The organism is Cupriavidus sp. FW306-01-F10A (assembly GCF_058782785.1).
The window spans coordinates 333,688-390,199 of the sequence record NZ_JBYSYA010000002.1 but is presented as its reverse complement, the minus strand read 5'-3'; the positions used below and the strand labels follow the sequence as shown (position 1 = coordinate 390,199).

At 67.6% G+C, this 56,512-nt stretch carries 48 protein-coding genes, 1 tRNA gene and 1 other RNA gene (2 of these 50 running past the window's edge); 27 read left to right on the top strand and 23 right to left on the bottom strand.

Features of this window, described 5'->3' with window-relative positions:
- A protein-coding gene (locus tag AC3WLF_RS04810) for a hybrid sensor histidine kinase/response regulator (protein WP_492357896.1) crosses the window boundary here: on the top strand, positions 1-2,111 show its 3' end. It extends 3,733 nt beyond the left edge of the window; the window shows 2,111 of its 5,844 coding nt (coding positions 3,734-5,844); its start codon lies beyond the left edge, outside the window; its stop codon occupies positions 2,109-2,111.
- A 140-nt stretch (positions 2,112-2,251) separates the two neighbouring features.
- On the opposite strand, the gene AC3WLF_RS04805 is transcribed toward AC3WLF_RS04810, so the two are convergent.
- The 5 genes from AC3WLF_RS04805 to AC3WLF_RS04785 form a co-directional block, all read right to left on the bottom strand.
- The gene (locus AC3WLF_RS04805) at positions 2,252-2,635 is read right to left on the bottom strand and encodes a hypothetical protein (RefSeq protein WP_492353387.1); all 384 of its coding nucleotides are present in this window, start codon (positions 2,633-2,635) and stop codon (positions 2,252-2,254) included.
- Positions 2,636-3,290: 655 nt separating this feature from the next.
- The gene (locus AC3WLF_RS04800; protein WP_492317498.1) at positions 3,291-4,598 is read right to left on the bottom strand and encodes an MFS transporter; all 1,308 of its coding nucleotides are present in this window, start codon (positions 4,596-4,598) and stop codon (positions 3,291-3,293) included.
- A gap of 81 nt (positions 4,599-4,679) precedes the next feature.
- Complete coding sequence (locus AC3WLF_RS04795; protein ID WP_492317497.1) at positions 4,680-5,438, bottom strand: SDR family oxidoreductase; 759 nt, start codon at positions 5,436-5,438, stop codon at positions 4,680-4,682.
- A 60-nt stretch (positions 5,439-5,498) separates the two neighbouring features.
- Positions 5,499-5,741, bottom strand: a complete 243-nt coding sequence (locus AC3WLF_RS04790) for a hypothetical protein (protein WP_010813008.1) — start codon at positions 5,739-5,741, stop codon at positions 5,499-5,501.
- Positions 5,734-7,170 carry an aldehyde dehydrogenase family protein gene (locus AC3WLF_RS04785; protein ID WP_492317496.1) on the bottom strand — a complete coding sequence of 479 codons (1,437 nt, stop codon included), beginning with the start codon at positions 7,168-7,170 and terminating at the stop codon, positions 5,734-5,736. Before AC3WLF_RS04785 ends, AC3WLF_RS04790 begins: the two co-directional genes overlap by 8 nt.
- A gap of 193 nt (positions 7,171-7,363) precedes the next feature.
- On the opposite strand from AC3WLF_RS04785, the gene ppa reads away from it, so the two are divergent.
- Positions 7,364-7,891 carry an inorganic diphosphatase gene (gene ppa, locus AC3WLF_RS04780; RefSeq protein WP_035822416.1) on the top strand — a complete coding sequence of 176 codons (528 nt, stop codon included), beginning with the start codon at positions 7,364-7,366 and terminating at the stop codon, positions 7,889-7,891.
- Positions 7,892-8,015: 124 nt separating this feature from the next.
- Positions 8,016-8,588, top strand: coding sequence for a cytochrome b (locus AC3WLF_RS04775; RefSeq protein ID WP_492357895.1), 573 nt, complete (start codon positions 8,016-8,018; stop codon positions 8,586-8,588).
- Positions 8,589-8,604: 16 nt separating this feature from the next.
- Here AC3WLF_RS04775 and AC3WLF_RS04770 read toward each other — a convergent pair whose 3' ends face one another.
- Complete coding sequence (locus tag AC3WLF_RS04770) at positions 8,605-9,858, bottom strand: GNAT family N-acetyltransferase (protein ID WP_492357894.1); 1,254 nt, start codon at positions 9,856-9,858, stop codon at positions 8,605-8,607.
- Positions 9,859-10,042: 184 nt separating this feature from the next.
- On the opposite strand from AC3WLF_RS04770, the gene AC3WLF_RS04765 reads away from it, so the two are divergent.
- A complete protein-coding gene (locus AC3WLF_RS04765) occupies positions 10,043-12,091 on the top strand; it encodes an NAD(+) synthase (protein WP_492357893.1) in 2,049 nt (682 codons plus the stop codon).
- Between the two features lie 246 nt (positions 12,092-12,337).
- Positions 12,338-12,676: a P-II family nitrogen regulator gene (glnK, locus tag AC3WLF_RS04760; protein ID WP_006162803.1), complete on the top strand. Its 339-nt coding sequence runs from the start codon at positions 12,338-12,340 to the stop codon at positions 12,674-12,676.
- A 62-nt stretch (positions 12,677-12,738) separates the two neighbouring features.
- Here the strand turns inward: glnK and AC3WLF_RS04755 are convergent, their stop codons facing one another.
- The 3 genes from AC3WLF_RS04755 to trxB form a co-directional block, all read right to left on the bottom strand.
- Positions 12,739-13,380: a trimeric intracellular cation channel family protein gene (locus AC3WLF_RS04755; RefSeq protein WP_011614676.1), complete on the bottom strand. Its 642-nt coding sequence runs from the start codon at positions 13,378-13,380 to the stop codon at positions 12,739-12,741.
- A 13-nt stretch (positions 13,381-13,393) separates the two neighbouring features.
- A complete protein-coding gene (locus AC3WLF_RS04750) occupies positions 13,394-14,068 on the bottom strand; it encodes a Smr/MutS family protein (RefSeq protein ID WP_492317492.1) in 675 nt (224 codons plus the stop codon).
- A 114-nt stretch (positions 14,069-14,182) separates the two neighbouring features.
- Positions 14,183-15,148, bottom strand: a complete 966-nt coding sequence (trxB, locus tag AC3WLF_RS04745; protein ID WP_010813000.1) for a thioredoxin-disulfide reductase — start codon at positions 15,146-15,148, stop codon at positions 14,183-14,185.
- A gap of 234 nt (positions 15,149-15,382) precedes the next feature.
- Here trxB and AC3WLF_RS04740 point away from each other — a divergent pair, with 234 nt between their 5' ends.
- The 3 genes from AC3WLF_RS04740 to AC3WLF_RS04730 all read left to right on the top strand — a co-directional run bounded on the left by AC3WLF_RS04740 (position 15,383) and on the right by AC3WLF_RS04730 (position 18,949).
- The gene (locus AC3WLF_RS04740; RefSeq protein WP_492317491.1) at positions 15,383-17,719 is read left to right on the top strand and encodes a DNA translocase FtsK; all 2,337 of its coding nucleotides are present in this window, start codon (positions 15,383-15,385) and stop codon (positions 17,717-17,719) included.
- 148 nt (positions 17,720-17,867) lie between these two features.
- Positions 17,868-18,503, top strand: a complete 636-nt coding sequence (gene lolA / locus AC3WLF_RS04735) for an outer membrane lipoprotein chaperone LolA (RefSeq protein WP_010812997.1) — start codon at positions 17,868-17,870, stop codon at positions 18,501-18,503.
- Positions 18,504-18,511: 8 nt separating this feature from the next.
- On the top strand, positions 18,512-18,949 hold the full coding sequence (locus AC3WLF_RS04730) for a hypothetical protein (protein WP_492317489.1): 438 nt from the start codon (positions 18,512-18,514) through the stop codon (positions 18,947-18,949).
- A gap of 16 nt (positions 18,950-18,965) precedes the next feature.
- Here the strand turns inward: AC3WLF_RS04730 and AC3WLF_RS04725 are convergent, their stop codons facing one another.
- Positions 18,966-20,066: an NAD(P)-dependent alcohol dehydrogenase gene (locus AC3WLF_RS04725; RefSeq protein ID WP_492317488.1), complete on the bottom strand. Its 1,101-nt coding sequence runs from the start codon at positions 20,064-20,066 to the stop codon at positions 18,966-18,968.
- A 256-nt stretch (positions 20,067-20,322) separates the two neighbouring features.
- Here AC3WLF_RS04725 and AC3WLF_RS04720 point away from each other — a divergent pair, with 256 nt between their 5' ends.
- Entirely contained in the window at positions 20,323-20,649 is a 327-nt protein-coding gene (locus AC3WLF_RS04720) for a hypothetical protein (RefSeq protein ID WP_492351739.1), read from the top strand.
- A 219-nt stretch (positions 20,650-20,868) separates the two neighbouring features.
- Positions 20,869-21,906, top strand: a complete 1,038-nt coding sequence (locus AC3WLF_RS04715; RefSeq protein WP_340523034.1) for a Fe(3+) ABC transporter substrate-binding protein — start codon at positions 20,869-20,871, stop codon at positions 21,904-21,906.
- A gap of 31 nt (positions 21,907-21,937) precedes the next feature.
- Here the strand turns inward: AC3WLF_RS04715 and AC3WLF_RS04710 are convergent, their stop codons facing one another.
- Both AC3WLF_RS04710 and AC3WLF_RS04705 read right to left on the bottom strand, forming a co-directional pair.
- Positions 21,938-22,609, bottom strand: a complete 672-nt coding sequence (locus AC3WLF_RS04710) for a hypothetical protein (RefSeq protein ID WP_492351740.1) — start codon at positions 22,607-22,609, stop codon at positions 21,938-21,940.
- 108 nt (positions 22,610-22,717) lie between these two features.
- The gene (locus AC3WLF_RS04705) at positions 22,718-24,361 is read right to left on the bottom strand and encodes an ABC transporter permease (protein WP_492357892.1); all 1,644 of its coding nucleotides are present in this window, start codon (positions 24,359-24,361) and stop codon (positions 22,718-22,720) included.
- A gap of 121 nt (positions 24,362-24,482) precedes the next feature.
- Here AC3WLF_RS04705 and AC3WLF_RS04700 point away from each other — a divergent pair, with 121 nt between their 5' ends.
- The 6 genes from AC3WLF_RS04700 to AC3WLF_RS04675 all read left to right on the top strand — a co-directional run bounded on the left by AC3WLF_RS04700 (position 24,483) and on the right by AC3WLF_RS04675 (position 30,890).
- A complete protein-coding gene (locus AC3WLF_RS04700; RefSeq protein WP_492357891.1) occupies positions 24,483-25,616 on the top strand; it encodes an ABC transporter ATP-binding protein in 1,134 nt (377 codons plus the stop codon).
- Positions 25,617-25,685: 69 nt separating this feature from the next.
- Positions 25,686-27,053 carry a replication-associated recombination protein A gene (locus AC3WLF_RS04695; protein WP_492317685.1) on the top strand — a complete coding sequence of 456 codons (1,368 nt, stop codon included), beginning with the start codon at positions 25,686-25,688 and terminating at the stop codon, positions 27,051-27,053.
- 126 nt (positions 27,054-27,179) lie between these two features.
- Positions 27,180-28,484, top strand: a complete 1,305-nt coding sequence (serS, locus tag AC3WLF_RS04690; protein WP_492356507.1) for a serine--tRNA ligase — start codon at positions 27,180-27,182, stop codon at positions 28,482-28,484.
- 90 nt (positions 28,485-28,574) lie between these two features.
- A tRNA-Ser gene (locus AC3WLF_RS04685) sits at positions 28,575-28,664 on the top strand.
- Between the two features lie 173 nt (positions 28,665-28,837).
- Positions 28,838-29,767: a DUF1653 domain-containing protein gene (locus tag AC3WLF_RS04680; protein WP_492351742.1), complete on the top strand. Its 930-nt coding sequence runs from the start codon at positions 28,838-28,840 to the stop codon at positions 29,765-29,767.
- On the top strand, positions 29,760-30,890 hold the full coding sequence (locus AC3WLF_RS04675) for a phosphatase PAP2 family protein (protein ID WP_492317471.1): 1,131 nt from the start codon (positions 29,760-29,762) through the stop codon (positions 30,888-30,890). Before AC3WLF_RS04680 ends, AC3WLF_RS04675 begins: the two co-directional genes overlap by 8 nt.
- Here AC3WLF_RS04675 and paeA read toward each other — a convergent pair.
- Both paeA and AC3WLF_RS04665 read right to left on the bottom strand, forming a co-directional pair.
- Positions 30,772-32,091, bottom strand: a complete 1,320-nt coding sequence (gene paeA / locus AC3WLF_RS04670; protein ID WP_492317470.1) for a polyamine export protein PaeA — start codon at positions 32,089-32,091, stop codon at positions 30,772-30,774. The genes AC3WLF_RS04675 and paeA overlap by 119 nt on opposite strands.
- An 82-nt stretch (positions 32,092-32,173) precedes the next feature.
- Positions 32,174-33,154: a LysR substrate-binding domain-containing protein gene (locus tag AC3WLF_RS04665; protein ID WP_492317469.1), complete on the bottom strand. Its 981-nt coding sequence runs from the start codon at positions 33,152-33,154 to the stop codon at positions 32,174-32,176.
- A gap of 126 nt (positions 33,155-33,280) precedes the next feature.
- Here AC3WLF_RS04665 and AC3WLF_RS04660 point away from each other — a divergent pair, with 126 nt between their 5' ends.
- The 4 genes from AC3WLF_RS04660 to AC3WLF_RS04645 all read left to right on the top strand — a co-directional run bounded on the left by AC3WLF_RS04660 (position 33,281) and on the right by AC3WLF_RS04645 (position 37,376).
- Positions 33,281-34,564 (top strand): D-amino acid dehydrogenase, encoded by a 1,284-nt coding sequence (locus AC3WLF_RS04660; RefSeq protein WP_492317683.1) that lies wholly within the window; start codon positions 33,281-33,283, stop codon positions 34,562-34,564.
- Positions 34,565-34,685: 121 nt separating this feature from the next.
- The gene (locus tag AC3WLF_RS04655) at positions 34,686-35,597 is read left to right on the top strand and encodes a glutamate/aspartate ABC transporter substrate-binding protein (protein WP_492317468.1); all 912 of its coding nucleotides are present in this window, start codon (positions 34,686-34,688) and stop codon (positions 35,595-35,597) included.
- Between the two features lie 200 nt (positions 35,598-35,797).
- Entirely contained in the window at positions 35,798-36,607 is an 810-nt protein-coding gene (locus tag AC3WLF_RS04650) for a transporter substrate-binding domain-containing protein (protein WP_492317467.1), read from the top strand.
- A 109-nt stretch (positions 36,608-36,716) separates the two neighbouring features.
- The gene (locus tag AC3WLF_RS04645) at positions 36,717-37,376 is read left to right on the top strand and encodes an amino acid ABC transporter permease (protein WP_492317466.1); all 660 of its coding nucleotides are present in this window, start codon (positions 36,717-36,719) and stop codon (positions 37,374-37,376) included.
- Between the two features lie 61 nt (positions 37,377-37,437).
- Here the strand turns inward: AC3WLF_RS04645 and cphA (AC3WLF_RS04640) are convergent, their stop codons facing one another.
- Entirely contained in the window at positions 37,438-40,008 is a 2,571-nt protein-coding gene (gene cphA, locus AC3WLF_RS04640; RefSeq protein ID WP_492317465.1) for a cyanophycin synthetase, read from the bottom strand.
- Positions 40,009-40,054: 46 nt separating this feature from the next.
- Positions 40,055-42,688 carry a cyanophycin synthetase gene (gene cphA, locus AC3WLF_RS04635; RefSeq protein WP_492317464.1) on the bottom strand — a complete coding sequence of 878 codons (2,634 nt, stop codon included), beginning with the start codon at positions 42,686-42,688 and terminating at the stop codon, positions 40,055-40,057.
- A gap of 240 nt (positions 42,689-42,928) precedes the next feature.
- On the opposite strand from cphA (AC3WLF_RS04635), the gene AC3WLF_RS04630 reads away from it, so the two are divergent.
- Both AC3WLF_RS04630 and AC3WLF_RS04625 read left to right on the top strand, forming a co-directional pair.
- Positions 42,929-45,220 carry a cyanophycin metabolism-associated ABC transporter gene (locus AC3WLF_RS04630; protein WP_492317463.1) on the top strand — a complete coding sequence of 764 codons (2,292 nt, stop codon included), beginning with the start codon at positions 42,929-42,931 and terminating at the stop codon, positions 45,218-45,220.
- Positions 45,210-45,704 carry a cyanophycin metabolism-associated DUF1854 family protein gene (locus AC3WLF_RS04625; RefSeq protein WP_018312457.1) on the top strand — a complete coding sequence of 165 codons (495 nt, stop codon included), beginning with the start codon at positions 45,210-45,212 and terminating at the stop codon, positions 45,702-45,704. The genes AC3WLF_RS04630 and AC3WLF_RS04625 overlap by 11 nt, the downstream gene beginning before the upstream one ends.
- A 62-nt stretch (positions 45,705-45,766) precedes the next feature.
- Here AC3WLF_RS04625 and AC3WLF_RS04620 read toward each other — a convergent pair whose 3' ends face one another.
- The gene (locus AC3WLF_RS04620; RefSeq protein WP_492317461.1) at positions 45,767-46,168 is read right to left on the bottom strand and encodes a hypothetical protein; all 402 of its coding nucleotides are present in this window, start codon (positions 46,166-46,168) and stop codon (positions 45,767-45,769) included.
- A 64-nt stretch (positions 46,169-46,232) separates the two neighbouring features.
- Complete coding sequence (locus AC3WLF_RS04615; protein WP_492317460.1) at positions 46,233-47,249, bottom strand: fimbrial protein; 1,017 nt, start codon at positions 47,247-47,249, stop codon at positions 46,233-46,235.
- A gap of 412 nt (positions 47,250-47,661) precedes the next feature.
- Between AC3WLF_RS04615 and AC3WLF_RS04610 the strand changes: the two genes are divergently transcribed.
- From AC3WLF_RS04610 to AC3WLF_RS04590, 5 genes are all read left to right on the top strand, one after another.
- A complete protein-coding gene (locus AC3WLF_RS04610; protein WP_492317459.1) occupies positions 47,662-48,729 on the top strand; it encodes a sensor histidine kinase in 1,068 nt (355 codons plus the stop codon).
- Positions 48,726-49,376 (top strand): response regulator, encoded by a 651-nt coding sequence (locus AC3WLF_RS04605; RefSeq protein ID WP_492317458.1) that lies wholly within the window; start codon positions 48,726-48,728, stop codon positions 49,374-49,376. The genes AC3WLF_RS04610 and AC3WLF_RS04605 overlap by 4 nt, the downstream gene beginning before the upstream one ends.
- Positions 49,377-49,511: 135 nt before the next feature.
- Positions 49,512-50,780, top strand: a complete 1,269-nt coding sequence (locus tag AC3WLF_RS04600; protein ID WP_492317457.1) for an amidohydrolase family protein — start codon at positions 49,512-49,514, stop codon at positions 50,778-50,780.
- Positions 50,781-50,817: 37 nt separating this feature from the next.
- Positions 50,818-51,354 carry a DUF1097 domain-containing protein gene (locus AC3WLF_RS04595; protein ID WP_492317456.1) on the top strand — a complete coding sequence of 179 codons (537 nt, stop codon included), beginning with the start codon at positions 50,818-50,820 and terminating at the stop codon, positions 51,352-51,354.
- 132 nt (positions 51,355-51,486) lie between these two features.
- Positions 51,487-53,208: a gamma-glutamyltransferase family protein gene (locus tag AC3WLF_RS04590; protein ID WP_492317455.1), complete on the top strand. Its 1,722-nt coding sequence runs from the start codon at positions 51,487-51,489 to the stop codon at positions 53,206-53,208.
- A gap of 213 nt (positions 53,209-53,421) precedes the next feature.
- Here the strand turns inward: AC3WLF_RS04590 and AC3WLF_RS04585 are convergent, their stop codons facing one another.
- The 5 genes from AC3WLF_RS04585 to ompA all read right to left on the bottom strand — a co-directional run.
- Entirely contained in the window at positions 53,422-53,643 is a 222-nt protein-coding gene (locus AC3WLF_RS04585; protein ID WP_492317454.1) for a DUF2188 domain-containing protein, read from the bottom strand.
- A gap of 314 nt (positions 53,644-53,957) precedes the next feature.
- Positions 53,958-54,316: a transfer-messenger RNA gene (gene ssrA, locus AC3WLF_RS04580) on the bottom strand.
- A gap of 83 nt (positions 54,317-54,399) precedes the next feature.
- Positions 54,400-55,074: a phosphoglycolate phosphatase gene (gene gph / locus AC3WLF_RS04575; protein WP_492317453.1), complete on the bottom strand. Its 675-nt coding sequence runs from the start codon at positions 55,072-55,074 to the stop codon at positions 54,400-54,402.
- Complete coding sequence (ubiG, locus tag AC3WLF_RS04570; protein WP_492357890.1) at positions 55,071-55,829, bottom strand: bifunctional 2-polyprenyl-6-hydroxyphenol methylase/3-demethylubiquinol 3-O-methyltransferase UbiG; 759 nt, start codon at positions 55,827-55,829, stop codon at positions 55,071-55,073. The genes gph and ubiG overlap by 4 nt, the downstream gene beginning before the upstream one ends.
- Positions 55,830-55,954: 125 nt before the next feature.
- Positions 55,955-56,512 carry the 3' portion of an outer membrane protein OmpA gene (gene ompA / locus AC3WLF_RS04565; RefSeq protein WP_010812964.1) on the bottom strand. 96 nt of this gene lie beyond the right edge of the window, so 558 of the gene's 654 nt are visible here — the last part of the coding sequence; its start codon lies off the right edge, out of view; the stop codon is at positions 55,955-55,957.

Sequence of the window (56,512 nt, the reverse complement as noted above, 5' to 3'; positions counted from 1 at the left end):
CTGGCCGCCTGCTGCCCGCGGACGATCCGGACGTGGTCAACGGCCTGGCCGAGGTGCCCGAGCAAGCGCAGGCCGATGCGCCGCTGCCGCAGGCGGATACCGTCGTCGAGGCGGTGCCCGCCGCCAGCCTGCCCGCCATGCCGGGGCCGGCAGACGTGATGGTGGCGATGCCGCCGGCCGTGCCCGCCGAGCCGCAACGCGCGCTGGTGCGCGTGCAGGCGCGCGCGCTCGACACGCTGATCAACGAAGCCGGCGAAGTCGGCGCCACGCGCGCGCGCCTGGACAGCGAACTGGAGGCGATGCGCGCCTACCTGGGCGAACTGAACGACAACGTCGCGCGCCTGCGCGGGCAGTTGCGTGAAATCGAGATCCAGGCCGAATCGCAGATGGCGTCGCGCATTGCCGACGCGCAGCACAAGCAGGAATTCGACCCGCTCGAGTTCGACCGCTTCACGCGCTTCCAGGAGCTGACGCGGATGATGGCCGAGTCGGTCAACGACGTGGCCACCGTCGAGCAGAACCTGCAGCGCGGCTTTGACCGCGCCGCCGGCGACCTGGCGGCGCAGGCGCGCCTGACGCGCGGCTTGCAGCGCGGGCTGATGCAGGCGCGCATGGTGCAGTTCGACGCGCTGGCCGAGCGCCTCTATCGCGTGGCGCGCCAGGCCGCGGCCGAGACCGGCAAGGAAGTGCGCCTGCTGATCAAGGGCGGCACCGTGGAAATCGACCGCTCGGTGCTGGACCGCATGGCCGGCCCGATCGAGCACCTGATCCGCAACGCGGTGGTGCATGGCATCGAGGCAACCGCGCAGCGCCGCGCCGCGGGCAAGGCCGCCACCGGCGCGCTGACGCTGGAGGTGCAGCAGGAAGGCAACGAGGTGGTGCTGCATTTCGTCGATGACGGCGGCGGGCTGGACCTGGAGCGCATCCGCGCGCGCGCGGTCGAGCGCCGCCTGTTGGCGCCGGACGACGACGCCAGCGAAGCGCGCCTGACCGAGCTGATCTTTGCGCCGGGCTTCTCCACCGCCGACGCGGTGTCGGAGCTGGCCGGCCGCGGCGTGGGCATGGACGTGGTGCGCGCCGAGACCGTGGCGCTGGGCGGACGCATCACGCTGGAGTCTAAGCCCGGGCAGGGCACCACCTTCACCGTGCACCTGCCGCTGACCACGGCGATCACGCAGGTGCTGGTGATCTCGCTGGGCGCGCGGCGCTATGCCGTGCCCAGCGGCATGATCGACCAGGTCCAGCAGCTGCGCGCCCCGGCACTGCTGGACGCTTACAACCAGGGCCGCCTCACTGTGGCCGGCGCCGAGGTGCCGTTCTTCTACTTCGGCGCGCTGCTGGAGGAAGGCAACGCGGTCGCGGCCGGGCGCAAGTATTCGCCGGTGGTGCTGGTGCGCAGCGGCGCCGAGCGCGTGGCGGTGCATGTGGACGATGTGGTCGGCAACCGCGAAGTGGTGGTCAAGCATATCGGCCCGCACCTGGCACGCCTGGAAGGCATTGCCGGCGCGACCACGCTGGGCGATGGCGAGATCGTGCTGATCTACAACCCGGTGGTGCTGGCGCAGCGCTTGGTGCGCGAACGCGGCCAGCCGGTGCCGCAGGCCTTGCCGCAGACGCCTGCCGTGCAGGCGCGGATGGGCGCGGTCGCGGAACTGGCGGGCGACGGCACCACCGAGCCGGTGCGCGGCCTGGCGGTGCAGCCGACCGTGATGGTGGTGGATGACTCGCTGACCGTGCGCAAGGCCACCCAGCGCCTGCTGGGCCGCGCCGGCTACCAGGTGGTGCTGGCGCGCGACGGTGTGGATGCGCTCAAGCAACTGCAGGATGTCATGCCGGACGCGATGCTGGTCGACATCGAGATGCCGCACATGGACGGCTTCGACCTGACCCGCAACGTGCGCTCCGACGCGCGCACCGCGCATATGCCGCTGGTGATGATCACCTCGCGCACGGCCGACAAGCACCGCCGCTATGCCGAGGAGATCGGCGTCAACGTGTACCTGGGCAAGCCTTACAACGAGGATGAGCTGCTGGGCACGCTGCATCGGTTGCTGGGTGAGCGGGCGGCCGGTACGGCGGGGTCGGTGGGGCAGATGCTGGGGGACGGCTAGGCGGGCTGACGGTTTGCTCCCCTCTCCCGCAAGCGGGAGAGGGGAGCCTGCGGTTGGCATGCAACGGACAGCGGCTTACTCAAGGGCCTTTTTTCCTCCCTCCTCCACGGGCGCGCCACCCGGCGCGCCCTCCCAACTGACTACCAGCGCATCTGCGCGTTCTTGCCGCCGGTGCTGACCGTCGCGGTCTTGGTCCGGCCCTGGTAAGTCGCCCGCACGCTGTACGTGCCAGACGGCGCCTTCAGCAGGCAGCGCGGACCGTCGGCGACAAAGCTGGCGACTTCCTTGCCGCCGCGCATCAGCTTGACGTCAACGTCGGACAGGTACTCGCCGCGCGCGCCCTGCGTGAACAGCAGGCTCATGTTGTACTTGCGCGCTTCCGATTGCAGCGCGACCTGCTCGTCTTCGGCGACACCGCCGCAGATATAGGCGACCGAGCCGGCCGTACGCTGCACCATCGCATCACGCGGCGGCGGCGGGGGCGGCGTGGTCAGCGGCGGACGTGGCTGCGCGGGCGCTGCCATCGGCGGTGGCGCCGGTGCGGCCGGCGGCGGGACGGTGGGCGCGGGTGCCGGGGACGCCGTCGGCGGCGGTGCTGCCGTGGCAGGCGCCGCTATGCCCGGTGCGGGCTGTGTGGCAGGGGGCATGGTTTCTGCCGGCGGCGCGGCCGGCATCGTGACACCCGGGGTCGGCGCCATGGTGCTGCCCGGGGCAGCGGGCGCCGGGGCAGCGGGTGCCGGTGTGGCAGGCGCAGGGTTGGCGTCCACCACCGGCGCCTGCGCATGGCTGGCCGCCGGCACCAGGGCCAGCAGCGCGACCACGCCGGCGCTGAGCGCGATCACCAGGCGCTTGACGCGCGAGCGCCGTGCCAGGCGCGCTTCGACAAGTTCCAGCGAACGGGTAGGGGCAAACGGGGGCAGTTGCGGCATCGTGGCCTCCTTGGGCGAGCTTCGGAATCAGATGCCCCGGAGGACCCCGTGGGATCACTCCGGGTGTCTCCTTTCCATCCTAGGGCCCACGGATGGGCAACACTGCCGGGCTTGGTCCTACATCCGCGTCAGCCGACGGCGCATTGTGGCCCACAAGCGGCGTGCGAGGGACTTTGCATGTGCCGCAAGCAAAACCGGCCCTTTTCCGCGTGGAAAAGGGCCGGCGCTCGCTTGTGCTGCTTGCAGCTGGCTACTTCCGGCTCACCAGCCGCTTGGGCACCGACAGCGTCAGCGCCGCGCCCACCACCAGGCAGGCGGCCAGCAGGTACATGCCCGAATCGGTGCTGTGGGTCAGGTCCTTGAGCCAGCCCACCGCATAGGGGCTGAGGAAGCCCGCAAGGTTGCCCAGCGAGTTGATCAGCGCGATGCCCGCGGCCGCGCCAGTGCCGGCCAGGAAGGAAGTCGGCAGGCTCCAGAACAGCGGCAGCGTGGTCAGGATGCCGATGGTGGCCAGCGTCAGCGCCACCATTGCCAGCGTGGTGTCGCTATGCCATTGCACCGACAGCAGCAGGCCCAGCGAACCGGCCAGCGCGGGCAGCGCGATATGCCAGCGGCGCTCGCCGCTGCGGTCTGCGCTGTAGGCCACCAGCACCATGCCGACCACTGCGCAGCCATAGGGAATGGCGGTCAGCAGGCCGATATCGAGCGCGCCCTTGACGCCGGTCTGCTTGATGATGGTCGGCAGCCAGAAGCTGACGCCGTACAGGCCCATCACGAAGCAGAAGTAGATCGCGCTCATCAGCCAGACGCGCGGGCTGGACATCACGGTGCGGATCGGCGGGTCTTCCTTGTGCGCATCCTCGCTGGCGATATTGCGCTCCAGCAGCGCCTTCTCTTCCGGCGACAGCCACTTGGCGTGGGCGATGCGGTCGTCCAGGTAGGCCAGCACCCACAGCCCCACCAGGATCGACGGAATGCCCTCGAGCAGGAACATCCACTGCCAGCCGGACCAGCCGTTGTGGCCGTGGAAGGACTGCATGATCCAGCCCGACAGCGGCCCGCCGATCACGCCTGCCAGCGCGACCGCAGTCATGAAGTAGGTGGTGGTGCGCCCGCGCCGGTTGGCCGGGTACCAGTAGGTCAGGTACAGGATGATGCCGGGGAAGAAGCCGGCCTCGGCAATGCCCAGCAGGAAGCGCAGCACGTAGAACATGGTCGGCGTGGTGACGAACATCATCGCCGCCGAGATCGCGCCCCAGGTGATCATGATGCGCGCGATCCAGATGCGCGCGCCCACCTTGTGCAGGATCACGTTGCTGGGCACTTCGAACAGGAAGTAGCCGATAAAGAAGATGCCGGCGCCCAAGCCATAGATGGTCTCGCTGAACTGGAGGTCGTTGAGCATCTGCAGCTTGGCAAAGCCCACGTTGACGCGGTCCAGGTAGGCCACCACGTAGCACAGCAAGAGGAAGGGCACCAGGCGCCAGCTGACCTTGCGGTAGGTGGCGTCTTCAAAGGCGGCGTCGCTGATGCCGGGGTTTACTGCGGTTGTTGTCATGCTGTCTCCTGAGGATATGGCGCTTCTGTGTGACGCGTTTACAGCTACGACTAAAGGGGAAGGCAGGTGGCCGGCACCGGCTCAGACGCAGCGGCCGCCGTCCACTTCGATGCAGGTGCCGGTGATAAAGGCAGCCTCGTCCGAGGCCAGGTACAGGCAGGCGTTGGCCACGTCCTGCGGGGTCGACATGCGGCCCATCGGGATGGTGGCAAGGAATCTGGCGCGGTTCTCGGGCGTATCGGGCATGCCCATGAATTCTTCGAGCAGGGCGGTGGCGCCGATCACCGGGTTGACGCAGTTGACGCGAATGTTGTCCTTGCCGAGTTCCGCGGCCATGGCCTTGCTGGCGGTGATCACCGCGCCCTTGCTGCCGTTGTACCAGACCAGGCCCGGGCGCGGCCGGATGCCGGCGGTGGAGGCGATATTGACGAACACGCCGCCGCCGCGCTGGCGGAAATGCGGGATAAAGGTACGCGCCGACCAGTAGATGCTCTTGACGTTGACGGCGTAGACGCGGTCGAACTCCTCCTCGGTGACTTCGAGGATGGGCTTGTTGCGATGGGTCGTGCCGGCGTTGTTGACCACGATATGGACGTCGCCGAAGGTGGCCAGCGCGGCTTCGCGCATGGCCTCGGTGCCGGCTTCGCGCGAAACGTCGGCGCGCACCGCGCGGGCCCGGCCGCCGGCGTCGCGGATCGCGGCGGCGACGCGTTCGGCGGCTTCCTCGCGCAGGTCGGCGACCACCACGTTGGCGCCTTCGCGCGCAAAGGTGTGGGCAATGCCTTCGCCGAACCCGGAACCGCCGCCGGTGACGATCGCTACCTTGTTGGCCAGTCTCATGGCTTGTCTCCTGGTGTTGTGGTTATGTTCTGGTGATCCGTGCTGCGGGGTACTCAATGCCTAGTGCGAGAACGGCCCCCGCCCGCGCAGGGCATTGGCAACCATCATCAGTGCCAGCAGGAAGGGCAGTGCCACATACAGGCACCAGTGCACGCGGTCGCCGACGACGTCGCCCCACTTGCGCTTGAAGACCTGCAGCCGCGGCATGCCGGAAGGATTGGTGGCGCGCTTGTTCCGGACATGCCATGCCATCCAGAAAAAGAAGATGGCAAAGGCGACGGACAGGAAATTGATGTTACCCATGTTGGATGGCGATGGTTTTCAGGGTGGTGAATCCGTACAGGGCCTCGAAGCCCTTCTCGCGGCCGTAGCCGGACTGGCCGGTGCCGCCGAATGGCAGTTCAACGCCGCCGCCGGCACCGTAGTTGTTGATAAAGACCTGGCCCGCGCGCAGCTTGTGCGCCAGGCGCAGCTGGCGCCCGCCGTCTCGGGTCCAGACGCCGGCCACGAGCCCGTAGGGCGTGCCGTTGGCCAGTGCGATGGCCTCGGCCTCGGTGTCGAACGGCATCGCCGCCAGCAGCGGGCCGAACACTTCTTCCTGCGCCAGCCGGTGTGCGGGTGGCACGTCGCGGAACAGCATCGGCACCTGGTAGTAGCCGGCCTCGGGCGCCTCGGCCACGATCTGGCCTTGCGCCATCACGGCCACGCCGGCGTGCTGCGCATCCGAGACAAAGTCCCACACGCGCTGCTGCTGCTTGCGGCTGATCAGCGGCCCGCATTCCAGGTCGAGCTCGGACGGGCCCACGCGCAGCGACTCGAACACCGACGCCAGCCGGTCGAGCAGCGCGTCATAGACCGGCCGCTCCACCAGCAGGCGGCTGCCGGCCGAGCAGGTCTGGCCGGCATTCTGCACGATGCCGTTGACCACCACCGGCACCAGCGTATCCAGGTCGGCATCGGCAAAGACGATCTGCGGCGACTTGCCGCCCAGTTCCAGCGTGACCGGCACGTGGTTCTCGGCGGCCAGCTGGGCCACCTGCTTGCCGGTCTGGGGCGAGCCGGTGAACGAGATATGGTTGATGCCCGGGTGGCGCGCCAGCGCGGCGCCGGCTTCATGGCCGTAGCCGGTGATGATATTGAGCGCGCCTTCGGGCAGGCCGGCCTCGGCGGCGATCTCGGCCACGCGCAGCAGCGACAGGCAGGCGTCCTCGGCCGGCTTGACCACGCAGGCGTTGCCGGTGGCCAGCGCCGCGCCCACGCTGCGCCCGAAGATCTGCAGCGGGTAGTTCCACGGGATGATGTGGCCGGTCACGCCATGCGGCTCGCGCACGGTCAGCACGGTGTAGCCGGGGTTGTAGGGGATGGTCTGGCCGTGCAGCTTATCGACCGCGCCGGCGTAGAACTCGAAATAGCGGGCCACGGCGCGGGCATCGGCGCGCGCCTGGCGTAGCGGCTTGCCGGTGTCGCGGGCCTCGAGCGCGGCCAGTTCGTCCTCGTGCGCGATCAGCGCCACGGCGACGCGGTTGAGCAGGCGTACCCGCTCGGCCGGCGCCATCTGGCCCCAGGCGCCTTCGGCGGCCTGGCGCGCCGCATGGACGGCGACGTTGATATCGGTGGCGTTGCCGCGTGCGATCTCGGCGAACGGCTCGCCGTTGGACGGATCGAAGACCTTGATGCGCAGGCCGTTGTCGGGCGCGATCAGGCGGTTGGCGACGAAGTGCTGGGCGTGCATGGGTGGCTCCGGGGCGGCATGGGGGCAGCACGGGGGCTGCGCTATTCAGTGACGGCTGAAGAATGTGCCATTATCGCCGACAGCGGCCAGCGTGCAATGCGCCATGCCTGGCCCGCGTGTCAGCCTGCGGTCAGGCATGAGCCGCTATAATGCCCGCCATCCAACAACACACCGCAGGCATCTGGAGAACCGCATGAGCTTCAATCTCGTGTCCCCGGGCAAGGACATCCCCAACGATTTCAACGTCATCATCGAGATCTCGGCCCAGAGCGATCCGGTGAAGTACGAGGCAGACAAGGAAACCGGCCTGCTGTTCGTCGACCGCTTTATCGGCACCGGCATGCGCTATCCGGCCAACTATGGCTACATCCCGCAGACGCTGTCGGGCGACGGCGACCCGGTGGACGTGCTGGTGCTGTCGCCGTTCCCGATCCTGGCCGGTGCCGTGGTGCGCTGCCGTGCACTCGGCATGCTGAAGATGACCGATGAGGCAGGCGTGGATGCCAAGCTGGTGGCTGTTCCGGTGGACAAGCTGTCGCCGGCCACGGCCTACATGAAGGGCCTGTCGGACGTGCCGCAGAACCAGCTGGACCAGATCAAGCACTTCTTTGAGCACTACAAGGCACTGGAAGCCGGCAAGTGGGTCAAGGTCGAAGGCTGGGCTGGCATCGAGGAAGCCCACAAGGAAATCACCGACGGCGTGGCCAACTACAAGAAGTAAGCTGAACCGCCGCTGAAGAAGCCCCGCTCCGGCGGGGTTTTTTGTTGCCGCGCGCTTGATGCACGGCAGCATCCGGGCAAGCGCCTTGCGCTACGCTATGCGGGTGCTGACAAGAGGAGTCCTCATGAATCCCATCACCGAAATCCAGGCATTGCCGCAGGCCTTGTCGCCGCTGCGTCGCTATGACCGGCTGGCGGTGTGCTTCCACTGGGCGGTATTCCTGCTGGTGGCGCTGGCCTATGCCGCGATCGAGCTGAAGGGCAGTTTTGCCAAGGGCACGCCGCCGCGCGCGCTGGCCATGACAGTCCATGAATGGGCGGGCGCGCTGGTGCTGGTGCTGGCGGTGCCGCGCCTGCTGTGGCGCCTGGTGCGCGGCGCGCCCGCGCCGGAGCCGGGCGCGCGCTGGATGCAGTTGGCCGGCGAGGCCATGCACTGGGTGCTTTACCTGTATATCCTGGCCCAGCCGCTGCTGGGGCTGCTGGCGATGAACGCTGGCGGCCACCTGCTGGCGTTGCCTTCGCTGGGGCTGGAAGTGCCGGCGCTGGTGGCGGCCGACCCGGCACTGAAGGACACCGTCAAGGAGGTCCACGAGACCCTGGGCACCGCCTTCTACCTGGTGATCGGCCTGCACGCGATGGCGTCGCTGTTCCACCACTACATGCTGGGCGACAACACGCTGCGGCGGATGTGGCGCTGAGCGCCGGCTTGCGTGTTCAGGCGCGGGCGAACGGGTTGCGTTCGCCCAGTTCGTCCAGGTAGGCGTCGATGCCCTGGCGCTCGCGCTCAAGGAAGCGCTCGACGGCATCGGCAAAGGCGGGATGCGCCAGCCAGTGGGCCGAGCGCGTGGCCACCGGCAGGAAGCCGCGCGCCATCTTGTGCTCGCCCTGGGCGCCGCCTTCAAAGGTGCCTATGCCTTGCTCGATGCAGAATTCCAGCGGCTGGTAGTACGCGGTTTCGAAGTGCAGGCAGGCGTGGTGCTCCAGTGCGCCCCAGTAGCGCCCGTAGAGCGTGCTGACTTCGGGCGTATCGTCATAGACCAGCAGCGAGCTGGCGATGGGCTGGCCCGCGCGCTCGGCGATCACCAGCAGCAGGTGCTGCGGCATGGCGGCGCTGATGCGCCGGAAGAAATCCAGGTTCAGGTAGGGCGTGGAATGGTGCTCGCGGTAAGTCTGGCGATAGCACCGGTTGAAGAACTTCCACGCGTCATCGTCGATCTGCGCGCCACGCAGGCGCCGGAAGGTGATGCCGGCCTGCGCAACCTGGCGGCGCTCGGCGCGGATGTTCTTGCGCTTTTTCTGCGACAGCGTGGCGAGGAAGTCGTCGAAGCTGCCGTAGCCGCCGTTGGTCCAGTGGAACTGCACGCCATGCCGCATCAGCATGCCGGCCTGCTGCATCAGCGCGGCTTCGGTCTCGTCGGGAAACAGGATGTGCAGCGACGACATCTGGCTTTCGGCGGCCAGCGCCAGCGCCATCCGCAGCAGCAGGCGGCGCGCATGGGCGTCTTCGGCCAGCAGCCGCGCGCCGCGCACCGGCGTGAAGGGAATTGCCGCCAGCCATTTGGGGTAGTACTCGAGCCCGTTGCGGGCATAGGCGTCGGCCCAGGCCCAGTCGAAGACATATTCGCCATAGGAATGCGCCTTGGCGTAGAGCGGCATGGCCGCGGCCAGCCGTTCCGGGTGGCCGTTCTTGGCCGGCGCCCACAACGTCAGGTAGCGCGGGTTCCACCCGGTCTCGGCGCAGGCGCTGCCGCTGGTGTGCAGGGCGTGCAGGAAGGCATGCTTCAGGAACGGCGTGGCGTCGGCGTGGTGCGCCACCAGGGCGTCCCAGGCGGCGGCATCGATCTCGCCCAGGTCGGAAATGATTTCGGTACGGTACTCCTGCGCAGGGTCGCCTGCCGACTTGCGCTTGTGCTGTGCCGGCTGGCGCTGGTCCTTGCCCTCGCCGGGCACGCATGATTCAGACTGCATTGCACCAGTTCCCGTCTGTGGATCGATCGAGTCTACCGGAAACGATGCGCCGTTGCTGCGCCGCACGGCAGGCGCGGGGCGGGCGTCGTAAAATGGAGCATCCTCGTCACCAGTGCTTGCCGAGGCATCCCGGGATGCCTCAGGCGGCGGCATGGTCCGCATGGTTCGATAACCAAGGCCCGATATGAAGAACCCGTTTTTCAACCTGTATTCCCACGGCTTTGCGCGTGTCGCGGTGGGCGTGCCCGTCTGCCGGGTGGCCGACCCGGCCTTCAACGCCGCCAAGACCATTGCCCTGGCGGCGCAGGCGGCGCAGCAGGGCGCCGTGCTGGTGGCGTTCCCGGAGCTGGGCATCTCCGCCTACACCTGCGACGACCTGTTCCACCAGCGCGCGCTGCTGGACGCCTGCGAGGCGGCGCTGGCCACCATCGTCGAGGCCTCGCGCAAGCTGCCGGCGGCGCTGATCGTCGGCATGCCGCTGCGGGTCGAGCACCAGTTGTTCAACTGCGCCGTGGTGGTGGCGCGTGGGCATGTCCAGGGCGTGGTGCCCAAGTCCTACCTGCCGAACTACTGGGAGTTCTACGAGGCGCGCCAGTTCAGCGCCGCCGACAACGCCGCGGTCGAGTCGATCCGGCTGCTGGGCCAGGACGTGCCGTTCGGCGCCGGGCTGCTGTTCGATGTCGAAGACATCCCCGACTTCCGCTTCCACGCAGAAATCTGCGAAGACGTCTGGGTGCCGATCCCGCCGTCGTCGTTCGCGGCACTGGCCGGGGCCACGGTGCTGGTCAACCTGTCGGCCTCGAATATCGTGGTCGGCAAGGCCGGCTACCGGCACCAGCTGGTCTCGCAGCAGTCGGCGCGATGCCTGGCGGCCTACCTGTACACCTCGGCCGGCAAGGGCGAGTCCTCCACCGACCTGGCCTGGGACGGCCAGGCGCTGATCTGCGAGAACGGCGAGCTGCTGGCCGAATCCGAGCGCTTTGCCGATACCTCGCACCTGCTCTGCGCCGATATCGACGTCGAACGGCTGTCGCGCGAGCGCATGCACCAGGTCACCTTCGGCCACTCGGTGCGCCGGCACAAGGCAGAAGTGGACAAGTTCCGCGTGGTGCGCTTCCCGCTCGACCTGACGCTGGAGAAGTCGCTGCCGCTGGCGCGCAGCGTGGCGCGCTTCCCGTACGTGCCGGCCGATCCGCGCCAGCGCGACGAACGCTGCATGGAGGTCTACAACATCCAGGTGCAGGCGCTGGTGCAGCGCCTGTCGGCCAGCAAGATCAGCAAGGTGGTGATCGGCGTGTCCGGCGGGCTGGATTCCACCCATGCGCTGCTGGTCTGCGCCAAGGCGATGGACCGCCTGGGCCTGCCGCGCGCCAATATCCTGGCCTACACCATGCCGGGTTTTGCCACCAGCGACCGCACCCTGCTGCAGGCGCGCCAGCTGATGCAGGTGGTGGGCTGCACCGCGACCGAGATCGATATCCGCCCGTCGTGCCTGGCCATGCTGAAGGACCTGGGCCACCCGTACGCCGCCGGCGAGAAGGTCTACGACGTGACCTTCGAGAACGTGCAAGCAGGCGAGCGCACCAACCACCTGTTCCGTCTGGCCAATTTCCACCACGCCATCGTGATCGGCACCGGCGACCTGAGCGAACTGGCGCTGGGCTGGTGCACCTATGGCGTGGGCGACCATATGTCGCACTACAACGTCAACGCCAGCGTGCCCAAGACGCTGATCTCGCACCTGGTGCGCTGGGTGGCCGAGAGCGGGCAGGTGGGCGAGGGCGGTTCCGACGTGCTGCTGGACGTGCTCGACACCGACATCAGCCCCGAGCTGGTCCCGGGCGACAGCAACCACGGCCCCGAGCAGAAGACCGAGAGCACCATCGGCCCGTATGAGCTGCAGGACTTCAACCTCTACCACACGCTGCGCTTCGGCTTCACGCCGTCCAAGATCGCCTTCCTGGCGCTGCATGCCTGGGGTGACCGCGAGCGCGGCGTCTGGCCCAATGGCCCGCATGTGGTGCGCAACCAGTACGGGCTGCCGGAGATCAAGCGCAACCTGGCGATCTTCCTGGACCGCTTCTTCCGCACCAGCCAGTTCAAGCGCTCATGCATCCCGAACGCGCCCAAGGTGGGCTCGGGCGGATCGCTGTCGCCGCGCGGTGACTGGCGCGCGCCGAGCGATTCAGAGTCGGTGGTGTGGCTGGCGGACCTGGAGAAGGTGCCGGATTGAGCGCAGCGCCGGTAGCCCCGCCTCTTGGGTGGCGGCTTGTGCACAGCTTCTCCAGTGGCTGTCCACAGGTTTATCCACAGGGCCGGGGCGTGCCCGGATGCGCGCTAGCCAACGCTGCGGCCGCGCCGGCTGTGGGGCAGGCGGAATTGCAAGCGGCCAAGGGCTGGTAAAATGCCACCCGGAGAGCGCCGCGACCGCGGCGATGCGCCGCCAGGCGCGTGAACAAACGATAAACAGGGGCCAGTCATGAAGCAGATTACCGCCATCATCAAACCGTTCAAGCTCGACGAGGTGCGTGAAGCCCTGGCCGACGTCGGCGTGACCGGGCTGACGGTGACCGAAGTGAAGGGATTTGGCCGCCAGAAAGGGCATACCGAGCTCTACCGTGGCGCGGAGTACGTAGTCGACTTCCTGCCCAAGATCAAGATCGAAGTGGTGGTGGCCGAGAATCAGCTGGACACCGTGCTGGACGCCATCGTCAAGGCCGCCCACACCGGCAAGATCGGCGACGGCAAGATCTTCGTCACCGAGATCGAGCGCGTGATCCGCATCCGCACCGGCGAGCAGGACGAAGCCGCGGTCTGAGCCTCGGGCCAGGATAGCGAAACGCCGCCTTGCAGGGCGGCGTTTTCATTGGTGCGTGCGGTTCAGCTGGGCAGCTTCCACCCGTAGCGCACCGACACCAGCCGCATGGCGATGATCGCCACCGCCCCGGTCAGCAGCGCCGCTTCCTGCTGCACCGCCAGCCAGGTCATGCCGACATAGATCCAGCAGCCGACAAAGGAGCAGGTGGCGTAGGGCGAGCGGTCGCGCAGGATCATCGGCACCTCATTGCACAGCACGTCGCGCACCACGCCGCCGAACACGGCCGAGATGATGCCCATCATCACCGCCACGGTGGGCGTCATCTGCGCCACCAGCGCCAGCGAAGCGCCGGTCACCGAGAACAGCCCCAGCCCGATCGCGTCGGCCACGATCATGGCCCGGTCCGAGGCCACGCGGCTGACCACGCGCAGCACGAACGAGGCGCCGAACGACATCACGAAGATCAGCAGCACGTAGCCTTCGTGGTCGACCCAGTAGAACGGGCGCCGGTCCAGCAGCACGTCGCGCACGGTGCCGCCGCCAAAGGCGGTGGCAAAGGCCACCACGAAGGTGCCGACCACGTCCAGGCGCTGCTTGCGTGCGTCGACCACGCCCGAGACCGCGAAGGCGAGCACGCCGATCACCTCCATGATGTGGAGGATCAGGGGCAGCCGCCCCATCAGCAATTCAAGCGGAACGTGCATCCGTGGCGATGCGTCAGGTGCGCGGCTGGCGCAGCAGCACCATCAGCGCGCCGGCGCCGCCTTCGGCCTCGCGCGCCTGCACGAAGGCGAGCACTTCCTCCTTCTGCACCAGCCAGCTGCGCACCTTGCCCTTGAGCACCGGCAGCTTGTCGGGCGAGCCCAGGCCCTTGCCGTGGATCACGCGCACGCAGCGCACGCCGTTGCGCACCGAGCGGCGCAGGAACTCGGCCAGCGCCTCGCGCGCCTCGTCGCTGCGCAGGCCGTGCAGGTCGACCTTGTCCTGCGGCACCCATTCGCCGCGGCGCAGCTTGCGGATCACGTCCATGCCGATGCCGGGCCGTCGGAACGACAGGGTCTCGTCGGTTTCCAGCAGGCTTTCCACGTCGAAATCATCGGACAGCGAGGCCGCCAGCACGGCTTCGTCGTTGCGGCGCGACTGCACCGGCACCGGGGCGGGCTTGCTGGCGGGCACGGGGGCGCGGTTGCGGTCGCGCAGCTGGCTGACCTGGCCCACGCTGGTGCGGAAGACGTCGGCCTCTTCACGGGCGCGCCGGGCGGCCTGCTCGGCGGCCACGCGCTCGGCTTCGCGGCGCTCGGTATCGGCCTTGAGGGTGTCGCGCAGCCTGGCAAGGTCGTTCAGGCCGAAACGTTGGGGCGGTCGGTCGGGTTTGCGGGCGCCGTGCGTCATTGAAAAATCTCCGGGGGCTCGGCGCAGATTATATCGACTGGCGGGGCGGCAGGAGATGCCGCAGGGGGACGCGCCGGCGGGCCGTGGCGGCCCGGCCGGCGGAGGGGGCGGTGCTTACTTCAGGGCTTCGACAAAGCGCTGGGCATCCAGCGCGGCCATGCAGCCGGTGCCGGCGCTGGTGATAGCCTGGCGGTAGACATGGTCCTGCACGTCGCCGGCGGCAAACACGCCCGGCACGCTGGTGGCGGTGGCGTCGCCCTGCAGGCCCGACTTGGTCACCAGGTAGCCGTTTTCCATGGCCAGCTGGCCTTCGAACAGGTCGGTGTTGGGCTTGTGGCCGATGGCGATGAACACGCCCGCCAGCTTCAGGTCCTCGGCCTGGCCGGTCTTGGTGCCGCGCACGCGGATGCCGGTCACGCCGGATTCGTCGCCCAGCACCTCGTCCAGCACGCTGTCGTAGCGGATCACCACGCGGCCTTCCTTTTCACGCTGCAGCAGGCGGTCGACCAGGATCGGCTCGGCGCGGAAGCTGTCGCGGCGGTGGATCACGGTGACCTTGCTGGCGATATGCGACAGGTACAGCGCCTCTTCCACGGCGGTGTTGCCGCCGCCGACCACGGCCACTTCCTGGTTCTTGTAGAAGAAGCCGTCGCAGGTGGCGCAGGCCGACACGCCGCGGCCCATGAAGGACTCTTCGGACGGCAGGCCCAGGTACTGCGCCGAGGCGCCGGTGGCGATGATCAGCGCGTCGCACGTATATTCACCGGCGTCGCCGATCAGGCGGAAGGGGCGGGCCGGCTGGCCGTTGTCGTCCACCAGCTTGGCGGTGTGGATGTGATCGAAGATGATTTCGGTCTTGAATTCCTCGGCGTGCGCCAGCAGGCGCTGCATCAGTTCAGGACCCTGGACGCCCTTGGCATCGCCCGGCCAGTTCTCGACGTCCGTGGTGGTCATCAGCTGACCGCCCTGTGCCAGGCCGGTGATCAGCACCGGTTCCAGGTTGGCGCGGGCCGCGTAGACCGCGGCGGTATAGCCGGCGGGACCAGAACCGAGAATCAGCACTTTTGCGTGTTTTGCCATGATGCGTTCCTGTGGCCGGTGCGGCATGCTGCCCACCGGCATTGCTCGAAAGCGACATTATAAGAGGAGCCGCATTTGCTCACTGTTGCAAATTCCAATGAGTGCGATAGTCTCGGGCCACGTTAAAATGGCCGCCACGATGACCGTCAGTCACCTGGTGAGCGACCACTGACCGCTGCCGGCATCGGCCCGAAACACGTCCGGAATCACCTTACACGCGAGTCTTAACCAGGCATGGCCCGAGCTACCACGACCACCCGCACCGATCCCTCAGCCTTGCCATCCCGCATCGGCAAACTGCTGGGAGAGGTCCGCTGGTTCCTGCTGCTTGCCGTCACGCTGGGTTTCCTGTGCGTGCTGGCCAGCTACAGCAAGACCGATCCCGGCTGGTCGCATGCCAACCAGGTGGCCGATATCCACAACCTGGGCGGGCGCGTCGGCGCCTGGGTGGCCGACGTGCTGTTCTTCATCTTCGGCTTTTCCGCCTACTGGCTGGCGGTGCTGCTGGTGCGCCGCTGCTGGCGCGGCTGGCGCACGCTGACTGCCGAGCTGCCCGAGCGCGCGGATCCCGGCCTGCACCGCCAGGGCGTGACCGTCAGCTGGATCGGCTTCGGGCTGACCCTGTTCTCCAGCATGGGCCTGGAGGCGATCCGCATGTACCCGCTGCGCGCCGCGCTGCCGCGCGCGCCGGGCGGGGTGCTGGGCGACCTGCTGGGCGGCTGGCTGCAGGTGGCGCTGGGCTTCACCGGCGCGACCCTGCTGCTGTTGCTGCTGCTGGCGATCGGGCTGTCGCTGTTCTTCCATTTCTCCTGGCTGACCGTGGCCGAGCACGTCGGCGGCTTTGTCGAGACCCTGTTCCTGGGCTTCAAGGCCCGCCGCGAGAGCAAGCAGGACCGCATCATCGGCGAGGCCGCCAAGACCGAGCGCAAGGAAACCGTCGAGGTGCAGCGCGTGCGCATCGAAGAGGCGGCGCCGGTGCAGATAGTGCGCCCGCAGGCGGTGCCCAAGCATGAGCGCGTCGAGCGCGAGAAGCAGCAGCCGCTGTTTGCCGATATCCAGGACTCGGACCTGCCGCCGCTGTCGCTGCTGGACCCGATCCCGCCGCACCAGGAAACTGTCAGCGCCGAGACCCTGGAGTTCACCTCGCGCCTGATCGAGAAAAAGCTCAAGGACTTCGGCGTCGAGGTCAAGGTGGTGGCGGCCTACCCGGGCCCGGTTATCACGCGGTATGAGATCGAGCCGGCCACCGGCGTCAAGGGCAGCCAGGTGGTGAACCTGGCGCGCGACCTGGCGCGCTCGCTGTCGCTGGTGTCGATCCGCGTGGTCGAGACCATCCCGGGCAAGAACTACATGGGGCTGGAGCTGCCCAACCCGAAGCGCCAGACCGTGCGCCTGTCGGAAATCCTCGGCTCGCAGGTCTACAACGAGAGTTCGTCCAGCCTGACCATGGCGCTGGGCAAGGACATCGCCGGCAAGCCGATGGTGGCCGACCTGGCCCGCATGCCGCACTGCATGGTGGCCGGCACCACCGGCTCGGGCAAGTCGGTCGGCATCAACGCGATGATCCTGTCGCTGCTGTACAAGGCCAAGGCGGAAAGCGTACGCCTGATCCTGATCGACCCGAAGATGCTCGAAATGAGCGTCTACGAGGGCATCCCGCACCTGCTGTGCCCGGTGGTGACCGACATGCGCCAGGCCGGCAATGCCCTGAACTGGGCGGTCGGCGAGATGGAGCGCCGCTACAAGCTGATGAGCAAGCTGGGCGTGCGCAACCTGGCCGGCTACAACAAGAAGATCGACGAGGCCGCGGCCCGCGAAGAAAAGATCCCCAACCCGTTCAGCCTGACCCCGGACGCCCCGGAGCCGCTGGACCGGCTGCCCACCATCGTCATCGTCATCGACGAGCTGGCCGACCTGATGATGGTGGTCGGCAAGAAGGTGGAAGAGCTGATCGCCCGCATCGCGCAGAAGGCGCGCGCGGCCGGCCTGCACCTGGTGCTGGCCACGCAGCGCCCGTCGGTGGACGTGATCACCGGCCTGATCAAGGCCAACGTGCCGACCCGGATCGCGTTCCAGGTCAGCAGCAAGATCGACTCGCGCACCATCCTCGACCAGCAGGGCGCCGAAGCGCTGCTGGGCATGGGCGACATGCTCTACCTGGCGCCGGGCACCGGCCTGCCGGTGCGCGTGCACGGCGCCTTTGTCTCGGACGAGGAAGTCCACCGCGTGGTGGAAAAGCTCAAGGAATCCGGCGAAGCCAACTACATCGAGGGCATCCTCGAGGGCGGCCTGACCGATGACGCCGGCGGTGGCGACGGGTTTGGCGGCGGTGCCGGCATTGGCGGTGGCGGCGGCGAGGCCGATCCGCTGTACGACCAGGCGGTCGAGGTGGTGCTGAAGAACCGGCGCGCGTCGATCTCGCTGGTGCAGCGCCACCTGCGCATCGGCTACAACCGTGCCGCGCGGCTGCTGGAGGACATGGAAAAGGCCGGCATGGTCTCGGCCATGTCGGGCAATGGCAACCGCGACATCCTGGTGCAGGGTGGCGGTGCCGCCCGCGAAGATGACTGAGCGCCGCTCGCGCAGCCTTCGTAATATCTGGTTACCCGCCGGCTTGCGGCGCGCGGAATCCCCGGGCTGCCGGCGGCTCTAAAAGGACAGGTTGCCAGCGCCCGACGCGGCGCAGGCAACGCACCCTACAACTACCAGGACCCGAACCATGCGCAACCGCATCATCGTGTCGGCCTGCGCCGCGCTGGCGATGTTTGCCATCCAGGCGCCGGCCCATGCCGCAGCCACTGACCAGTTGCAGAGCTTTGTCACCGGCGTGAAGAGCGCGCGCGGCGAGTTCACGCAGCGCCAGGTCAAGGGGCAGGGCGCCAACGGCAAGGTGACCGGCACCTCCAGCGGCACCTTTGTGTTCTCGCGCCCGGGCAAGTTCACCTGGCGCTATACCAAGCCCTACGACCAGCTGCTGCAGGCCGACGGCCAGACCCTGTACATCTACGACAAGGACCTGAACCAGGTCACCGAGCGCAAGCTCGACGGCGCACTCGGCTCCAGCCCGGCGGCGATCCTGTTCGGCAGCAACGACCTGGAAAAGAACTTCGTGGTCAAGAACGGCCCGACCCGCGACGGCGTAGAGTGGCTGGAGCTGACGCCCAAGGCCAAGGACACGCAGTTCGAGCGCATCGGCATCGGCTTCAAGGCCGGCAATCTTGAAGCCATGGAACTGCGCGACGCGTTCGGCAACACCACCCTGCTGACCTTCACGGGCATGCAGAAGAACCCGCCGCTGGCGGCCGATGCATTCCGGTTCACGGTGCCCAAGGGCGCCGATGTGATGAAGCAGTGAGGCCCGCCATGAACGATCCGCAGGAAGGTCCCGCAGTCACCATCCGTTCCCGGCGCGGCCAGCGCGCCGTGTTGCTGGCCAGTGCCGGCGCGCTGCTGACGGCGGCATGTGCCAGCAGCGGCGGCGGCGCCAGCAAGTTCGATGTCGATTCCTTCCTGCGCGCACCGGACTCGGGATTGCCCGAAGTGCTGGGCAATCCGGGCTTCCTCAAGGCCACGCGCGTGCCCGCCACCGAGTGCGCGGTGATGCTGCAGTCGGCCAGCACCGGCGTGCTGGAAGACCTGCCGCCCAGCAGCAATGCGCGCGGCCCGGCCTGGCTGTTGCATCCGAAGGGCCAGCCGGACCAGGTATGGCTGGTGGTCGGCGAGTCCGGCGGCGAGCGCACCTGCCATGGGCCGCTGCCGGCCGACGCCATGCAGGCGCTGGCCGCCCGGGCCAAGGGCTGAACCCGAGGCGCCGCCGTCAGTGCGGCTTGATGGCGATCTTCAGCACGCCGTCGCGCTGGTTGGCGAACAGGTCGTAGGCCGCGACGATGTCGTCCAGCTTGTACTGGTGCGTCACCAGCGCGCCCAGGTCGACCCGCCCCGACTCGATCACATTGATCAGCCGCCGCATGCGTTCCTTGCCGCCGGGGCACAGCGCGGTATTGATCTTGTGGTCGCCCAACCCCGCGGCTAAGGCCGACAGCGGAATGGTCAGGTCGCTTGAATAGACCCCCAGGCTGGACAGCGTGCCGCCGGGCTTGAGCACGCGCAGCGACTGCTCGAAGGTTGCCTGCGTGCCCAGTGCCTCGATCGAGGCATCCACGCCGCGCCCGCCGGTCAGCTTCATGACCTCGTCCACCACGTCGCAGTTGCGGAAGTTCAGGACCACGTCCGCGCCCATCTTGCGCGCGATCTCCAGCCGGTGGTCGTTGCCGTCGACGGCGATGATGGTGGTGGCGCCGCACAGCCGCGCGCCGGCGGTCGCGCATAGCCCGATCGGACCCTGCGCGAACACGGCCACGGTGTCGCCGATGCGGATATTGGCGTTTTCCGCGCCCTTGAAGCCGGTGGACATGATGTCGGGGCACATCAGCACCTGCTCGTCGGTGAGGCCATCGGGGATTGGCGCCAGGTTGGCCTGGGCGTCGGGCACCAGCACGTATTCCGCCTGGGTACCGTCGATCATGTTGCCGAAGCGCCAGCCCGCGGTCGCCTTGTAGCCGTGGCAGCCGCACTGGCCGCTGGCCATCAGGTAGCTGCCATCCTGCGAGGCCACGCCGTCCTGCGCCGCGTAGGAGTTGAAGTTGGGGCAGATTGCGCCGGCGATCACGCGCTGGCCTTCTCGGTATCCCGTCACCGCGCTGCCGAGCTTTTCGATGATGCCGACGGGCTCATGGCCCACGGTCAGGCCCTTCGCCACCGGGTACTCACCCTTGAGGATGTGCACGTCGGTGCCGCAGATGGTGGTGGTGGTGATACGCACCAGGGCATCGTTGGGGCCGATATCCGGGATTGGCTTGTCTGCCAGTTCGATCCGGCCAGGCTCGACAAAAACGGCGGCTTTCATCATTGCGGTCATGCGTTGCTCCCAGGGAAGGCGCAGGGGGACGCGCGGTGGGTGGAGTGGTGCGGGACGTTGCCGGCCCGCTTCCTCACTGATAGCACGCCTGGGTTATAGGTCGGTTTATCCAGATCAAGCCGAGGCCATACAGAAAATGTGCACAATACATGGCAATCTGGCAAAGGTTTCACATCGGTGTGCAAAGAAGCTGAACGCCGCGGTGTGCCGCGTGTCCCAGCATCCACATACTCGCCATACCCATCAGGAGAACGACATGATTGCGAAGCGAACCATCCGCCGTTGGCTGCGCCAGTCCGCCATGCTGGCGGCGGGCGGGGCCCTGCTGGCGGCTTGCGCGGCGCCCGCGCCGACCGGCCCGCAAGGCGCGCGTGGCACGCCGCAGGGCTGTGCCGCCGACAAGCTGGCCGACGATGCCCTGGTCGGCAAGCCCGAGGCCGAGGCCATCGGCCTGCTGCAGGGCTGCGCGTGGCGCCTGGGCGAGCGCGACGGCCAGCAGTTCCCCGGCACCATGGACTACAACCCGCAACGCCGCGCGCTCGGCGTCAAGGCTGGCAAGGTGGTCTGGGTACGCCGCGGCTGAGATCCGGCGCCCGCCTTGCCGGTTCGCCTTCGCACAAGGGGCGATTAGGTTAGTGCGGGCATCTCCCTGATATTGAGCGGTCAACGGGCGTCAACATGACAGAAATGTAATTTGACCGCCTGAACAAGAATCAATATTGTTTCCCGCTGACCGGAATCCAATAACCGGGCGGCCTCGGGTCCCCGGCGGCTGCCCAAACCATGCTGGGGAGCCAACCGCGTGAAGACCACTATCCGAACCTTGCTGCCGCGCGCTGCGGCGCTGGCCCTGCTGACCCTGCCGCTCGCCGCGGCGGCGCAGGAAAAGGTGCTCAACCTCTACACCGCGCGTCACTACCAGACGGACGAAGCGCTGTACGCCAACTTCACCAAGCAGACCGGCATCAAGATCAACCGCATCGAAGGCCAGGAAGACCCGCTGCTGGAGCGCATCCGCAATGAAGGTGCCAACAGCCCGGCGGACGTGTTCATCACGGTGGATATCGGCCGCCTGTGGCGCGCCCAGCAGGCTGGCGTGTTTGCGCCGGTAAAGTCGAAGGCGCTGGAATCGCGCATCCCGGCCAACTATCGCGACCCCAATGGCGAATGGTTCGGCTTCTCGGCGCGCGGCCGCGTGATCGCCTACAACAAGACCGCGGTCAAGGCCGGCGATATCGCCAGCTATGAAGACTTGGCCGATCCCAAGTGGAAGGGCAAGGTCTGCACGCGTTCCAGCGGCCATGTCTACAACCTGTCGCTGGTCTCCAGCCTGATCGCCCATGATGGCGAGGCACGCACCGAGCAGTGGGCGCGCGGCGTGGCCGCCAACCTGGCGCGCGTGCCCAAGGGCGGCGACACCGACCAGCTCAAGGCGGTTGCCGCCGGCGAGTGCGACGTGGCCATCGCCAACACCTACTACATCGCGCGCCTGCTGAAGTCGACCAAGCCGGAAGACAAAGCCGTGGCCGACAAGCTGGGCGTGCTGTGGCCGAACCAGTCGAGCCAGGGCGTGCACATGAACGTCTCGGGCGGCGGCATGCTCAAGCATGCGCCCAACAAGGAAGCGGCGGTCAAGTTCCTGGAGTACCTGGCCAGCGACGAGGCTCAGCGCTACTTTGCCGACGGCAACAACGAGTGGCCGGTGGTGCAGGGCGTGAAGGTCAGCAACCCGGCGCTGGAAGCGCTGGGCACGTTCAAGTCCGACACCATCAACGTGGCCGAACTGGGCAAGTACCAGCCGCAGGCACAGAAGCTGGTGGACCGCGCCGGCTTCAAGTAAGCCGCCACGGCCTTTGCAGTAGCGGTTCTTGCTACAGCAGGAACCGCTTGTTCCCCGTCACCTCGGTCGGCTCGACCTTGCGGAACGTCAGCTTCACGCTGCTGTTGAGCCGCCGCCCCGCCTGGCGCCGTACCAGCGCCCGGTGCAGCAGGCCCTTGTGTCCGACCGTGCCTTCCGCATAAGGCTGGTCTGGCGTCCCGCCCAGCGCCATCGCGGCCAGCGCCTGGTTGCGCTGCGCCGCACTCTTTTCCAGCAGCTTGTCCAATGCCATGCGTGCGCGCACCTGCGCCGCCAGCGCGATGTCGCCGGGATTGGCGCGGGCACGCTCGGCGTCCCAAGGCAGCTGCACCTTGCCGGCAAGGCGGCGCAGCGCGGCGCGCAGTTCGGCGCCATCCATCCGGGTTTCCTGCACGATCCAGACGGCGTCATGGCGCAGCACCGCTTCGGCATCGGCCATGCGGCGCACCAGCGCGGGCTGCAGTTCGGGCGACGAGAACTGCCGCGCGCGGCGGATCGCGTTGAGCGCGATGCGGCGCACCTGCGGGTTGGCGTGATCGAACAGGTCGGCGATGACGCGCGCGGCCGTGTCGGCCGAATTGACCTTCTCCGCCAACTGGCCGGCCAGCGAGACTTCTTCCACGCCGCTCAGCTTGTTGCGGCTGAGCCGGTTCAACTTGAACAGCAGGATGTGATATCGCAGCATAGGTTCTTGCGCGGCAGGCATGCCGCTGTTCGCTCCCGGGCGGACGCCGGGCCATAAAAGGCTATCGGCGCGTTGCGGCGCGACTTTAGGGCAAGAAGCGCGGGAGGCTCAGCGCTGCGCTTCGCGCCGGATCGTGCGCGAGAGCACGATCACCGGCAGCAGGCCCACGGCTACGATCACCAGCGAGGCGGTGGCGGCCTCGGTCAGGCGCTCGTCGGCAGCGAGGTTGTAGGCCTGCACGGCCAGCGTGTCGAAGTTGAACGGGCGCATCACGAAGGTGGCCGGCAACTCCTTCATCACGTCGACAAAGACGATCAGTGCCGCGGTCAGCAGGCTGCCGCGCAGCATCGGGAAATGCACGCGCCGCAGCGTGGCGCCGGGGCCGTGGCCGAGGCTGCGCGCGGCCGCATCCATGCTGGGCGTGATCTTGCCCAGCCCGGCATTGACGGTCTGCAGCGCCACGCCCAGGAAGCGCACCAGCAGCGCATAGACCAGCGCGGCGATGCCGCCGGTCAGCAGCAGCCCCACCGAGAGCCCGAACTGCTGCTGCAGCCAGGCCGACAGCGCGTTGTCTAGCCGCGCCACCGGCACCAGCACGCCCACGGCAATGACCGAGCCCGGCAGCGCATAACCCATGCCGCACAGCCGCGTCAGGCCGCGCATCAGCCAGCTGCGCTTGCCGTTGGCCGCGCGCGCGGCGTAGCCCACTGCCAGCGCGACCGTCACCGCGGCCAGCGCGGTGGCGCTGGCCAGCAGGAAGCTGTTGCGCACCAGCCCGACAAAGCGCGCGCCGAACTGCGCATCGCCGTCGGTGAAGGCCATGCGGCACAGCATCAGCGCGGGAATCAGGAAGCCCAGCAGCACCGGCACCATGCATACAGCCAGCGCCAGCCAGCCGCGCGCGCCGTCCAGCGTCCAGGCCACGGCGCGGCGCTGGTTGCCGTAGACCTGCGCGCGGCCGCGGCTGGCGCGCTCCATCAGCAGGATGGCGGCGACGAACAGCAGCATGCATGCCGACAGCTGCGCCGCGGCGTTCTTGTCGCCAAGCGAAAACCAGGCGCGGTAGATGCCGGTGGAGAAAGTCGGGATGGCAAAGTAGGCGACGGTGCCGAAGTCGGCCAGCGTTTCCATCATTGCCAGCGCGGTGCCGGCAACGATGCCGGGACGCGCCAGCGGCAGCACCACGCGCCAGAGCCGGCTCCAGGTGCCGTGGCCGAGCAGGCGCGCGGCTTCCAGCGTGTTCTGGGTCTGCTGCAGGAAGGCGGCGCGCGCGGTCAGGTAGACGTAGGGGTACAGCACCAGCGAGAACAGGGCGATGGCGCCGCCCAGCGAGCGGATATCCGGGAACCAGTACTCGCGCGCCTTCCAGCCGGTCAGCTCGCGCAGCCAGCCCTGCACCGGCCCGGCAAACTGCAGCGCGTCGGTGTAGGCATAGGCGATCACGTAGGCGGGCATCGCCATCGGCAAGACCAGCGCCCATTCCATCACGGCGTGGCCCGGGAAACGGTAGGTCGATACCAGCCAGGCGGTGGTCACCCCCAGCAGCAATACGCCCACGGCGACGCCGCACAGCAGCCAGACGGTGTTGAGCACGTATTCCGCCAGCACCGTGTCGATCAGGTGGCGCCAGGTGTCGCCGGCAGGCAGCAGCACTGCCGAGGCGATCACCAGCACCGGCACGGCGATCAGCAGCGCCATCACCAGGGTGGCCAGGGTCAGGGAATGGAAGCGGCGGCGGCTGGACAGGAGCATGCGTCGGAAAGTGGGCGGAAGTGCCGCGCACAGCGTGCGGGCTGCCGCATTCTAGCAATGTGGGGCACGCATTTGCCCCGAAAGGCGCTCCCGGCCCCGGCCGCGTCCCTATAATGCGCACATGCGAACCGATTCCTATTCACGCTTGCCCGGCGCCCAGGCCCGCAGCCGGCCGGCGACCCGCGCAGGCGTTGCTGACGTCACTGGCGCTGGCGCCGCTGTCATCGAGGTCGACCAGATCCGTCACGCTTTTGGCCGCCATGTGGTGGTCAAGGGGCTGTCGTTCTCGGTGGCGCGCGGCAATATCGCCTGCCTGCTGGGGCCCAGCGGCTGCGGCAAGACCACGGTGCTGCGCGCCATCGCCGGTTTCGAGCCGCTGCAGGATGGCCGCATCGTGCTGGACGGGCAGGTCGTGTCGTCGTCCGGGGCGATGCTGGCGCCGGAGCAGCGCCGCATCGGCATGGTGTTCCAGGACTATGCGCTGTTCCCGCACCTGGACGTGGCGGCCAACGTGGGTTTCGGCCTGGTGCGGGCCAGCCGCGCCGGGCGCGCGGCGCGCGTGGACGAGGTGCTGCAGCTGGTCGGACTGGCCGGCGCGGGCCGCAAGTATCCGCATGAGCTGTCCGGCGGCCAGCAGCAGCGCGTGGCGCTGGCGCGCGCGCTGGCACCGCGCCCGGAGCTGCTGCTGCTCGACGAGCCGTTCTCCAACCTCGACGTCGACCTGCGCGAACGCCTGAGCCTGGAGGTGCGCGCGATCCTGAAGGCGCAGGGCACCACCGCGATCCTGGTCACCCACGACCAGCACGAGGCCTTTGCCATGGCCGACGAGATCGGCGTCATGCACGACGGGGTGATCGAGCAGTGGGGCAGCGCGCACGACCTCTACCACCGGCCGACATCGCGCTTTGTCGCGGGCTTTATCGGGCAGGGCGTGCTGATGGCGGGGCGGTTGCGCAGGACCGCGGAGATTGAACTGGAACTGGGCCTGCTGCGCCCCGCGGCGCCGCTGGCGCTGCCCGCCGGCGCCGCCGTCGACGTGCTGGTGCGCCCCGATGACATCGTCCACGACGACGCCAGCCCGATGCGCGCCGAGGTGGTCCACAAGGCCTTCCGCGGCGCCGAGATCCTGTACACGCTGCGCCTGGCCAGCGGCGGCCGCGTGCTGGCGCTGGTGCCGTCCCACCACAACCATGCCGTGGGCGAGCGCATCGGCATCCGTGTCGAGATCGAGGACGTGGTGGCATTTGCCGCCTAGCCTGCCACGCAGGGGCAGGGCGCCGATGGTCTACACTGTGGCGTTCTGCATTCACAAGGCTTGAATACCGTGGCGGACACGCTGTTTTCCGATACTCCCGACCGTTCCCGGCAACCGCTGGCCGAGCGCCTGCGCCCGCGCACCATCGACGAGGTGATCGGGCAACAGCACCTGCTCGGTGCGGGCAAGCCGCTGCGCGTGGCGTTCGAGTCCGGCGAGCCGCATTCGATGATCCTGTGGGGCCCCCCGGGCGTGGGCAAGACCACGCTGGCGCGGCTGATGGCCAGTGCCTTCGACGCCGAGTTCATCGCGCTGTCGGCGGTGCTGTCGGGGGTCAAGGACATCCGCGAGGCGGTCGAGCGCGCCGAGCAGTTCCGCGCGCACGGGCGGCGCACGCTGGTATTCGTCGACGAGGTCCATCGCTTCAACAAGAGCCAGCAGGATGCCTTCCTGCCGCATGTGGAAAGCGGGCTCTTCACCTTTATCGGCGCCACCACCGAGAACCCCTCGTTCGAAGTCAACGGCGCCTTGCTGTCGCGCGCGGCGGTCTATGTGCTCAAGAGCCTGGACGATGCCGAGCTGACCCAGCTGGCGCTGCGCGCCAGCGAAGAACTTGGCGCACAGGCGGGCGACCTGAGCTGGCAGGATGAAGCGCTGCAGCTGATCGTGGCCTCGGCCGATGGCGACGGGCGCAAGCTGCTGAACAATATCGAGATCGTGGCGCGCGCCGCGCGCACCGCCCGCGCCGCGCAGATCGATACCGCGCTGCTGGGCAGCGCGCTGTCGGAAAACCTGCGCCGCTTCGACAAGGGCGGCGACGCCTTCTACGACCAGATCAGCGCGCTGCACAAGTCCGTGCGCGGCTCGGACCCGGACGCGGCGCTGTACTGGTTCTGCCGCATGATCGACGGCGGCGCCGACCCGCGCTACCTGGCGCGGCGCATCGTGCGCATGGCGTGGGAGGATATCGGCCTGGCCGATCCCCGTGCCGCCCGCATCACGCTGGACGCGGCCGAGACCTATGAGCGCCTTGGCTCGCCCGAGGGCGAGCTGGCGCTGGGCCAGGCCCTGATCTACCTGGCCGTGGCGCCCAAGTCCAACGCCGGCTACAACGCCTACAACGCGGCTCGCGCCTTCGTCGGCAAGGACAAGTCGCGCGCGGTGCCGGTGCACCTGCGCAACGCGCCGACCAAGCTGATGAAGGAGCTTGGCCACGGCCACGCCTACCGCTACGCGCACGACGAGCCCGAGGCCTACGCCGCCGGCGAGCACTACTTCCCGGACGACCTCAAGGCCCAGGACTGGTACCAGCCGGTGCCGCGCGGGCTGGAGGGCAAGATTGCCGAGAAGCTGCGCCACCTGCGCGAGCTGGATGCCGCCTGGCATCGCGAGCAGCGCGTGGCCAAGGCAAAGGACGGCGGCAAGGGCGGGGAGTGAGCGGTGGCGTGAGCCGGCGACACGGCCCTCTGGCCTGGCATCGCCCGGTTCGCGCCGGACGGGGCCGGTGCAGTAAAATGGCGGGTCCGCCGGCATGTCGCTGGCCCTGCACTTCACCAAAGCAACATGCTCGACATCCAGCTGTTCCGCAAAGACATCGACGCCGTGGCGCAACGCCTTGCCACGCGCGGCTACCAACTCGACGTTGCGGCGTTCCAGGCACTTGAGGCCGAACGCAAGCAACTGCAGACCCAGACCGAGGAACTGCAGGCCCGCCGCAACAGCCTGTCCAAGCAGATCGGCATGCTCAAGGGCAAGGGCGAGGACGCCTCGGCCGTGATGGCGGAAGTGGGCGGCATCGGCGACACGCTCAAGGCCTCGGCCGCGCGGCTGGACGAGATCCAGGCGCACCTGGCCGAGCTGATGCTGGCCATCCCCAACCTGCCGCATGAAAGCGTGCCGGTGGGCAATGACGAAACCCAGAACGTCGAAGTGCGCCGCGTGGGCGAGCCGCGCCAGTTCGATTTCGCCGTGCGCGACCACGTCGACGTGGGCGAGAAGCTGGGCCTGGACTTCGACACCGCGGTCAAGGTCACCGGTTCGCGCTTCTCGATGCTGCGTGGCGGCCTGGCGCGCATGAACCGTGCGCTGGTCCAGCTGATGCTCGACACTCATACGCAGGAACACGGCTACACCGAGATGTACGTGCCGTACATGGTCAACGCCGCCTCGATGCGCGGCACCGGCCAGCTGCCCAAGTTCGAGGAAGACCTGTTCAAGGTGCCGCGCAAGGTCGGCAGCGAAGACGGCGAGCGCATCGAGAACTTCTACCTGATCCCGACCGCCGAGGTGCCGCTGACCAATATCGTGCGCGACGCCATCGTCGCCGGCGAGAAGCTGCCGCTGCGCTTTGTCGCGCATACGCCGTGCTTCCGCTCGGAGGCCGGCTCGTACGGCAAGGACACGCGCGGCATGATCCGCCAGCACCAGTTCGACAAGGTCGAGCTGGTGCAGGTGGTGCCGGCCGCGCAGTCGTTCGAGGCGCTGGAACAACTGACCGGCCACGCCGAGGCAATCCTGAAGAAGCTGGGGCTGCCGTTCCGCACCATCGTGCTGTGCACCGGCGACATGGGCTTCGGCAGCACCAAGACCTACGACCTCGAAGTGTGGATCCCCGCGCAGAACACCTACCGCGAGATCAGCTCGTGCTCGAACATGGGCGACTTCCAGGCGCGCCGCATGCAGGCGCGCATGCGCGCGGGGCAGGGCAAGCCGGAGCTGGTGCACACCCTCAACGGCTCCGGGCTGGCCGTGGGCCGCACGCTGGTGGCGATCCTTGAGAACTACCAGAACGCAGACGGCTCGGTCACGGTGCCGGCCGCGCTGCAGCCGTACATGGGCGGCATCACCCGCCTGGAACCGGAGCTGTAAAGCGAACCGAAAAAATCCGCTGCCAGCCTATTGCATCGGCTGGCCGGACATGGCTATAATCTTGGTTTCGCCACACGGCAACAAGTTACCGGAGAGGTGGCAGAGTGGTCGAATGTACCTGACTCGAAATCAGGCGTACCGGCGACGGTACCGTGGGTTCGAATCCCACCCTCTCCGCCAAAACAAGAAGCTGTCGGAATCGACCACCGGCAGGCAACAACAGTGTAGTAAAACTCAGGCCGACGCCCACGACAGTGCGCGTCGGTTTTGTTTTTTCCGCGGCCGGTTTTCATGCGGCGGGCATGGGCCGCCGCACTGGCCTCTATACCGGACGCACTGCCAGGTGCACTATCATGGCGATCCGCAACGCAGGATGCCGCACCATGACACAGCCACCCGCCAGCCAACCCCCAGCACCGGTCTTCCACGGCGATCCGGCCGAACTGCCGGCCGACCCCAACCTGGTCGCCGGCATGCCGTACCGACACTACAAGGGCGGCGCCTACACGGCAGTCGGCATCGGCCGCTTCGAGGCCGATCTCGCGCCGGTGGTGGTCTATCGCGCGATGCGCGATCCCTCATTGCTGTGGGTGCGCCGCTCCGATGTGTTCAGCGAACCGGTGGCCACGCCGCAGGGCGAGGTGCCGCGCTTTGCGCCCGCCTGGCCCGCGGCGCTGGCCTGCCTGGACTTCCTGCCGCGCCAGGCGGTGCTCGATGTGCTGGCGCTGCACGACACGCCGTACCGGCACTACCACGACCGCCGCCATATCCTGGAGATGTTCGAGACCGCCCACGTGCGCGGCATTGCGCTGGACCGCGCGCAGGCGCTGGCGGTGCTGTGCCACGACGCGGTCTATGTGGCGGGATGCGAGCACAACGAAGCCGCCTCAGCCGCGCTGATCGAAACGGTGGCGCCCGGCGAGGACCGCGCGGTGCTGGACCGTGCCGCGCAGATCGTGCTCGATACGCGCGGCCATGGCCCGAGCATTGCCGGCGCCGACACCGTGCTCGATCTCGACCTGCTCAGGCTGGCCGCGGCGCCGGAAATGCTCGATGCCCATAGCCAGGACGTGTTCGCCGAGAACCGCGCCTTGCTGGCCGCGCGCACCGGTCTCAAGGGGGAGGCGCTGGAGACTGAATTCATGCGCCGCCGCGCGGCGTTCCTGGGCAAGCTGGCGCAGCGCCCGCGACTCTTCCTGACCGACGCCTTTGCCGACTGCGAGGCGCCGGCTCGCGCCAATATCGCCCGCATCGTCGGCGCCGCGGGCGCGTCCCGTGATTGACGTGCCGGCACGCGCGAGCGCCTTCGCCGAGGCCTGGCTCACGCCGGGCACGGCGCTCGGGCTGCTGGCGCTGTTCACGCTGGTGACGGTGCTGCTGCTGAGCCTGGTGCCGCTGCTGGTGGCGCTGTTGCGGCCGGTGGTGCGCTGGCTGGACCGGTGGCGCGTGTGGGGGGCCGGCGCGCTGTCCGCGCGCGTGGCCGCACAGCCGCGCCGGCTGAGCACGCTCACGCTGCGCGTGCTCGAACGCGACATGGCCGAGCTGCTGGTGGTGCTGCTGGCCGGTGCCGTGCTGCTGGCCTGCGGCAGCGCCCTGTTCTGGCTGGCCGGCGAGGTCGCCGAAAGGGGGGGCGTGGTGCGCATCGACCAGATCGTGTTTGCATGGCTGCGTGCCCTGCGCACCGACTGGCTCGACATCGCGATGGTTGCCGTGACCGAACTGGGCGGCGCGCGCATTTCCCTGGCGGTGGGCGTGGCGGTGTTCGCGTGGCTGTGCTGGCGGCGCGCCTGGACCGTGGCGCTGTACTGGGCCGCCGCGTTGCTGGGTGCGCGCGCCTGCGTGATGGCGCTCAAGCTGGGCATGGCGCGCGTGCGCCCGGCCAGCATCTACAGCGGCCTGGAATCGTATTCCTTCCCCAGCGGACACGCCACCAGCAGCATGGTCACCTATGGCTTCCTGGCCTTCCTGATGTGCCTGCGCCAGCCGTGGCGCGTGCGCATCCCGGTGCTGGCACTGACCGTGGTGGCGGTGGCGGCGATCGGGGTATCGCGGCTGTACCTGGGCATGCACTGGCTGTCGGACGTCGCTGCAGGTTATGCGCTGGGGCTGGCATGGATCGCGCTGCTCGGCACGGCTTACCGCACGCTGCACGTGCCGGCGCCGAAGGAATCGGTGGCGCCATGGCGGCTGGGCGCGGTGGCGGCGGCAGCGGTGGTGGTGGCGTTCAGCTATGTGGCGTGGTTCCGGCTGCCGGATACGCTGGAGCGCTACCGGCAGGCCGTCGCGCCTACGCCAGCCGTGCTGGCGCTTCGGCTTCCGGCGCCTGCGGCAGGCGCGACACCAGCAGCTGGTCGATCTTGTGATGGTCGATGTCCAGCACTTCGAAGCGATAGCCCGCCACGGTGATCGACTCGGATTTCTTCGGGATGCGCTTGAGCGAATAGATCACCAGCCCGGCCGCGGTGTCGACATAGTCCTCGCCGGGCAGGGTGTCCAGATCCAGCGCCTTCTTCAGGTCCACCAGCGGGGTGAGGCCGTCGACCAGCCAGGAGCTGTCGTCGCGCCGCACGATCTGCTCGTCCTCGCTGGAATACAGGATGTCTCCCATCAGCGCCCCGACGATATCGTCCAGCGTGACGACGCCCACCACCAGCCCGTATTCGTTCATCACCACGGCAAAGTTCTGGTGCATCTCGCGGAAGCGCGTGAGCGCCTCGGACAGGGTCAGCGTGTCGGGGATCACCAGCACGTTCTTGTCGTGGTGGCGGCCGATATTGTTGATCACGGTGGCGCTCTCGTCGGCCAGCAGCAGCTGCAGGATGTCCTTGGAATCGATATAGCCCTGCACGTCGTCGAGGTCGTGCCCGCACACCGGGTATTGCGCGTGCGGCTGGTTGACCAGCTTGCGGCGCACGCTGTCGGCGGGTTCGTCGAGACTCAGGTAGACCACGTCGTCGCGCGGCGTCATGATCGCGGTAATGCTCTTGAACTCGAGCTCGAACACGTTCTCGATCAGGTGGAGTTCATGCTTGTGCAGCACGCCGGCTTCGGCGCCGGCATCGACCATCGCGGCGATGTCCTCGGTGGTGATTTGGTCGACCGGCTTGGTCGGCAGGCGCAGCAGCCGCAGCGTGGCATCGGCGGCGGCGTTGAAGATCCAGACCAGCGGCTTGAGCACGCGCAGCAGCGTCAGCATCGGGTCGATCACCGCCACCGCGCAGCGCTCGGGGAAGGTCATGGCGATGCGCTTGGGGATCAGGTCGGCGAACTGGATAAACAGCAGCGTCACGATCAGGAACGAGCCGATATTGGCCACGCGCTGGGCGTGGATCACCTGCATATAGGGCGACAGCGTTTCCAGCAGCAGGTCCGACACATGCTTCTCGCCGAGGATACCGGCCAGGATGGCCACGCTGTTGACGCCGATCTGCACGATCGTGAAGAAATTCCCGGGCTCTTCCTTGAGCCGCAGCACGCGCGTGGCGCGGCCATCGCCGCGCTCCGACAAGACTTGCAGCTTGGTGCGGCGCGCGGCGGTCAGCGCGATCTCGGAGACCGAGAAAAAGGCGCTGACAAGGACAAGGGCGATCAGGGTCAGGACGAACATAGGCGGTTTGGCGCACGCAGGTTGTGCCTGCAGGCGGCTTGATGATGGTGCACGCCGCGCGCGGCTGTCAATCGGACATCAATCAGACATCAGGCGGACCCCGATCGCGGCTCCGGGGCGTGGCGTCAAAGCTGGCGGCTGGCGCTTCCAGCCGCTGCGGCAGCGTTGCGGCCAGTTCCGCGGCGGCCAGCGCAAACTGCGCGCGCAGGTCGTCGGCGAGGCTGGAGCCGGCGCGGTGGCTGGCGCGCAGCATCTGGATCTCGAACGGCAGCGCCGGCGCCACGTCGTGCAGCGCGACGCGCTCCGGGCTGGCGCTGAGCGCGGTGTACTGGTCCAGCAGGGTCACGCCCAGCCCGGCATCGACCAGGGCCAGCGCCAGCGAATAGGTCTGCACCTCCAGCGTCGAGCGCGGCTCCAGCGCGTGCCGGGCCAGGGTCTGGCGCACCAGCAGCCCGAGCGAGCTGTTGTCGTCATAGCCGATGAAGGCGCGCTCCATCAGCCGCTGCATCGGCACAACCTGGCGGCGCCCGCCGGCGGGCAGCGGCTGGCCGCGCGGCACCGCCAGCAGCATGCGGCCGCTGGCCACCGGCTCGCTGGAAATGGCCTCGTGGCCCGGCGGCGCAAAGGCAAAGCCCAGGTCGATCTGGTTGGCCAGCAGCGCCCCGACGATCTCGTCGGTATGGTGGGTCAGCACCTGCACCTGCGTGTCCGGGTGGCGCGCGCAGAAGCGCCGCACCGCCGGCACCAGCAGCGGGTTGGCCAGGCTGGGGGTGGCGGCCACGCGCAGCCGCCCGGCGCCCTTGTGGCGCAGGCTTTCCGAGACCCGGCGCACGCGCTCGATCTCGCCATATAGCCTTTCGACATCGCCATAGAGCGCATTGGCCTCGGGCGTGGCCTGCAGCCGGCCGCGCACCCGCTCGAACAGGCGAAAGCCGAGCGAGGCCTCGGCGTGCTGCAGCACGCGCGTGACCACCGGCTGGGACACGTGCAGCAGGCGCGCGGCCTCGCTGACGGTGCCGGTCAGCATCACGGCGCGGAAGACTTCGATCTGGCGCAAGCGCATGGCAATCCGGGAAGCGGGCAGGCATCCATAGCCTGATGACATATTCTGGCACGTATTCGCATTGGGCAATCCGCGCCGCCTGCACTACGCTTTGCCGGATCGGGAAAAAGCAATCAAGGGATGGCAATGCAGGTAGTGATCGTGGGCGCCGGCGTGGTCGGCATGACGACGGCGTGGCGCCTGGCCGAAGACGGCCACCAGGTGACGGTGCTGGAGCGCCACGACGGGCCGGCCGAGGAGACCAGCTTTGCCAATGGCGGGCAGCTCAGTTACAGCTATGTGGCGCCGCTGGCCGGGCCGGGCGTGATGGCCAAGGTGCCGGGCTGGCTGCTGCGGCGCGATTCGCCGATGCGCTTCCGGCCCGCGGCCGACCCGGCGCAGTGGCGCTGGCTGGCAGCCTTCATGGGCGCCTGCAATGCCGCCACCAGTGAAGCCACCACGCGCAAGCTGCTGCGGCTGGGGTTCTATTCACGCGACCTGATGCAGGCCTTCGTGGCCCGGCACCAGCATGACGATGTTGGCGCCGGTTTCGATTTTGCGCGGCGCGGCAAACTGGTTGTGCACCGCGATGCGGCGGCGTTCGACGCGGCCTGCCGGCTGCTGGACTACCAGGCCAGCCTGGGTTGCGAGCAGCAGGCGCTGGACCGCGATGCCTGCGTGGCGCTGGAGCCCGCGCTGGCCGGCATCCGCAACGAGATTGCCGGCGCCATCTACACGCCGAGCGAGGAAGTGGGCGACTGCCACCGCTTCTGCCTGTCGCTGGCACGGTTGCTGCAAGACGGGGCGCACGCCGGGGTGTCGATGCGCTTCGGCACCGTGGTGCAAGAGCTGGTGCAGCAGGGCGGGCGCGTGACCGGCGTGCGGACCGCCAGCGGCGTGGTGCCGGCCGACGTGGTGATCGTGGCCAGCGGCATTGGCAGCGTGCCGCTGCTGCGCCCGCTGGGCGTGCGGCCGATGCTGTGGCCGCTCAAGGGCTACAGCATCACGGTGCCGCTGGCCAGCGGCACGCGCGCGCCGCATATCAGCGTGACGGACTTTGCCAACAAGATCGTCTACGCGCGCATCGGCAATACACTGCGGGTGGCGGGCATGGCCGACCTGGTGCGTGGCGGCACCCGCATCGACCCGGAGCGGGTCGGCACGCTGGTGGCACAGACACGCGCGTTGTTCGAGGGCATCGTGCCCGAGCTGCCGCTGGCGCAGCTGCAGCCGTGGGCCGGGCTGCGCCCGGCCACGCCGGACGGCCTGCCGCTGGTGGGGCCGTCGCGCGTGTCCGGGCTATGGCTGAACCTGGGCCACGGCGCACTCGGTTTTACGCTGGCGATGGGCAGCGCCGGCCTGCTGGCCGACCGGCTGGCAGGGCGCCGTCCGGCCATCGAAGCAGAGGATTTTGATGCTGTGTGCGCCTAGTGTCCTGTCCCGCTAGCGCCGCAGGCAAGTGTTGGTTCATGCCGTACCCGTGCGTCCGCAAGCCACGACGCCGTCCGCGAAACATGCCTCAATGACCAAGCCCCACTACAAGGAGCGCCACATGCAATCACTGCACACCCACCGATCCGCGACCCGCCGCGCGCTTGCGGCCGCCACGCTGCTGCTGGCCGCCGGCGCCGCCCATGCCGCCGATGGCGACACGCTGAAGAAGATCAAGGACAGCGGCGTGATCTCGCTTGGCTATCGCGAATCGTCGATCCCGTTCTCATACACCGATGGCAAGGAGGTCATGGGCTATTCGCACGAGATCCTGCTGCAGATTGTCGACAAGGTGAAGGGCGAACTGAAGATGCCCGGCCTGCAGGTGCGCCTGACCCCGATCACCTCGCAGAACCGCATCCCGCTGGTGCTGAACGGCACCATCGACATCGAATGCGGCAGCACCACCAACAACCTGGAGCGCCAGAAGCAGGTGGCGTTCTCCAACAGCATGTTTGTCTACGGCATCAAGATGCTGACCAGGAAGGATTCGGGCGTGAAGGAGTTCACTGACCTGAAGGACCGCAATGTGGTCACCACCGCCGGCACCACCGGCGAGCGCCTGCTGGTCAAGATGAACGGCGAGAAGGCCATGAACATGAACCTGATCAGCACCAAGGACCACGGCCAGTCCTTCCTGATCCTGGAGACCGGCCGTGCCGCTGCCTTCGTCATGGACGAGCCGCTGCTGTACGGCGAGCGCACCAAGGCCAAGAGCGCAGCCGACTGGGTGGTGGTCGGCGCGCCGCTGCAGACCGAGAACTACGCCTGCATGTTCCGCAAGGACGATCCCTCGTTCAAGAAGCTGGCCGATGGCGTGATCGCAGACCTGCAGACCAGCGGCCGTGCCGAGAAGCTGTACAACAAGTGGTTCATGTCGCCGATCCCGCCGCGCGGCATCAACATGAACTACCCGCTCTCGGCCGACATGAAGGCGCTGTTCGCGGCGCCCAACGACAAGGCCTACCAGTAAGGGCAGGGCGCCACCGCCGGGGCGTATCAGGTCCGGCGGTTATTTAGCCATAATGAATCAATATTTAGCGCTCGATAGTGTTTGCGGTAGTGTTGAGGCCGATATAGGCTCATAGCAGCACAACTGGCCGGCGGCCCTCACAAGCGGCCTCCGGCGCTGTCTGCCCCCCACACTGCTTATCCGCATCCACTGGAGAACATATGCGATCGATTCGTACTGGCTGGCTCAAATCCCTGCTGGCTGCCTCGCTGCTTGCCGGCGCCGGGCTGGCGTCCACCGCGGCGCAGGCCGCCGACCTGCTCGATACCGTCAGGCAGGCCGGCGTGCTCAGGATCGGCCTGGAGGGCACCTATCCGCCGTTCGGCTTCCGCGGCGCGAAGAACGAGCTGGAAGGCTTTGACGTGGACGTGGCGCGTGCGGTGGCGGGCAAGCTGGGCGTGAAGCCGGAGTTCGTCACCACCGAGTGGAGCGGCATCATTGCCGGCCTGCAGGCCGGCAAGTTCGATGTCATCGTCAACCAGGTTGCCGCCACGGCGCAGCGCAAGCAGGTGCTGGATTTCTCCACGCCCTATGTCTACTCCGAAGCGCAGCTGATCCAGCGCAAGGATGACAAGCGCGAGTTCAAGTCGCTGGAAGCGCTCAAGGGCCACAAGCTCGGCGTCAGCCTGGGCAGCAACTACAACGACCTGGCCAAGTCCGTGGCGGGCATCGACGTCAAGACCTACCCCGGCGCGCCCGAATACCTGCGCGACCTGGCGGCGCAGCGCGTGGATGCCGCGCTCAATGACCGGCTGATGGTGGGCTACCTGATCAAGACGGCCAACCTGCCGCTGCGCCCGGGCGCGGTGGTGCTGGGTGCGGGTTCGGAAGTCGCCATCCCGTTCCGCAAGGACAATCCCAAGTTTGCGCAGGCCATCAACCATGCGCTGGATGACCTGCGCAAGGACGGCACACTCAACAAGCTGTCGGTGAAGTGGTTCGGCACCGATGTGACCAAGCCGGTGAAGTAAGCCTGTGAAGTAAGCCGGGCGGTATCATGTCGCGGCGCGGCGGCCAGAGGGCTGCCGCGCCGTTTGCCATTTGCGCCACGCGTTCATTGTTCACGCCTCAGCCTTCCTTATGCCAGCTCTCCAACTCGTCATCGACTCCATGCCCGTGCTGCTGCAGGGCGCGCTGCTGACCATCAAGTTCGCGTTGTGGTCGATGGTGTTCGGGCTGATGCTGGGCACGGTGGTGGCGCTGATGGGCATCAGCCATAGCCGCGTGCTCAAGGCGGTGGCGCGCACCTACGTCAGCATCATGCGCGGCACGCCGCTGCTGGTGCAGATCTTTGTCGTCTACTACGGGCTGCCGGGCATCGGCATCGCGCTGGAGCCCACCCCCGCGGGCGTGCTGACGCTGAGCCTGAACGTCGGCGCCTACCTGTCCGAGAGCATGCGCGGGGCCATCCTGGGCGTGTCGCGCGGCCAATGGCTGGCAGCCTACAGCCTGGGCCTGACGCCGGTGCAGGCACTGCGCTACGTGATCGGCCCGCAGGCGCTGCGGCTGGCGGTGCCAAGCCTGTCCAACAGCCTGATCAGCCTGATCAAGGACACCTCGCTGGTATCGGTCATCACCGTGACCGAGCTGCTGCGCACTGCGCAGGAGGTGATCGCGGCCACCTACCAGCCGCTGCCTCTGTACCTGGCGGTAGCGGCGATCTACTGGGTGCTGAGCACCGGGCTGTCGGGCGTGCAGCATATGCTGGAGCGGCGCTTGTCGCTGCCCGGGCGCCACTGATCGGCGCGCAAAGAAAAAGGCCAGCTCCGCGGAGCTGGCCTTTTTTTTATCGCCGGGCCGGTCAGCCCTGCGCGATGCGGCTGGCGATATGCCCCAGCGCCTCTTCCACCTGGTCCACCAGGACCAGGCACAGGTCGCCCGGCTGCAGGTGCGACAGCGCGGTATCGATGGCGAGGAACTCGCCACGGATCTCCTCGACCTGGCCGGCGCGTTGCGCGCCCTGCAGGCCTTCGCGCAGCAGCGCCAGCACCTCGCCGTCGGCGCGGCCGCGCTGGCACTGGTCCTGGTACAGGATGACTTCATCGAACACGCCGCCCAGGATCTGGGTCTGGCGGCGGATGTCGTCGTCGCGGCGGTCGCCCGCGCCGCTGATCACCACCATGCGCCGCTTGGCCGGGATGGTCTCGACAGCGTTGCACAGCGCCAGGATGGCATCCGGGTTGTGGCCGTAGTCGGCGATCAGCGTGGCGCCGCGGTAGTCGAACACGTTGAAGCGTCCCGGGGCGGTCTGCGCGTCGTTGACGAAGGTGGCCAGGCCACGGCGGATGATCGACCAGTCGATGCCCAGCGCCCACGCGGCCGCGATCGACGACATCGCGTTATCGACCTGGAAGCCGATGGTGCCGTTGCGCGTCAGCGGGATCTCGGCCAGAGCGATGCGCACTTCGGTATCGACTTCGGACGCGACGATGTCGGCGCCGTCCACGAACACCACGCGCTTGCCCTGCGCGCGGTGCGTGGCCATGGCCGGCTGGTTGGGATCGTGGGCGAAGAAGGTGACGCTGCCGGGGCAGGCGTCGGCCATGCGCACCACCATCGGGTCGGCTGCGTTCAGGACCGCCATGCCGTGCGGCGCGACGTTCTGCACGATCACGCTCTTGAGCACCGCCAGGTCTTCCACCGAGTTGATGTAGGACAGGCCCAGGTGGTCGCCTTCGCCCACGTTGGTCACCACCGCCACGTCGCAGCGGTCGAATGCCAGGCCTTCGCGCAGCAGGCCGCCGCGCGCGGTTTCAAACACGGCGGCGTCCACGTCCGGGTGCAGCAGCACGTTGCGCGCGCTGCGCGGGCCGCTGCAGTCGCCGGTGTCGATGCGCTCGCCCTGGATATACACGCCATCGGTGCCGGTCATGCCCATGCGCAGGCCGCTGGTGGCCATGATGTGGGTGATCAGCCGGACCGTGGTGGTCTTGCCGTTGGTGCCGGACACGGCCACCACCGGGATGCGGCCATCGTCGCCATCGGAGAACATGGTCGAGACAATGGCTTCGCCGACCGCGCGGCCCTTGCCGTAAGACGGCTGCAGGTGCATGCGCAGGCCCGGCGCGGCGTTTACCTCGACGATGCCGCCGGCCTGTTCCTCGAACGGCTTGAGCATGGTCTCGCACACGGCGTCGACGCCGGCGATGTCCAGGCCCACCATCTGCGCCGCCGCCACGGCACGCGCGGCGATGTCCGGGTGGACGTCGTCGGTCACGTCGGTGGCGCTGCCGCCGGTGGACAGGTTGGCGTTGTTGCGCAACACCACGCGCGTGCCGTTGGCCGGCACGGAATCGGCGGTCAGGTTCTGCTTGGCCAGCGTGGCCAGCGCGATGTCGTCAAAGCGGATCTTGGTCAGCGAGGTCGCATGGCCCTCGCCGCGGCGCGGGTCGCGGTTCACTTCCTCGACCAGCTGGCGCACCGTATGCACGCCGTCGCCGATGACCTGCGGCGGATCGCGGCGCGCGGCCGCCACCAGCTGCTTGCCGACCACCAGCAGGCGGAAGTCATGGCCCGGGATATAGCGCTCGACGATCACATCCGAGCTGATGTCCGAGGCGACCTCGTAGGCCGTCATCACTTCCTCGCGGGTGCGGATGCGCACCGCCACGCCCTTGCCCTGGTTGCCGTCGCGCGGCTTGACCACCACCGGGGCGTCGATTTCCTGCGCTGCGGCCCAGGCCTCTTCGGCGCTGCGCACCGAGCGGCCCAGCGGCACCGGCACGCCGGCGGCGTGCAGCAGGGTCTTGGTCAGGTCCTTGTCCTGCGCGATCGATTCGGCCACGGCGCTGGTGCGGTCGGTCTCGGCGGCCTGGATGCGGCGCTGCTTGCTGCCCCAGCCGAACTGCACCATCGAGCCCTGCGTCAGGCGCCGGTAGGGGATGCCGCGCGCCACGGCGGCGTAGACGATGGAGCCGGTGCTGGGCCCCAGGCGCACGTCCTCGTCCAGCTCGCGCAGGCGGTGCAGCGCGTCGGCCAGGTCGAACGGGGTGTCGTTGCGCGCGGCGCGGCACAGGGCCTCGGCCAGCTCGAACGCAAGCCGGCCGACTTCTTCCTCGCTGTATTGCACGATCACCTGGTAGGTGCCGGGCTCGACCGTCTGCGCGGTGCGGCTGAAGGTGACCGGGCAGCCGGCAGCGGCCTGCAGGCGCAGCGCGGTCACTTCCAGCACGTGGGCCAGCGACAGCTCGCCCGACTCCTCGTCCGGGCGCAGCGGCCCGATCTCGGGGAAACGGGCGCGCAGCCGGTCTTCAAAACCGGGCAGCGCCGACAGCATGTTGGTGGCATCCTGGCAGGCCACGATCGCCTCGATGGCGGTGTGGCGGCACCACAGGTTCGGGCCCCGCAGGGCCCGGATACGTGAGACTTCCATAGAACGGTTTCCGTGTCTTCTATGCGCGGTTGAGCTTGGGGCCGCGTCAGGCGCGGCGCGCAGGCTGGCCCATCCAGTGGTGCACCAGGTCGACGGTGGCGCCGGTGGCGGCCTCGTCGCACTGCAGTACCAGCAGGTCGCCCGGCACCAGCTGGTTCAGGGCGGTTTCAATGGCGCTGGCACGCGTGCCTTCGTCGATGATCTTGGTGACGCGCCGGCCTTCGTACAGGCCCTGCTTGAGCAGCGCGCGCGCCTCGGCATCGGGCAGGGCGCGCTTGACGCTGCGGTCCTCGCACAGGAAGACGCGGTCGAAATGCTGGCCCAGCGCCATGCCTTGGCGCACCAGGTCTTCGTCGCGGCGTTGCATGCCGGCGCCGTAGACCACCATGCGGCGCTCGGCCGGGAAGCGCTCCAGCGCGGTCGCCAGGGCTTCCAGCGCGGGCGCGTTGTGGGCGTCGTCGACCACCACGGTGGCGCCGTTGCGCTCGAACAGCGTGAAGCGGCCCGGCACGTCGACCTGGCCGACATCGAAGGTCACCACGCCGGCGCGGATCAGGTCGTTGGAAATGCCCAGCGCCCAGCCCGCGGCCACGGCCGCCAGCACGTTCTCGACCTGGAACGCGACGCGCCCGGCATAGGTCAGCGGCACCGCGGCCACGTCCACCAGCGCGGTTTCGCTGCTGCCGGTGGCCAGCACGATCTTGCCTTCGCGCAGGTACACCGCGCGCTTGCCGGCGGCACGGTGCGACACGATCGCGGGCAGCTCCGGCGTCAGGCCGAAGAAGATCACGTCGCCGTCGCACAGCCCGGCCATCTCCACCAGGCGTTCGTCGCGCGCGTTGAGCACGGCCGCGCCGGTCTCAAGCACCACGTCGACCTGCGTGCGCAGCACGTTGTACATGCGGTCCTCGTCCTCGACGTAGTAGTCGCCGAGGTGGTCGGGCTGGTCGAAATTGGTGACCACGCCGACCTGGCAGCGGTCGTAGGCCAGGCCTTCGGAGAGGATGCTGCCGCTGTCGTTCTCGAACACGGCGGCCTCGACCGCGCGGTTCATCAGGATGCGATGGCCCGATTCCCAGTTGGCGCGGTCGCCGCTTTCCACCTGGCGGCGGTCCAGGAACAGCCCGTCGCTGCAGGCCAGGCCGGTATGCTTGCCCGACAGCTGCAGCAGGCGCGCCACCAGGCGCGCGACCACGGTCTTGCCGTTGGTGCCGGTCACGCCCACCACCGGGATGCGGCCCTGGTCGTCATCGGACTCAGGGAACAGGTGGTTGACGATGGCGCGGCCGACCGGACGCGGCGTGCCTTCGGCCGGCTTGATATGCATCAGCAGGCCGGGGCCGGCGTTGACCTCGACGATGGCGCCGCGCTGCTCGGCCAGCGGGCGCGAGATGTCCTCGGCCACCAGGTCCACGCCGGCGATGTCCAGCCCGACCACGCGCGCGGCCAGCGCCGCATGCGCTGCGACGCTCGGGTGCACGCGGTCGGTGACGTCGAAGGCGACATTGCCGTTGCGCTGGATCAGCACGGTGCGGCCTTCGGGCGGTACCGAGCTGGCGTCCATGCCCTGGCGCTTCAGTTCCAGGCGCGCGGCCGAGTCCAGCCGCACACGGTTCAGCGGATGATCCTCGGTGGTGCCGCGGCGCGGATCGGAATTGATCTGCAGCTCGATCAGCTCGTCGATGGTGGACTTGCCGTCGCCGACCACGCTCGCGGTCTCGCCCATGGCGGCGGCCACCAGGCGGCCGCCCACCACCAGCAGGCGGTGCTCGTTGCCGGGGATGAAGCGTTCGACGATGACGCCGTTGCCTTCGTCGATGGCCACGCCGTAGGCGGTCTCGACTTCCTCGCGGGTCATCAGGTTGGTGAACACGCCGCGGCCGTGGTTGCCGTCATAGGGCTTGACCACCACCGGCACGCCGATGTCCTCGGCGGCGTCCCAGGCGTCTGCCGGGGAATCGACCATGCGGCCCTCGGGGACCGGCACGCCGCAGGACTCAAGCAGGCTCTTGGTCAGGTCCTTGTCGCGCGAGATGCTTTCGCCGATGGCGCTGGTACGGTCGGTCTCGGCGGTCCAGATGCGGCGCTGGCGCGCGCCGTAGCCCAGCTGCACCAGGTTGCCGTCCGACAGGCGGATCGCCGGGATGTCGCGGTCGTCCGCGGCATCGACGATGCAGGCGGTGCTGGGGCCCAGGCAATGCTCGTCCACCAGGCGGCGCAGGTTGTCCACGGCGGCGGGGACGTCGAAGGGACGGTCCTCGATCGCGGCCATGACCAGGTCGCGGGCGGTGAACAGGGCGACGCGGGTGACTTGCTCGTGCCAGGCGCGCACGATCACCTTGTAGACGCCGCGCACCGGGGTCTCGCGCGCCTTGCCGAAGCCGCCGGGCATGCCTGCCAGGTTCTGCAGCTCAAGCGTCACGTGTTCCAGGATATGGCCGGGCCAGGTGCCGTCCTTCACGCGCTGCAGGAAGCCGCCGCGCTCGCCGATACTGCAGCGATGCTCGATCAGCGACGGCAGCCAGGCCGACAGGCGCTCGTAGAACCCCGGAATCGTGTTGGAGGGAAAGTCCTCCAGTTCCCCGATATCGACCCATGCCTCCAGTACGGGCCGATATGTCCACATATTCGGGCCGCGCAGCGACATGACATCGAAAATCTCAATGTCCTTCTTTTTCATTGAATTAGCTTGAGGCAGTGGGCGGAACCGCCCGAGAAATGGAAGCCTAACCTTTCAGTAACGTTACAGCACAGAGCGGGTTGACTTTCTTCGTGTAAAAGTGATTGTGCAGTGCATCAGGAGTACCCGCGCGTTCGTCGTTATGTATACTGCGGGCGAATTCGCGGGCCGCCAGAGCGTGCCCGGCCTAAATTTGTTTCAAGTTATGTCCGTACCCCCTGGACGCACGCCGCGCCATCCATGACCCAGTCCTCCCTGCCTGTCCCTACCGCCCCTGCTGCCGACGAGCCCTGGCGGACCGAATCCGGATCGTGGCTCCGACCCGGCGAGACCGTCCTGGCCGGACTGGTTCTGGACCTCGACGCGAAGCTGCATTTTACCCAAGGGTGGCTGGTTGTGACCGACCAGCGCATCGTTGCCCGGGCTCCCGGTGAAAAAAATGTGCGGGAATGGAACATCGGGACCTCCCTGCGCCTCTCGCACACCGACCACGCGGGCGTGGGCGCGCTGGAACTGAGCGGTCCAGAGGGCCGGCTGGCCAGCTGGCGATACACGCTTGGTTACAATCCGGCCGCGCTGCGGCTGGCCGACCAGTTCGAATTCCAGCGCGATGCCGCCGGCGCGCGCCCGGCCGGCGAGGCGGGCGAAGTGCTGTGCCCGACCTGCAAGGCGCCGCTGCCGCCGGACGAGGAACAGTGCCCCCAATGCAGCCGGGAGCTGGAAACCCCGCCGTCGACCTGGGCGCTGCTGCGCCTGTGGCGCTTTGCCCGGCCGTACCAGTGGCAGCTGCTGGCGGGCTTCCTGCTGACGCTGCTGTCCACCGCGGCCACGCTGGTGCCGCCGTACCTGACCATGCCGCTGATGGACAAGGTGCTGATCCCGTTCCAGAACGGGGTGCCAATCGACTACGGGCTGGTGCGTCTGTACCTGGCGGGATTGCTGGGGGCGGCGCTGGTGGCCTGGTCGCTGGGGTGGGCGCGCACTTACCTGCTCGCGCGCGTATCGGAGCGTATCGGCGCCGATCTGCGCACTACCACGTACGAACATCTGCTAAAGCTGTCGCTGGAATACTTCGGGGGCAAGCGCACCGGCGACCTGATGGCGCGCATCGGCTCGGAAAGCGACCGCATCTGCGTCTTCCTGTCGCTGCACCTGCTGGACTTTGCCACCGACGTGCTGATGATCCTCATGACGGCGGTGATCCTGGTATCGATCAACCCGTGGCTGGCATTGGTCACGCTGGTGCCGCTGCCGTTCATTGCCTGGATGATCCACCTGGTGCGGGACCGCCTGCGCCACGGCTTCGAGAAGATCGACCGGATCTGGTCCGAGATCACCAATGTGCTGGCCGATACCATCCCCGGCATCCGCGTGGTCAAGGCCTTTGCCCAGGAAAAGCGTGAGGTGTCGCGCTTCCGCGAGGCCAACAAGCACAACCTGGCGATCAATGACCGCGTCAACGCGGTATGGTCGCTGTTCACGCCGACGGTGACCCTGCTGACCGAGATCGGCCTGCTGATCGTGTGGGTGTTCGGCATCTGGCAGGTGTCGCACAGCGCCATCACGGTGGGTGTGCTGGTGGCGTTCCTGACCTATATCAGCCGCTTCTATACCCGGCTGGATTCGATGAGCCGGATTGTCTCGGTGACGCAGAAGGCCGCTGCCGGCGCCAAGCGCATCTTCGACATCCTCGACCATGTGTCGAGCGTGCCGGAGCCGGTGCGCCCGGCGAAGCTGGACAAGGTCGAAGGCGCCATCGACATGAGCGACCTGGGCTTCCGCTACGGTAACCGCGCGGTGATCCGCGGGCTGAACCTGTCGATCGAGCCGGGCGAGATGATTGGCCTGGTGGGGCACAGCGGCTCGGGCAAGAGCACGCTGGTCAACCTGATCTGCCGTTTCTACGATGTTTCCGAGGGCGCGATCCGCGTCGACGGCGTCGATATCCGCTCGCTGCCGGTGTCGGAGTACCGCCGCCATATTGGCCTGGTGCTGCAGGAGCCGTTCCTGTTCTTCGGCACGATTGCCGACAACATTGCCTACGGCAAGCCCGACGCCACGCGCGAAGAGATCATCGCCGCCGCGCGCGCCGCGCATGCGCACGAGTTCATCCTGCGCCTGCCGCACGGCTATGACTCGCTGGTCGGTGAGCGTGGCCAGGCGCTGTCAGGCGGCGAGCGCCAGCGCATCTCGATCGCGCGCGCACTGCTGATCAACCCGCGCATCCTGATCATGGACGAGGCCACCTCGTCGGTCGACACCGCCACCGAGAAGGAAATCCAGAAGGCGCTCGACAACCTGGTGCAGGGCCGCACCACCATCGCCATCGCGCACCGCCTGTCGACGCTGCGCAAGGCCGACCGGCTGGTGGTGATGGACCGCGGCCAGATCGTCGAGGTCGGCAGCCATGATGAGCTGCTGTTGCGCGAAGGTGCGTACTACAAGCTGTACCAGGCGCAGGCGCGCAATGTCGACACCGAGGACGGCGAAGACGAAGCGATCGAAACGCCGGAGGCCGCCAATGCCCAATGACATCCCCGCCACCACGCCGACGCCCATGTTTACGCTAGATCGCAATCGTTTTGGCCGCCTGGTCCTGATCGCCGAGGACGGCACCGTCCACGAAGGCGTGGTGCCGGTGCGCGCCTTCCCGATTTCCGCACCGCAGGGCGGCATCGGCCTGATGAGCACCGACGGGCATGAAGTGGTGTGGATTCCGCGGCTGGAGGATTTGCCGCTGGCAGAGCGCAGCATGATCGAAGCGGAACTCGCCTCGCGCGAGTTCATGCCGGAGATTCAGCGTATCGTCAGCGTGTCGACCTATGCCACGCCCAGCGTGTGGACGGTGCAGACCGATCGCGGCCAGACCGAACTGGTGCTGCGCGGCGAAGAGGCGATCCGGCGCCTGGCCGGCAGCACGCTGCTGATATCGGACACGCACGGCATCCACTACCTGATCCGCGACCTGATGGCGCTGGACAAGCACAGCCGCAAGATCCTCGACCGCTTCCTCTGAGGCGTCCCTGGCGACGCTGACCCCGAGCCGGAGTTCTGCCGGCCGGGTTCCCGATCCGGGCCCTAGTGCAGCATCTCGGACGCGTCGTCCGCGTCGTCCCAGTCATCGTGCATGACCGGCACGTCAGGCGCCATGTCGAACACCATCGAGTGGTAGCGCACGCTGAACCACTCGCGGAACATCTGCAGCGACAGTTCCTCGGGCCACATCGAGTCGTCGAACCACTCGCCCAGCATGAATTCGAAGAATTCCTGCCAGCGCTTCTCGACCCAGCGCACGGCGTTGTCGTGCGTATCGGCCAGTTCTTCCGGCAGCAGGAACACGCTCTGATCCTCGCGCACCTGCTCTAGCGTGAGGCCGGCCACCGGCTGGGGATCGACCGCCTGGATCCAGTCCAGGAACGGCTGTTCCGGGACCAGGGCGACCATGGAACGGTTGATGGTGAAGCGGGGATGGTCAGACATGGCGAAAGCCTTCAAGGACTGCAGCCGGCTATTGTAGTCCTTCGGCGCGCCGCTTCCATGCCGGCTATTGATAATCCATGGTAAAGACCATCGCGCTCGACACCGTCCCCGGGGAGGGCGTGCCGCCCAGTCCGATGTAGCGCGCGCCGAAGCGGTATGTGGCGGGAACGTTGGCCGTGATGTTGCCCATCGCATTGCGCACCTGCAGCGGAACGGGCGCGGTGCCGCTCGCATTGACGATCTGCACGCCAGCGCCACTGGCCATGCCGCCCGTCCCGCCACCGCTGATGCCGAGTATGCCGGTTGCGGCCGAGACCACGGGTGTGCCTGCGGCGCCGTCGAGTGTCATGCCGACTATGGCCGCGCCGCTGCAGGTCAACTGGATGGCGAATGGTGTGCTGCCACCCGCGCGCCCGCTCGCGAGCGTGCTGGCGCTGATCGTCGGCAAGTTGACCACCGTTGGGTAGTTGAGATTGCAGGCAATTTCCCGGGGGGTCACATTGCCGGAGAAGCCGATGTAGTTGTTGCCAGAGCCGCCTAGCGCGCCGGCCAAGCTGCCGTTGTAGACACCGAAGCCGAACTCGGTCTGGCTTGGATCGAGATTGCCTGAGGTGATCGGGCCGGTCTTGACAAATTCCACCGATACCGACACGGCATAGTTCAGGTTTGCGTCCAGGTTTCCCAGGTTAGCGCCGCGGGTATCGCACCAGACACCAGCGGCATTCGTCATGGGCTGGCCAGAGGCATTGCGCAGCCGGATGCCGATGCCGGCGACGCCGGTGGAGTAGACGCCGGGCATGACTTCAGTGCCGCTGCCGTAGTAGCAGGAGATGATGGGAGCGCCGGCCACCACGTACGGCGGCACGTAGGCACAGGTGCCGCTGAATGAATAGTAGTGCACCGTTCCGGGAATGGTGCTGCCAACGGCAAGGTTGGCGGCGACGGCAATGTTGCTTAGTGCCTGCAGATATGGCATTGCCGGCGTGGCACTGCAGGTCGCATGAGCGAAATGCGGGACCGCAAAGCATGCAAGTACCACCAGCCAGTGGCGCAGGGTGCTGATTAGTTGTTTTCCGTTCATAGCAGGGCTCGCCGTGATGGCATGCGCGGCGTGCACAAACGGCCAGGTTGCGGGCCGGCCCTCCGGCTTTCCGGCATGCCGGTTGAAGTTGCGCTACTACGATAGGTTTGGCGCAGTCCGGCGGCAATAAGGCTTGCCTTAAACCCGGGTCAGAGATTTCACGCCACCGGAACGGAAGAACTGCCAAACAGCTCCTTGATCCACACCATGCCGCAAGGCTCTGTGATCCGGACGTTCGCTTTCGTCCAGCCATTGAGGAAAACGACAAGCGCATGGCCGCCGGTTGCTGGCTATAGTCTGCGAGGGGATGCAGACAGGCCATGCAGTTTGATGAATGCAATGCATGAATCGATACTTGTCTGTCATGAATCGGGCGCCTGCCGGCAAGGCAAGGGCCCGGCAAGGAGAAGTCATGGATACGTATGTCGACCTGCAGCGGGCCATCCTGAACAACATACCCGACCAGGCCTGGCTGAAGGACGTCGGCTCCCGCTACGTCCTGGTCAATGACGCCTTCATGGCCGCATGCGGGCGGTCCGAGGCCGAGATCCTGGGCAGCACGCCGGACAAGGTGTGGTCGGAGGAATGGGGACAGGTCTACCTGGGCACCGACAAGGCCGTGGTGGCCAGCGGCATCCGCCGGCGCTATGAGGAATGCCGTCACGGCCAGGACGGCAGCCTGCACTGGTTCGATACGATCAAGATGCCGATTCGGGGCCAGGACGGCGCGGTCGTCGGCACGGTCGGCATCTCGCGCGACATTACCGACCGCAAGCGCTCCGAGCAGGAACTGCTGGACTCGCGCGCGCAGCTGCGTGAGTTGTCCGCCTACCTGCAGTCCGTGCGCGAGGCGGAGCGCACCCGGATCTCACGCGAGCTGCACGATGAGCTTGGCCAGTCCCTGACGGCATTGCGCCTGGGTCTGAGCTTTATCGAAGCGCAGCAGGGCCCCGATGCTGGCGACGCGTGCCGCAAGCATTTGCAGATGCTCAAGCAGATCGCGGATTCGACGGTGGACGCGGTGCAGCGCATCGCGGCAGACCTGCGCCCGCCGCTGCTGGATGAGCTGGGGCTGACCGCTGCGATCGAGTGGCTGGCCGAGTCCTTTTCCGAGCGCGGCGGCATCGCCTGCGAGCTGGCGCTGCAGCCCGTTGGCGAGCTCGGCGCCGAACTCAGCACCGCGGTCTTTCGCATCGCGCAGGAAGCGCTGACCAATGCCTGCCGTCATGGCCGCGCCGATCGCGTGCGGGTGGAACTGAGCGAGGCCGGCGGAACCTTGCGGCTGGTGGTTGCCGACAACGGCCGCGGCATCGATGCGTCCAGGGCCGGGCATCGCCGCAGCCTGGGTTTGCTGGGGATGCGCGAGCGTGCGCTGATGCTGGGCGGCAAGCTGGCGGTAACCGGCGAGAAGGGCGGCGGCACCCGGGTCGAGGCGCAGATTCCCAATGCCGGCGCTGCCGGCAACGGAGGGGCAAGATGATCCGCCTGATGCTTGCCGACGACCACACTATCATCCGCGACGGGCTCAAGAAGATCTTCTCCACCGTGCCCGACATGCAGGTGGTGGCCGAAGCCGCCGACGGCTGCGAAGTGTTGGCGCTGCTGCGCGCGCAGGCGCCGGACGTGCTGTTGCTGGACATGTCGATGCCGGGGCGCAGCGGCATCCTGCTGATCCAGCAGATACGGGCCGGCTATCCGGCGCTGCCGGTCCTGGTGCTGAGCATGTACCGCGAGTCGCAATACGCGGTGCAGGCTATCCGCGCGGGCGCGGCTGGCTACCTGACCAAGAATGTCGAGTCCGACCAGCTGCTCGGTGCCATCCGCAAGGTGGCGCGCGGCGGTACCGCGGTCTCGCCGGCGATTGCCGACAAGCTCCTCAGCCAGGCCCGGCAGCCCGATGCCATGCTGCCGCATGCACGGCTGACGGCGCGTGAACTGCAGGTGTTCCAGATGCTGGCCGAGGGGCTGGGCATCAACGAGGTCGCCGCGGCGCTGTTGCTCAGCGCCAAGACGGTAAGCACCCACAAGGCCAACATCCTCGGCAAGATGGACATCGCATCGACGGCCGGGCTGGTGCACTACGCCATCCGCCACGGCCTGCTCGCCGAAGCCGGGGATGCGGCCTAGTCTGCTGCGGTGCGTCTAGGAAAATCCTTAGGTCGAATTCAGCCAATCCTGATGTAGCGATGCCGGCCCGGCACCTACGCTTCAGGTAGCGAAGCCCTGACTTCGCCTGCATAACAAGACCTGAGGAGACAAGCCATGCAGCTGGATCTGCTGATCCGGGACGCCTGCGTTCGCGACGACGCGCCCCTGACCGATATCGCCATCCGCGACGGCCGCATCGCCGCCATCGAGCCCGGCATCGACGTGCCGGCGCATGAAGTGATCGAGGCCGGCGGCCGCGCCGTCATCCCGGGGCTGGTCGAAGCGCACCTGCACCTGGACAAGGCTCTGCTGCACCGCCGCCTGCCGGCGCGCTTCGGCACGCTGGACGAAGCCATCCGCGTCACCGGTATCCTGAAAAGCAAGCAGCAGCGCCAGGATGTGCTGGACCGCTCGCGCCAGGTGCTGGACATGGCGGTCAGGAACGGCACGGTGGCGATCCGCGCGCATCCCGATGTCGACCTGATCCAGGGGCTGATCGGGGTGGAGACGCTGCTTGAGCTGAAATCGGAGTACCACGATCTGCTCGACCTGCAGATCGTGGCCTTCCCGCAAGAGGGCATCCTGAAATCGCAGGGCACCCGCGAGCTGCTGACAGAGGCCATGGACATGGGCGCCGATGTGGTCGGCGGCTGTCCGTACAACGAGCTGAGCTGGGCCGACACCATGCGCCATATCGACATGGTCTTCGAACTGGCACAACGCTATGACGCGCCGGTGGATATGCATGCCGATTTTGCCGACGACACCGGCGACCAGCGCTTTGCCGCAGTGTCATATATCGCGCAGAAGACCATCGAAGCCGGCTACCAGGGGCGCGTGTCGCTGGGCCATGTCACGAGCCTGGGCGCGCTTGACGCGGCGCAGCTGCAGCCGCTGATCGAGCAGATCCGCGAGGCCGGCATCAGCATCGTCACGCTGCCCGCCACCGATCTCTATCTCGGCGGCCGCAAGGACGTCCAGAACCAGCGCCGCGGGCTGACGCCGGTGAAGGCCCTGCACAGCGGCGGGGTCAACGTGGCGTATTCCTCGAACAATATCCGCAATGCCTTCACCCCGTTCGGCAAGGCCGACATGCTGCAGATCGGCAACATGCTGGCGCACGTGGCCCAGTTCGGCGTGCCCGAGCACCAGCTCGCGGTGCTCGACATGGGCACGCACAACGCCGCGCGCGCGATCGGCCTGCACGACACCTATGGCCTCAAGGTCGGGCGCCAGGCGGACCTGGTCGTGCTCGATACCTTCCAGGTGGCCGATGCGCTGATCGACATCCCGCCGCGGCTCTGGGTGGTGAAGCGCGGCAAGATCACCGTGGTCACGCAGCATCGCTGCGAGATCCATCGGCACCGGTGCTGCCCGCACTGACAGCAATGCCCGTTCCCCGTCCATCAAGGAGTCGATCATGAGAAAGCTGCCTGCCGAAGTCGTGGCCTCACTGCTTGCCATCACCACTGTTCCCATCGCCGCGCATGCCTCGCACCTGCCGCCATGGGCCATCTTCATCAGCTGGGCCGCGACCTTTGCCATGGGCGGTCCCACGCCGGAGAACCTGAAGAAGATCTGGCCGACGCTGCCGGTGGGCTCGCTCTTTGCCTTTGTCATCGTGCTTTGCTTCCGCCAGGCAGCCGAGCAGTTCTCCGGCCCTGCGCTGATCGTGGCGGAGATGGTGATCCTGTTCACGCTCAACGCTTCGATGATGTACCTCGCACGCGTGTTCGTCAGGCTGCGCTTCATCCCCGGCATGTTCTTTGGCTTTGCCTCGTATTTTGCAACGCTGTTCGGCGGCTTCGGCCCGGTGCCGGGCGATCCCGTTGTCGCGCTCGGGGCGGTGATCGCCATGAATGCGCTCGGGCCGGCCTATGCCTGGATCAAGCATCACTATGCCGCGCCGGAATCCGTTGCCGAACGCCCATGGCAGGGCTGGAAGACCGAGACCTGAGCCGACGTGTCCTGCCGGGTCTGCGTGCAAGGCGCGGCTTGACCCGGCGCCATCATCGAATCGTTATCGCGGCGGCCGGCGCGTAGGGAATGTCAGCGTCGGACGGTCGCCGCGTATCCGGGGGAAGTGAGTATGGAATTTCTGGGTGAAGTGGATCCTTGCGGCACCGGCACGTCGCGTCGGGCATTCCTGGCCGGCTCGGCCGCGCTGGCGGGCAGCACAGTATTGCCCGCTGTCGGGCAGGAACTGGCGCAGGAGCCGGCGCAATCCGGGCGCGCGGGGCTGGCGCATTCGTCCACGGGCATGGTCACGAGCCCGCATGGACTGGCCAGCCAGGCGGGGCTTGAGGTACTGAAGGCCGGGGGCAACGCCATCGAGGCGGCGATTGCCATCGGTGCAGTGCTGAGCGTGACATATCCTCACTTTACCGGCCTGGGGGGCGACGCCTTCCTGGTGGTCAGCGACCGCGGCGGCAATGTGCGCACGTTCTCCGGCATCGGCCAGGCCGCGTCCGAGACCTCGGGTTATGCCGGCACCATTCCGCTGAGGGGCCCGGCAGCGGCCCTCACTGCCGCCGCCACCGTTGCGATCTGGGACCGCGCCTTTGCCTTCAGCCGGGACCAGTGGGGCGGCACGCAGTCGTGGTCGGCGCTGCTGGCGCGGGCCACCGAGTACGCCGCCAACGGATTCCCGGTCACGCCGTCACAGTGCTTCTGGCAGGAGTTCCGCTCGGCGGACCTGTCAGGCTGGGATGGCTTCGGACAGGTCTTCATGCCAGACGGGCGCATGCCCAGGCCGGGCCAAATGTTCCGCCAGCCCGAGCTGGCCCGCACCCTGGACCGGGTGGCGACACAAGGCGGGCGCGAATTCTACGAGGGCGACCTCGCCGGTCGCCTTGCCGCCGGGCTGGCCAAGGCCGGCTCGCCGTTGCGCGAACAGGACCTGGCGCGCTGCCAGGCGCGCGAAGAAGTGCCGCTGCGCGTCGCTTACCGCGACGGCGAACTGCTCGGCCTGCGTCCGCCCACGCAAGGCGTGACCACGCTGGAGATCATGGGCATCCTCGACCGGTTCGATCTGTCCGGTATCCCGGAAGGCAGCGCAGACTATTACCACCTGCTGGTCGAGGCGGTGAAGCTGGCGTTCCTGGACCGCAACCGCTATGTCGCCGATCCCGATTTTGTCGACGTGCCGCTGGACCGGCTGTTGTCCAGGTCCAATCTCGATGCCCACGCGCGCCGCATCCGCATGGACCGCGCCATGGCGTGGCCGCATGTGTTCAAGCCCGGCGACACGGTCTACATCGGCGCCGCCGACCGCGAGGGCCGCTGCGTGAGCATGCTGCAGACCGTCTATTTCGACTGGGGCAGCGGCCTGGTCGTCGGCGACACGGGGGTGCTCTGGCACAACCGCGGCGCATCGTTCAGCCTCGATCCCGCCAGCCCCAACGTGCTGCGCGGCGGCAAGCGGCCATTCCATACCCTCAATCCCGGCATCTACCTGAAGCAGGGCCGGCCGCACCTGCTGTACGGCACGCAAGGCGCCGACGGCCAGCCGCAGACACTGGCCGCGGTGCTGACACGGATGATCGACTACGGCATGGATCCGCTGACGGCTCTGCGCCGCCCGCGCTTCCTGCTGGGCAAGACCTTCTCGGACAGCCGCGACAGCCTCAAGCTGGAACAGGATGCCGGCCTGCCGGTGTTCAGCGAGCTTGCCGCGCGCGGCCATCAACTGAGCCCGATCCCTGCGCAAAGCCAGCTGGCCGGCCATCCGGGTGCGATCCGGATCGATGCCGGCGGCCAGCTTGCCGGCGCGCACGACCCGCGCAGCGATGGCCGGGCGCTGGGGGTATAAACCGGCGCACCAGCGCCTGCCGCGCTTCCCGCTGACGCTGCGCGGTGCCGGTGCGTCACCCAAGAAAAAGCCCTCGGCCAGGGAGGACGAGGGCCACAAGTGGTAGCGGGCGAGTCGCAGTACGCCCGCATGCCATGATGGTGCCGCTACGCGATCCGGGCATCCCCAATTCTGGGGATGTTGCTTTCCATTGCGCGCTGATAGCACCAACCATCAATGGAGCAAAGGAGCGTGCAATTCCCTGAAATCGAACGCGTCCGATTTGTCATTGATGCCATGAATCGTCAGGACAGCATCGTGGGTCATCGCCAGCTGCAGGCCTGCGGCAATCGCGGCATCGCGGGACGGGTAGACCGGTCCGGGGTTATCGCGGTCGTATTCCAGGGCCCACTGCGCGTCTCGCGTGAGCATGACCTCGATGGACTTGATTGGCATCGCCAACTCCGTTTCATGTGGACGATGTGCGTTCGCGCGGGCGTGGAGAAAGGGCCTGGCAACGGGAGCCGGTGCCAGGCCAGCCCGCCTGTGGAGCACTGTGTTGCTGATGCCGTGCGTTGCCCGGCCTGCAGCAATTCCAGCGTAGGCCAGCGCTGGGGTAATGACTGCAAACAACTGCAAACGCGGCGGTGCGATACGGATGCCGTCCTGGAAGGCAGATGGCGGGGGATCCGGCCGCCAAAGAAAAAACCCGCGAAGCCTTGGGCTTGCGCGGGTTTCTAGACCTGCTGGTATTGCATCGGACTGAATACTGGTGGAGCCGGCGGGAATCGAACCCGCGTCCGTAAGCCCTCCACAGAGAGTTCTACATACTTAGTTCTGTCATTTGATTTAACCGGTGCATCGCGGACGAACACGCTCTGCAACGGCGAGTCACTAGATTTTCGTCCCCGGCTTCGTGACCCTTCCGGAGCTTATCTGACGTAAATGACCTCGCGTGGTCTTGCGACCCTAGCCCGTCAGCGAGCCAGTGCGAGGACGGCCGCAATTAAGCGGCCAGTGCGTAACGTTCGTCGTTAGCAGTTATTGCATTCCCATTGATTAACGAGGTGACGGGTCCTCGGTATGCCCTCCACTGCTTTGTAACCCACGTCGAAACCAGGTCGGCCCCAGTGAGGAAGCTGGATTGTACCCGGTTGGACGCAAGCTGTCGCGGGGAGTTCCTGGCTCGGCCAGGATAACCCTGCGACACAATCAGGCGACCGCGGCGGGCAACAGCAGCGGGATCAGCTCGGCCGGGTGGCGGATCAGGTGGTCGGCGCCCCAGGTCTCGGGCGGTTCGGCGTCGCCGCAATAGCCATAGGCGGCGGTGACGGTGATCATGCCGGCGGCCTTGCCGGCCTGGATGTCGCGCAGGTCATCGCCCACGTAGACGCACTGGCGCGGGTCGACGCCGGCGCTTGCCGCGGCATGCAGCAGCGGGGCGGGGTGCGGCTTGGCGTGGGCCGTGGTGTCGCCGCTGACGACCGCGCTGGCGCGCGGGGCCAGGCCGATCGCGGCGACCAGCGGCACGGTGAAGCGGGCGATCTTGTTGGTGACGATGCCCCACGGGATGCCCGCTGCCTCGAGCGCGGCCAGCACTTGCGGCATGCCGTCGAACAGGCGCGTGTGCACCGCGATGTCGGCCTCGTAGTAGTCCAGGAAGACATCGCGCAGCGCCGGGAACTCTGCATCCTCCGGACGCAGGCCGAAGGCTGCACCAAGCAGTCCGCGCGCGCCGTGCGAGGCGACGGGACGCAGTTTTTCATAGGCCACCGGCGCCTGGCCGCGTTCGACGACCAGCCGGTTGGCGGCCGCCGCCAGGTCCGGCGCGGTATCTGCCAGCGTGCCGTCCAGGTCGAAGAAGACCCCTGCAATGCCGGCCCTCATGCTGCCACCCGGCGGAACGCCATCATGTAGTTCACATCGGTGTCGCGGCCCAGCGCATACACCTGCGACAGCGGGTTGTAGGTCATGCCGCGCATTTCCAACAGGTCCAGCCTGGCCTGGCGGGCAAAGCGCGCGAGCTCGGACGGCGTGATGAACTTGTCGTAGTCGTGCGTGCCGCGCGGCAGCATATTGAGCACGTATTCCGCGCCGACGATGGCCAGCAGGTAGGCCTTCAGGTTGCGGTTGATGGTCGAGAAGAACACATGGCCGCCGGGCTTGACCAGCGTGGCACAGGCTTGCACGATCGACGCCGGATCGGGCACATGCTCCAGCATCTCCATGCAAGTCACCACATCGACGCTCGCCGGTTCACGTGCGGCCAGCGCTTCTGCGGCGATCTCTTCGTAGGTGACGGCAACGCCGGTCTCCAGGCTGTGCAGGTCCGCTACCTTCAATGCCTTGGTCGAGAGATCGATACCGCGCACCGTGGCACCCAGGCGTGCCATGCTTTCGGACAGGATGCCGCCGCCGCAACCCACGTCGACCACGCGCTTGCCGGCCAGGCCGGCGATGCCGTCGATCCAGCCCAGGCGCAGCGGGTTCAGCTCATGCAGCGGCTTGAACTCGCTTTCCGGGTCCCACCAGCGGTGGGCCAGTTCGCTGAACTTGTCGATTTCCTTCGGATCGGCATTGCGGCGCGGCAGGTCCTGATTGGCGGCACCGGCTGCGGAAAGGGTTTGCGATTGCAACGTCATCGTATGCGGGGCCGGCGGCACTAGCCGCGCCGGCGGTGTGAAGGGAAGAGAGGGACAGTCCGGGCAACTGTACCAAAAAAAAAGCCCAGCTTGCGCTGGGCTTTTCGTCGTCGGAAAGAATCCGATTAACGTGCGCTGCGGGTGCCGACCACTTCGACTTCCACGCGGCGGTTCGGCTGCTGGCAGGCGATCTGGGACTTGCGGTTGCCCTTGCACGACTTCGGATCGACCTTCAGCTGGCGCTTGCCCTTGCCTTCGGTGTAGACGCGGTTGGCTTCAACGCCCTTGCTCACCAGGTAAGCCTTGACCGATTCAGCACGACGGATCGACAGGCGATCGTTGTACTTGTCCGAACCGAACGAGTCGGTGTGGCCAACGGCGATGATGACTTCCAGGGTGATGCCTTGCAGCTTCGAGACCAGGTCGTCCAGCTTGGCCTTGCCTTCCGGCTTCAGGACAGCCTTGTCGAAGTCGAACAGGGTGTCAGCAGCGAAAGTGACCTTCTCGCTCGAGACGACCGGAGGAGCCACCGGAGCCGGTGCCGGTGCCGGTGCGGCCGGGGCCAGGGCGCCGTCGCACAGCGCGTTGGCGGTGGCCGGGGTCCAGGAGCTGTCGCGCCAGCAGAGCTCGTTCGTGCCATTCTTCCACACGTACTCGCTCGTACCGTTGCCCCAGTTGTCGTT

Excerpts from the sequence above, each read along its gene's own strand:
- AC3WLF_RS04805 (WP_492353387.1), bottom strand. The coding sequence starts at position 2,635 with ATGGCAGCGCCCGCGCAGCCACGTCCGCCGCTGACCACGCCGCCCCCG.
- AC3WLF_RS04800 (WP_492317498.1), bottom strand. The coding sequence starts at position 4,598 with ATGACAACAACCGCAGTAAACCCCGGCATCAGCGACGCCGCCTTTGAA.
- AC3WLF_RS04795 (WP_492317497.1), bottom strand. The coding sequence starts at position 5,438 with ATGAGACTGGCCAACAAGGTAGCGATCGTCACCGGCGGCGGTTCCGGG.
- AC3WLF_RS04790 (WP_010813008.1), bottom strand. The coding sequence starts at position 5,741 with ATGGGTAACATCAATTTCCTGTCCGTCGCCTTTGCCATCTTCTTTTTC.
- AC3WLF_RS04785 (WP_492317496.1), bottom strand. The coding sequence starts at position 7,170 with ATGCACGCCCAGCACTTCGTCGCCAACCGCCTGATCGCGCCCGACAAC.
- ppa (WP_035822416.1), top strand. The coding sequence starts at position 7,364 with ATGAGCTTCAATCTCGTGTCCCCGGGCAAGGACATCCCCAACGATTTC.
- AC3WLF_RS04775 (WP_492357895.1), top strand. The coding sequence starts at position 8,016 with ATGAATCCCATCACCGAAATCCAGGCATTGCCGCAGGCCTTGTCGCCG.
- AC3WLF_RS04770 (WP_492357894.1), bottom strand. The coding sequence starts at position 9,858 with ATGCAGTCTGAATCATGCGTGCCCGGCGAGGGCAAGGACCAGCGCCAG.
- AC3WLF_RS04765 (WP_492357893.1), top strand. The coding sequence starts at position 10,043 with ATGAAGAACCCGTTTTTCAACCTGTATTCCCACGGCTTTGCGCGTGTC.
- glnK (WP_006162803.1), top strand. The coding sequence starts at position 12,338 with ATGAAGCAGATTACCGCCATCATCAAACCGTTCAAGCTCGACGAGGTG.
- AC3WLF_RS04755 (WP_011614676.1), bottom strand. The coding sequence starts at position 13,380 with ATGCACGTTCCGCTTGAATTGCTGATGGGGCGGCTGCCCCTGATCCTC.
- AC3WLF_RS04750 (WP_492317492.1), bottom strand. The coding sequence starts at position 14,068 with ATGACGCACGGCGCCCGCAAACCCGACCGACCGCCCCAACGTTTCGGC.
- trxB (WP_010813000.1), bottom strand. The coding sequence starts at position 15,148 with ATGGCAAAACACGCAAAAGTGCTGATTCTCGGTTCTGGTCCCGCCGGC.
- AC3WLF_RS04740 (WP_492317491.1), top strand. The coding sequence starts at position 15,383 with ATGGCCCGAGCTACCACGACCACCCGCACCGATCCCTCAGCCTTGCCA.
- lolA (WP_010812997.1), top strand. The coding sequence starts at position 17,868 with ATGCGCAACCGCATCATCGTGTCGGCCTGCGCCGCGCTGGCGATGTTT.
- AC3WLF_RS04730 (WP_492317489.1), top strand. The coding sequence starts at position 18,512 with ATGAACGATCCGCAGGAAGGTCCCGCAGTCACCATCCGTTCCCGGCGC.
- AC3WLF_RS04725 (WP_492317488.1), bottom strand. The coding sequence starts at position 20,066 with ATGACCGCAATGATGAAAGCCGCCGTTTTTGTCGAGCCTGGCCGGATC.
- AC3WLF_RS04720 (WP_492351739.1), top strand. The coding sequence starts at position 20,323 with ATGATTGCGAAGCGAACCATCCGCCGTTGGCTGCGCCAGTCCGCCATG.
- AC3WLF_RS04710 (WP_492351740.1), bottom strand. The coding sequence starts at position 22,609 with ATGCTGCGATATCACATCCTGCTGTTCAAGTTGAACCGGCTCAGCCGC.
- AC3WLF_RS04705 (WP_492357892.1), bottom strand. The coding sequence starts at position 24,361 with ATGCTCCTGTCCAGCCGCCGCCGCTTCCATTCCCTGACCCTGGCCACC.
- AC3WLF_RS04700 (WP_492357891.1), top strand. The coding sequence starts at position 24,483 with ATGCGAACCGATTCCTATTCACGCTTGCCCGGCGCCCAGGCCCGCAGC.
- serS (WP_492356507.1), top strand. The coding sequence starts at position 27,180 with ATGCTCGACATCCAGCTGTTCCGCAAAGACATCGACGCCGTGGCGCAA.
- AC3WLF_RS04680 (WP_492351742.1), top strand. The coding sequence starts at position 28,838 with ATGGCGATCCGCAACGCAGGATGCCGCACCATGACACAGCCACCCGCC.
- paeA (WP_492317470.1), bottom strand. The coding sequence starts at position 32,091 with ATGTTCGTCCTGACCCTGATCGCCCTTGTCCTTGTCAGCGCCTTTTTC.
- AC3WLF_RS04665 (WP_492317469.1), bottom strand. The coding sequence starts at position 33,154 with ATGCGCTTGCGCCAGATCGAAGTCTTCCGCGCCGTGATGCTGACCGGC.
- AC3WLF_RS04660 (WP_492317683.1), top strand. The coding sequence starts at position 33,281 with ATGCAGGTAGTGATCGTGGGCGCCGGCGTGGTCGGCATGACGACGGCG.
- AC3WLF_RS04655 (WP_492317468.1), top strand. The coding sequence starts at position 34,686 with ATGCAATCACTGCACACCCACCGATCCGCGACCCGCCGCGCGCTTGCG.
- AC3WLF_RS04650 (WP_492317467.1), top strand. The coding sequence starts at position 35,798 with ATGCGATCGATTCGTACTGGCTGGCTCAAATCCCTGCTGGCTGCCTCG.
- AC3WLF_RS04645 (WP_492317466.1), top strand. The coding sequence starts at position 36,717 with ATGCCAGCTCTCCAACTCGTCATCGACTCCATGCCCGTGCTGCTGCAG.
- cphA (WP_492317465.1), bottom strand. The coding sequence starts at position 40,008 with ATGGAAGTCTCACGTATCCGGGCCCTGCGGGGCCCGAACCTGTGGTGC.
- cphA (WP_492317464.1), bottom strand. The coding sequence starts at position 42,688 with ATGAAAAAGAAGGACATTGAGATTTTCGATGTCATGTCGCTGCGCGGC.
- AC3WLF_RS04630 (WP_492317463.1), top strand. The coding sequence starts at position 42,929 with ATGACCCAGTCCTCCCTGCCTGTCCCTACCGCCCCTGCTGCCGACGAG.
- AC3WLF_RS04625 (WP_018312457.1), top strand. The coding sequence starts at position 45,210 with ATGCCCAATGACATCCCCGCCACCACGCCGACGCCCATGTTTACGCTA.
- AC3WLF_RS04620 (WP_492317461.1), bottom strand. The coding sequence starts at position 46,168 with ATGTCTGACCATCCCCGCTTCACCATCAACCGTTCCATGGTCGCCCTG.
- AC3WLF_RS04615 (WP_492317460.1), bottom strand. The coding sequence starts at position 47,249 with ATGAACGGAAAACAACTAATCAGCACCCTGCGCCACTGGCTGGTGGTA.
- AC3WLF_RS04610 (WP_492317459.1), top strand. The coding sequence starts at position 47,662 with ATGGATACGTATGTCGACCTGCAGCGGGCCATCCTGAACAACATACCC.
- AC3WLF_RS04605 (WP_492317458.1), top strand. The coding sequence starts at position 48,726 with ATGATCCGCCTGATGCTTGCCGACGACCACACTATCATCCGCGACGGG.
- AC3WLF_RS04600 (WP_492317457.1), top strand. The coding sequence starts at position 49,512 with ATGCAGCTGGATCTGCTGATCCGGGACGCCTGCGTTCGCGACGACGCG.
- AC3WLF_RS04595 (WP_492317456.1), top strand. The coding sequence starts at position 50,818 with ATGAGAAAGCTGCCTGCCGAAGTCGTGGCCTCACTGCTTGCCATCACC.
- AC3WLF_RS04590 (WP_492317455.1), top strand. The coding sequence starts at position 51,487 with ATGGAATTTCTGGGTGAAGTGGATCCTTGCGGCACCGGCACGTCGCGT.
- AC3WLF_RS04585 (WP_492317454.1), bottom strand. The coding sequence starts at position 53,643 with ATGCCAATCAAGTCCATCGAGGTCATGCTCACGCGAGACGCGCAGTGG.
- gph (WP_492317453.1), bottom strand. The coding sequence starts at position 55,074 with ATGAGGGCCGGCATTGCAGGGGTCTTCTTCGACCTGGACGGCACGCTG.
- ubiG (WP_492357890.1), bottom strand. The coding sequence starts at position 55,829 with ATGACGTTGCAATCGCAAACCCTTTCCGCAGCCGGTGCCGCCAATCAG.